The 45,325-nt window shown below is 63.1% G+C and carries 43 protein-coding genes and 2 pseudogenes; 22 read left to right on the top strand and 23 right to left on the bottom strand.

Going from position 1 to position 45,325, the window contains the following annotated elements:
• A partial coding sequence (locus NKJ94_RS28855; protein WP_502904222.1) for an AfsR/SARP family transcriptional regulator occupies positions 1-779 on the bottom strand: 779 nt, incomplete at its 3' end.
• A 223-nt stretch (positions 780-1,002) separates the two neighbouring features.
• Between NKJ94_RS28855 and NKJ94_RS28850 the strand changes: the two genes are divergently transcribed.
• Positions 1,003-2,088 (top strand): PLP-dependent cysteine synthase family protein, encoded by a 1,086-nt coding sequence (locus tag NKJ94_RS28850; protein WP_352530012.1) that lies wholly within the window; start codon positions 1,003-1,005, stop codon positions 2,086-2,088.
• Positions 2,089-2,113: 25 nt separating this feature from the next.
• Positions 2,114-3,601, top strand: a complete 1,488-nt coding sequence (locus tag NKJ94_RS28845) for a pyridoxal phosphate-dependent decarboxylase family protein (protein WP_352530010.1) — start codon at positions 2,114-2,116, stop codon at positions 3,599-3,601.
• A 240-nt stretch (positions 3,602-3,841) separates the two neighbouring features.
• Here NKJ94_RS28845 and NKJ94_RS28840 read toward each other — a convergent pair whose 3' ends face one another.
• Positions 3,842-5,482 carry an ABC transporter substrate-binding protein gene (locus NKJ94_RS28840; RefSeq protein WP_352530008.1) on the bottom strand — a complete coding sequence of 547 codons (1,641 nt, stop codon included), beginning with the start codon at positions 5,480-5,482 and terminating at the stop codon, positions 3,842-3,844.
• Between the two features lie 155 nt (positions 5,483-5,637).
• Here NKJ94_RS28840 and NKJ94_RS28835 point away from each other — a divergent pair.
• Positions 5,638-5,913: pseudogene (locus NKJ94_RS28835) on the top strand (hypothetical protein); the annotation flags it as partial.
• 5 nt (positions 5,914-5,918) lie between these two features.
• Here NKJ94_RS28835 and NKJ94_RS28830 read toward each other — a convergent pair.
• The 4 genes from NKJ94_RS28830 to NKJ94_RS28815 all read right to left on the bottom strand — a co-directional run bounded on the left by NKJ94_RS28830 (position 5,919) and on the right by NKJ94_RS28815 (position 10,183).
• Positions 5,919-6,896: an alpha/beta hydrolase gene (locus NKJ94_RS28830; RefSeq protein WP_352530006.1), complete on the bottom strand. Its 978-nt coding sequence runs from the start codon at positions 6,894-6,896 to the stop codon at positions 5,919-5,921.
• A gap of 16 nt (positions 6,897-6,912) precedes the next feature.
• Positions 6,913-7,590 (bottom strand): isochorismatase family protein, encoded by a 678-nt coding sequence (locus tag NKJ94_RS28825; protein WP_352530004.1) that lies wholly within the window; start codon positions 7,588-7,590, stop codon positions 6,913-6,915.
• Positions 7,591-7,610: 20 nt separating this feature from the next.
• Positions 7,611-8,915 carry a M24 family metallopeptidase gene (locus tag NKJ94_RS28820; protein WP_352530002.1) on the bottom strand — a complete coding sequence of 435 codons (1,305 nt, stop codon included), beginning with the start codon at positions 8,913-8,915 and terminating at the stop codon, positions 7,611-7,613.
• A 293-nt stretch (positions 8,916-9,208) separates the two neighbouring features.
• Positions 9,209-10,183, bottom strand: coding sequence for a GlxA family transcriptional regulator (locus NKJ94_RS28815; RefSeq protein WP_352530000.1), 975 nt, complete (start codon positions 10,181-10,183; stop codon positions 9,209-9,211).
• A gap of 367 nt (positions 10,184-10,550) precedes the next feature.
• On the opposite strand from NKJ94_RS28815, the gene NKJ94_RS28810 reads away from it, so the two are divergent.
• A complete protein-coding gene (locus NKJ94_RS28810; RefSeq protein WP_352529998.1) occupies positions 10,551-10,910 on the top strand; it encodes a hypothetical protein in 360 nt (119 codons plus the stop codon).
• 91 nt (positions 10,911-11,001) lie between these two features.
• The gene (locus NKJ94_RS28805; protein ID WP_352529996.1) at positions 11,002-12,024 is read left to right on the top strand and encodes a hypothetical protein; all 1,023 of its coding nucleotides are present in this window, start codon (positions 11,002-11,004) and stop codon (positions 12,022-12,024) included.
• Positions 12,025-12,108: 84 nt separating this feature from the next.
• On the opposite strand, the gene NKJ94_RS28800 is transcribed toward NKJ94_RS28805, so the two are convergent.
• The 5 genes from NKJ94_RS28800 to NKJ94_RS28780 all read right to left on the bottom strand — a co-directional run bounded on the left by NKJ94_RS28800 (position 12,109) and on the right by NKJ94_RS28780 (position 17,195).
• Positions 12,109-13,290, bottom strand: coding sequence for a cystathionine gamma-synthase (locus tag NKJ94_RS28800; protein WP_352529994.1), 1,182 nt, complete (start codon positions 13,288-13,290; stop codon positions 12,109-12,111).
• Positions 13,287-14,711: a pyridoxal-phosphate dependent enzyme gene (locus NKJ94_RS28795; protein ID WP_352529992.1), complete on the bottom strand. Its 1,425-nt coding sequence runs from the start codon at positions 14,709-14,711 to the stop codon at positions 13,287-13,289. Before NKJ94_RS28795 ends, NKJ94_RS28800 begins: the two co-directional genes overlap by 4 nt.
• Before the next feature lie 290 nt (positions 14,712-15,001).
• Positions 15,002-16,342 (bottom strand): FAD/NAD(P)-binding protein, encoded by a 1,341-nt coding sequence (locus NKJ94_RS28790; RefSeq protein ID WP_352529990.1) that lies wholly within the window; start codon positions 16,340-16,342, stop codon positions 15,002-15,004.
• A 61-nt stretch (positions 16,343-16,403) separates the two neighbouring features.
• Positions 16,404-16,856, bottom strand: coding sequence for an RrF2 family transcriptional regulator (locus NKJ94_RS28785; RefSeq protein ID WP_352529988.1), 453 nt, complete (start codon positions 16,854-16,856; stop codon positions 16,404-16,406).
• 147 nt (positions 16,857-17,003) lie between these two features.
• Complete coding sequence (locus NKJ94_RS28780) at positions 17,004-17,195, bottom strand: hypothetical protein (RefSeq protein WP_352529986.1); 192 nt, start codon at positions 17,193-17,195, stop codon at positions 17,004-17,006.
• Between the two features lie 485 nt (positions 17,196-17,680).
• On the opposite strand from NKJ94_RS28780, the gene tauA reads away from it, so the two are divergent.
• The 4 genes and pseudogenes from tauA (at position 17,681) to NKJ94_RS28760 (ending at position 20,672) form a co-directional block, all read left to right on the top strand.
• Entirely contained in the window at positions 17,681-18,694 is a 1,014-nt protein-coding gene (gene tauA, locus NKJ94_RS28775) for a taurine ABC transporter substrate-binding protein (RefSeq protein WP_352529984.1), read from the top strand.
• Between the two features lie 108 nt (positions 18,695-18,802).
• Positions 18,803-19,574, top strand: a pseudogene (locus tag NKJ94_RS28770) (taurine ABC transporter ATP-binding protein).
• Positions 19,571-20,443, top strand: coding sequence for an ABC transporter permease subunit (locus NKJ94_RS28765; protein ID WP_352529982.1), 873 nt, complete (start codon positions 19,571-19,573; stop codon positions 20,441-20,443). The pseudogene NKJ94_RS28770 and the gene NKJ94_RS28765 overlap by 4 nt, the downstream one beginning before the upstream one ends.
• Before the next feature lie 34 nt (positions 20,444-20,477).
• Positions 20,478-20,672: a hypothetical protein gene (locus NKJ94_RS28760; RefSeq protein WP_352529980.1), complete on the top strand. Its 195-nt coding sequence runs from the start codon at positions 20,478-20,480 to the stop codon at positions 20,670-20,672.
• 49 nt (positions 20,673-20,721) lie between these two features.
• Here NKJ94_RS28760 and NKJ94_RS28755 read toward each other — a convergent pair whose 3' ends face one another.
• A complete protein-coding gene (locus tag NKJ94_RS28755) occupies positions 20,722-20,907 on the bottom strand; it encodes a hypothetical protein (protein ID WP_352529978.1) in 186 nt (61 codons plus the stop codon).
• 305 nt (positions 20,908-21,212) lie between these two features.
• Between NKJ94_RS28755 and NKJ94_RS28750 the strand changes: the two genes are divergently transcribed.
• The 3 genes from NKJ94_RS28750 (at position 21,213) to NKJ94_RS28740 (ending at position 23,939) form a co-directional block, all read left to right on the top strand.
• Positions 21,213-21,572: a septal ring lytic transglycosylase RlpA family protein gene (locus tag NKJ94_RS28750; RefSeq protein WP_352529976.1), complete on the top strand. Its 360-nt coding sequence runs from the start codon at positions 21,213-21,215 to the stop codon at positions 21,570-21,572.
• A 256-nt stretch (positions 21,573-21,828) separates the two neighbouring features.
• A complete protein-coding gene (locus tag NKJ94_RS28745) occupies positions 21,829-23,106 on the top strand; it encodes a polyhydroxyalkanoate depolymerase (protein ID WP_352529974.1) in 1,278 nt (425 codons plus the stop codon).
• 215 nt (positions 23,107-23,321) lie between these two features.
• Positions 23,322-23,939: a transglutaminase-like cysteine peptidase gene (locus NKJ94_RS28740; protein WP_352529972.1), complete on the top strand. Its 618-nt coding sequence runs from the start codon at positions 23,322-23,324 to the stop codon at positions 23,937-23,939.
• A 9-nt stretch (positions 23,940-23,948) separates the two neighbouring features.
• Here NKJ94_RS28740 and NKJ94_RS28735 read toward each other — a convergent pair whose 3' ends face one another.
• From NKJ94_RS28735 to NKJ94_RS28720, 4 genes are all read right to left on the bottom strand, one after another.
• Positions 23,949-24,317 (bottom strand): helix-turn-helix domain-containing protein, encoded by a 369-nt coding sequence (locus NKJ94_RS28735; protein WP_352529970.1) that lies wholly within the window; start codon positions 24,315-24,317, stop codon positions 23,949-23,951.
• 38 nt (positions 24,318-24,355) lie between these two features.
• Positions 24,356-24,892: a Smr/MutS family protein gene (locus tag NKJ94_RS28730; RefSeq protein ID WP_352529968.1), complete on the bottom strand. Its 537-nt coding sequence runs from the start codon at positions 24,890-24,892 to the stop codon at positions 24,356-24,358.
• Positions 24,889-25,995: a murein transglycosylase A gene (gene mltA, locus NKJ94_RS28725; RefSeq protein WP_352529966.1), complete on the bottom strand. Its 1,107-nt coding sequence runs from the start codon at positions 25,993-25,995 to the stop codon at positions 24,889-24,891. The genes NKJ94_RS28730 and mltA overlap by 4 nt, the downstream gene beginning before the upstream one ends.
• A gap of 98 nt (positions 25,996-26,093) precedes the next feature.
• On the bottom strand, positions 26,094-26,780 hold the full coding sequence (locus tag NKJ94_RS28720; RefSeq protein ID WP_352529964.1) for a Tim44/TimA family putative adaptor protein: 687 nt from the start codon (positions 26,778-26,780) through the stop codon (positions 26,094-26,096).
• 198 nt (positions 26,781-26,978) lie between these two features.
• Here NKJ94_RS28720 and NKJ94_RS28715 point away from each other — a divergent pair, with 198 nt between their 5' ends.
• Entirely contained in the window at positions 26,979-27,470 is a 492-nt protein-coding gene (locus NKJ94_RS28715) for an FxsA family protein (RefSeq protein ID WP_352529962.1), read from the top strand.
• Between the two features lie 120 nt (positions 27,471-27,590).
• Entirely contained in the window at positions 27,591-28,094 is a 504-nt protein-coding gene (gene secB / locus NKJ94_RS28710; protein WP_352529960.1) for a protein-export chaperone SecB, read from the top strand.
• 87 nt (positions 28,095-28,181) lie between these two features.
• On the opposite strand, the gene dnaQ is transcribed toward secB, so the two are convergent.
• The 5 genes from dnaQ to NKJ94_RS28685 all read right to left on the bottom strand — a co-directional run bounded on the left by dnaQ (position 28,182) and on the right by NKJ94_RS28685 (position 31,993).
• Positions 28,182-28,886: a DNA polymerase III subunit epsilon gene (dnaQ, locus tag NKJ94_RS28705; RefSeq protein ID WP_352529958.1), complete on the bottom strand. Its 705-nt coding sequence runs from the start codon at positions 28,884-28,886 to the stop codon at positions 28,182-28,184.
• Between the two features lie 85 nt (positions 28,887-28,971).
• Positions 28,972-29,574 carry a dephospho-CoA kinase gene (gene coaE, locus NKJ94_RS28700; protein ID WP_352529956.1) on the bottom strand — a complete coding sequence of 201 codons (603 nt, stop codon included), beginning with the start codon at positions 29,572-29,574 and terminating at the stop codon, positions 28,972-28,974.
• Positions 29,571-30,413: a shikimate dehydrogenase gene (locus tag NKJ94_RS28695; RefSeq protein WP_352529954.1), complete on the bottom strand. Its 843-nt coding sequence runs from the start codon at positions 30,411-30,413 to the stop codon at positions 29,571-29,573. Before NKJ94_RS28695 ends, coaE begins: the two co-directional genes overlap by 4 nt.
• Positions 30,406-31,005, bottom strand: a complete 600-nt coding sequence (locus tag NKJ94_RS28690; RefSeq protein WP_352529952.1) for a Maf-like protein — start codon at positions 31,003-31,005, stop codon at positions 30,406-30,408. The genes NKJ94_RS28695 and NKJ94_RS28690 overlap by 8 nt, the downstream gene beginning before the upstream one ends.
• 169 nt (positions 31,006-31,174) lie before the next feature.
• Complete coding sequence (locus tag NKJ94_RS28685; protein WP_352529950.1) at positions 31,175-31,993, bottom strand: pyruvate, water dikinase regulatory protein; 819 nt, start codon at positions 31,991-31,993, stop codon at positions 31,175-31,177.
• Positions 31,994-32,394: 401 nt separating this feature from the next.
• On the opposite strand from NKJ94_RS28685, the gene hemE reads away from it, so the two are divergent.
• The 3 genes from hemE to rho all read left to right on the top strand — a co-directional run bounded on the left by hemE (position 32,395) and on the right by rho (position 35,405).
• Positions 32,395-33,423 (top strand): uroporphyrinogen decarboxylase, encoded by a 1,029-nt coding sequence (hemE, locus tag NKJ94_RS28680; protein WP_352529948.1) that lies wholly within the window; start codon positions 32,395-32,397, stop codon positions 33,421-33,423.
• Positions 33,424-33,425: 2 nt separating this feature from the next.
• A complete protein-coding gene (gene hemJ / locus NKJ94_RS28675; RefSeq protein WP_352530014.1) occupies positions 33,426-33,974 on the top strand; it encodes a protoporphyrinogen oxidase HemJ in 549 nt (182 codons plus the stop codon).
• 165 nt (positions 33,975-34,139) lie between these two features.
• Entirely contained in the window at positions 34,140-35,405 is a 1,266-nt protein-coding gene (rho, locus tag NKJ94_RS28670) for a transcription termination factor Rho (protein ID WP_292407921.1), read from the top strand.
• A gap of 261 nt (positions 35,406-35,666) precedes the next feature.
• Here rho and NKJ94_RS28665 read toward each other — a convergent pair whose 3' ends face one another.
• Positions 35,667-37,685 carry a thioredoxin domain-containing protein gene (locus NKJ94_RS28665; protein ID WP_352529946.1) on the bottom strand — a complete coding sequence of 673 codons (2,019 nt, stop codon included), beginning with the start codon at positions 37,683-37,685 and terminating at the stop codon, positions 35,667-35,669.
• 60 nt (positions 37,686-37,745) lie between these two features.
• Here NKJ94_RS28665 and mnmE point away from each other — a divergent pair, with 60 nt between their 5' ends.
• The 5 genes from mnmE to NKJ94_RS28640 all read left to right on the top strand — a co-directional run bounded on the left by mnmE (position 37,746) and on the right by NKJ94_RS28640 (position 43,734).
• Positions 37,746-39,074: a tRNA uridine-5-carboxymethylaminomethyl(34) synthesis GTPase MnmE gene (gene mnmE / locus NKJ94_RS28660; protein ID WP_352529944.1), complete on the top strand. Its 1,329-nt coding sequence runs from the start codon at positions 37,746-37,748 to the stop codon at positions 39,072-39,074.
• A 379-nt stretch (positions 39,075-39,453) separates the two neighbouring features.
• Entirely contained in the window at positions 39,454-41,328 is a 1,875-nt protein-coding gene (gene mnmG, locus NKJ94_RS28655; protein WP_352529942.1) for a tRNA uridine-5-carboxymethylaminomethyl(34) synthesis enzyme MnmG, read from the top strand.
• Positions 41,325-41,966, top strand: a complete 642-nt coding sequence (gene rsmG, locus NKJ94_RS28650; RefSeq protein WP_352529940.1) for a 16S rRNA (guanine(527)-N(7))-methyltransferase RsmG — start codon at positions 41,325-41,327, stop codon at positions 41,964-41,966. Before mnmG ends, rsmG begins: the two co-directional genes overlap by 4 nt.
• 35 nt (positions 41,967-42,001) lie before the next feature.
• Positions 42,002-42,802, top strand: a complete 801-nt coding sequence (locus NKJ94_RS28645) for a ParA family protein (protein ID WP_084642633.1) — start codon at positions 42,002-42,004, stop codon at positions 42,800-42,802.
• 50 nt (positions 42,803-42,852) lie between these two features.
• On the top strand, positions 42,853-43,734 hold the full coding sequence (locus NKJ94_RS28640; RefSeq protein WP_352529938.1) for a ParB/RepB/Spo0J family partition protein: 882 nt from the start codon (positions 42,853-42,855) through the stop codon (positions 43,732-43,734).
• A gap of 277 nt (positions 43,735-44,011) precedes the next feature.
• On the opposite strand, the gene holA is transcribed toward NKJ94_RS28640, so the two are convergent.
• The gene (gene holA / locus NKJ94_RS28635; protein WP_352529936.1) at positions 44,012-45,058 is read right to left on the bottom strand and encodes a DNA polymerase III subunit delta; all 1,047 of its coding nucleotides are present in this window, start codon (positions 45,056-45,058) and stop codon (positions 44,012-44,014) included.
• Positions 45,059-45,325: the final 267 nt, after the last annotated feature.

Here is a 45,325-nt window from a genome sequence, read left to right as displayed (position 1 = left end):
GACTGTGCCCATGAGGACTGGCCCTGCTGGCAGCGGATTGCCCGCCATGCGTCGCGAACGGATGCGAAATCCAGGTCTTCGGACCCGAAGTGCCGTGCGGCGGCCGCAACATGCTCCTCGGCCGCGCCGAACTGGCCGCGCTGCGCGAGCCTGGCCAGCAGAGCCAGATGCGCACGGCCGTCGAACGGGGCGAGCTCCAGCCATTTTTCGAGATGCGAGGACGCGTCATCGGAATCGCTGGGGAGACGCTCGACAAGTTGCTCGAGCACTGCAGCGTGGCATGAGCTGAAGCGGCGGCGCTGAGCGGTCAACCAGCTGTTGAAATGCGGGCTGCGGTCGATCTCCAGCCCGTCGAGGAAATCGCCGGCGAACAGCCGGGAAAGAGCCAGCAGGCGTTCGAGCTCGAGCGTCTCTATTCCCTTCGTCGCGGCCGAGGCAATCTCCACGGCATCCACGGATACACCGTTCAGGTCGAGCGCGACCGTGTCACCTTGCCTCCCAATCCTGGGGCGATCGGGTTCGTCGAGAACGCCTCGAAGTTTGCTGAGGCACCAGCGAAGCTCGCCGCGCGGGTCGTTCGGCACATCCCACAAAAGCTCGCAGAGCCGGCTGCGGCCGACAGGATGCGGCGCCAGCGCCAGATAGGCGAACAGCGCGCGCAGCTTGCGCGACTTCGGAAGCGCGACGGAGGTGCCGTTGCGGATAATCGTAAGCGGGCCAAGCAGGCGCACGGAAAAGCCGACCACCCCGCCGTCGAGGCTCGATCGGGCAGATTCCACGTGCGTTTCCACGCCTGCTCCCACGCTGGCCAGTCGGCCTTTGGTTTATCACCAAACGCGACACGGTGCATCCGGCAGCGAATTTCCGCGCCGGATGCTGGCATTGCCACATTGCCTGCGAGGCAACCGTAGCGCGGCAAGGTCTCGAAACCTCGCCGCCCAAGCCACCGGTCTGTAACCGGCCCGTGACGACAAAAGACAACGACAAAGCGAGGAGATCGACATGTTGCATCAACAGAAAATCAGAACCACCGCCGGGCGCGGCCGCCTGTTCGACAGCATTCTCGACACGGTCGGCGATACGCCAGTGATCCGGATCAACAATCTCGGACCGGACCACGCCACGATCTATGTGAAGGCCGAGTTCTTCAATCCTGCCGCCTCGGTGAAGGACCGGCTAGCGCTCAACATCATCGAGGAGGGCGAGCGCAGCGGCGCCTTGAAGCCGGGGCAGACGGTCGTCGAGGCGACCAGCGGCAACACCGGTATCGGCCTGGCCATGGTCTGCGCCCAGAAGGGCTATCCGCTGGTGGTGACGATGGCCGACAGCTTCTCCATCGAACGCCGCAAGCTGATGCGCATGTTAGGCGCCAAGGTGGTGCTGACGCCGCGCGCCCAGAAGGGTTTTGGCATGTACAAGAAGGCCGTGGAACTGGCCGAAGCCAACGGCTGGTTCCTTGCTGGTCAGTTCGAGACCAGGGCCAATGCCGCCATTCATGAAGCGACGACGGCGCGCGAGATCATCAACGATTTCGCCGGGTCGCGGCTCGACTGCTTCGTCACCGGCTATGGCACGGGCGGCACCGTCGTCGGCGTCGGGCGCGTGCTGCGGCAGGAGCGTCCGGAGACCCGGATCGTGCTCGCCGAACCGGCCAACGCGCAGCTGATCGGCAGCGGCAAGCCACAGCAGCGCGGCGCCGGCGGCGCGCCTGCCGCCAGCCATCCGGCCTTCGAACCGCACCCGATCCAGGGCTGGACGCCCGACTTCATTCCGGACGTGCTGCAGGAGGCGATCGACGCCAGCCTCTATGACGAGGTGGTGCCGATTGCCGGGCCGGAGGGCATGAAATGGGCCAAGGCGCTGGCGCAGAAGGAAGGGATTTTCACCGGCATCTCCGGCGGAGCGACCTTTGCCGTGGCGCGGCAGATCGCGGAAAAGGCTGCACCCGGCTCGGTGATCCTGTGCATGCTGCCCGACACCGGCGAGCGCTATATGACGACGCCGCTGTTCGACGGCATCGAAGCCGAGATGGACGCCGAGGAGACCGCGCTTTCACAGTCGACGCCCGGCTGCCAGTTTCCGGCATGACGGCGGCACATCGGGAGCGGCCTGCATGGACACGAAGCCTGGATTGGCCGTCACGGCCCCCGAGGAAACGCTTGACCCCTCGAACTGGGCCGACGTGCAGGTCCTGTCGTATCGGATCGTCGACGATGCCGTCGCTTACCTGCGCGATGTCAGAGAGCGTCCCGTGTGGCAGGAGATGCCGGTTGAGGTGACGACGTTCTTCACGGCACCGCTGCCGCGTTCGCCGGCGCCGCTGGCCGAAATCTATGGCGACGTCACCAGGAACTTGATGCCCTACCCGATGGGCAACGTCCATCCGCGCTTCTGGTCCTGGTATATGGGCTCGAGCAATTTCACCGGCGCGCTCGGCGATTTCCTGGCGGCGATCCAGGGCTCCAACCTCGGCGGCGGCAACCATGCCGCCGCGCTGGTGGACAATCAGGTCGTCGACTGGTGCAAGGAGATGATGGGATTCCCCGCCACGGCCAGCGGCACGCTGGTCAGCGGTGGCTCGATGGCCAACATCATCGGCCTGACCGTGGCGCGCAACGCCAAGGCAGGCATCGATGTGCGCGAGCACGGCGTTGCCGGCATCGACAAGCCGCTGCGCTTCTACGGCTCCGACCAGCTCCACTCCTGCCATCGCAAGGCAATGGAGGCCCTCGGCCTCGGCAACCGGGCACTGCGCCGCATCCCGAGCGATGCCGGGCTGCGCATCGACATCGCTGCGTTGCGGGCGGCGATTGCCGAGGATCGCGAGGCCGGCTTCAAGCCCGCCTGCGTGATCGGTACGGCCGGCACGGTGAACACCGGCGCGATCGACGATCTGCAAGCGCTGGCAGACTTGGCGGCAAAAGAGGACCTCTGGTTCCATGTCGACGGCTGCATCGGCGCCCTGCTCGCCATTGCACCGGAGAACTCGCATCGTGTCGCCGGCATCGAACGAGCCGCCTCTATCGCGCTCGATCCGCACAAATGGCTGCATGCGCCGTTCGAGGTCGGCTGCGCGCTGATCAGGGATGCCTCCGCGCATCGCAGCACGTTCGCGGTGACGCCGGAATATCTGGAATCGACGCCGCGCGGCCTCGCCTCCGGCCATTGGCTGCACGATTTCGGCTTGCAGACGACGCGCGGATTTCGGGCGCTGAAGGTGTGGATGGCGCTGAGAGAGCACGGCATCGAGAAGTTCGGCCGGCTGATCGACCAGAACATCGCGCAGGGACATTATCTCGGCGCGCTGATCGAGGCCGAACCGGCGCTTGAACTGGCGGCGCCAGCGAACGTCAACATCGTTTGTTTTCGCTATCGCGCGGACGGGCTGGACGGCGGGCGCCTGAAGGCGCTCAACACCGAGATCATGCTGAGACTGCAGGAAGAAGGCATCGCCGCCATTTCCGACACGACGGTGCATGGCCAACATTGCCTCAGGGTGGCGATCAACAATCATCGTACCCGGCGCGACGATCTGGACCTGCTGGTCCGGGAAACGGTGCGCCTCGGGCAGGAGATTTCAAGGGCGGGCACCGCCGGCTGATCCGTGTGGCGCGAAGATCGACAACGCTCTGGCGGGACAGGCGATGTTCTTGCCATTCCGGGGTTAGGCTTCACGCGGCCCCACCTTCTCCCCTAAGGGGAGAAGGTGGCCGAGCGAAGCTCGGTCGGATGAGGGGTGTTCCAGCTTGGCACCACCGCACTCCGTCCAGCACCCCTCAACCGTCTTGGCGCTACGCGCCAATCCACCTTCTCCCACAAGGGGAGAAGGAAAGACCCGCGATCACGCCTCGAGCCAGACCTTCTCGAAATGCTGCTCGAGCGACTGGTGCTGCTCGCAGCCATGCACGCCCTTGCGGTAGGTGCGGTAGACCGAGCGCCAGTAGGGTTGGATGATGATGCCGGAATCGCGCAGATTCTGCTCGATCTTCGCCATGATCTCCTTGCGGGCAGCGGGATCGGGCATTGCCAGCGCCTTGTCGAGCAGGCTGTCGAATTCCGGATTGGCATAGGCGCTCTCGTTCCAGGCGGCACCTGATTTATAGGCGAGCGCCAGCACCTGCACGCCGAGCGGCCGGCCGAGCCATTCGGTGCAGGAGAAAGGATATTTGCTCCAGTCGTTCCAGAAGGTGGCGGCCGGCAGCACGGTGCGCTTGATCTTCAGCCCAGCCTCGCGCATCTGCGCTGCGATTGCGTCGCCGGTGCTCTTTTGCCAGTCGACGTCGACCGAAATGAGCTCGTATTCGTGATCGGCCTTGCCGGCCTCGGCGAGCAGGGCCTTGGCTTGATCGATGTTGCGCACGGCTGGGCCGATATCGGCATATTCGGGATGCATCGGCCCGACATGATGGTTTTCGGCCGGCTTGCCGCGATCGTCCATGCCGATCTTCAGCACGGCGGCGTTGTCGACGGCGAGCTGGGCGGCGCGCCGCACCTTGATGTCGTCATAGGGCGGATTGCCGATATTGAAACGCGCGACGATGGTCGAGCCGGTGGCGATTTCGGAATTGCCCAGGCCCATGGAGTCGGTCTGCGAAACCGTATCGGAGGCGGTTTCGTGGTCGGTGTCGATCTCGCCCGATTCGAACGCCGACAGCATCGCATTGGGATCGGAGCCGTAGTCGACCCATTTGATGCCGTCGAGATAGAACTCGCCCTTCCACCATGGCTTCTCCTTGCGGCGGACTTCGGCGCCGACCTCGGCGTCCCATGCGACGAGTTCGCAAGGCCCGGTGGTGATCGCCAATGCCTTCAGCGGATCGCCGTCGCCTTCATAGCTGCGGTGCATGATCAGCGCCGGATAGTCGGCCATGCCGGCAATCAGCGAAATGTCGGGCTTGGGCAGGTTGAGCCGCACGGTGAAGTCGTCGACGCGCTCGATGCCGCCGTCGACGGCCTTCTTGGTGTCGGCGTTGACCAGCGCGCCCATGCGCGCGGCGACCGAATTGCCGGCGACCGAAGCATCGCACCAGCGCGTCAGATTGTGGATGACATCGTCGGCGTTGAAGGTGTCGCCATTCGACCAGGTGATGCCCTTGCGGACATGCAGCGTCAGCACGCGGGCATCGTCGCTGGTTTCCCAGCTTTCCAGCAGCCACGGCTCGAAGGTGAAGTCGCGGTTCCAGCGCACCAGATATTCATTGCACTGGCGGGCGACGTTGGACATCTCGACGCCGTCGAACGTGCGCGGATCCTTCCAGCCCTTGACGTTCATGGCGACGCGCAAGACGCCGCCGCGCTTTGGCTCCTCGGCCCTGGCCGGTGACGGAGCAAGCCCGCCAAGCGCCAGCGCGCCGGCAGCGCTGACACCAAACGCGGCCATGGTGGCAAAATATTCGCGCCGGTTCATCTGGCCCTTCTTGAAGCCGTCTGCGACGGGCGCGGCCTGCGGATGCAATTTCCGATCGGTCAGCATGAACTTCATCGTCGTCCCTCTTTGTTGGGCGCCTCCGACCGACCGCGCCGCGGGGGTGGATGCGTTTCGCAGGGGCGCCTTACGTGAGGTGATGATAATGCTGGCCTGAGCGGGGAAGTGTTCGGATTTCCGCAGTTGTTGTGCGCTGTTCCGCAGATCGGAGGATGGGAGATCTTATGCTTACTGCACCGTGCAGAAGCCTTCGAGAAGCTAGCGGGACAGCGCCCCTCTCTGTCCTGCCGGACATCTCCCCCACATGGGGGGAGATCGGACGTCATCACGGCTTTCGCCAATCTTCAACGTTGCAGCAGGAGTGCAGCGCCGAAGCTGCCAATCTCCCCCCTCGTGGGGGAGATGTCCGGCAGGACAGAGAGGGGCGCGAAGATCGCCGGCGTTTGAATCAACCTTGGTCCCCGTGGCCGGACCCACACAAAGCGGAACACCGTCACTCCGGCCACTTACCCCCACCCAGCGCGGCTATAGCCGCGATGATGCGCTCGAAGGCTTGGCCGGCGCGCGGCACGGTCTTGCGAGCGCGCAGGAAACTGTGCACGAGGCGCGGCTCCTCGCGCCACCATGCCTTGCCGCCGGCGGCGAGGATGCGGTCGCGATAGGCTTCGCCGTCCGATGACAGCGGATCGCATTGCGCGGTGACGATGACCGTCGGCGGCAGGCCGGAGAAGTCGGTATCGCTGAGCGGCGAAAAGGTCGGGTCGTCCAGAGACTGTCCCTTCCCTGACCGGATATGGCGATAGAATTCGATGTCCCGCAACGTCAGCAGCGGCGCTCCGGCGTGCTCGACATAGGAGCCGGCGCTCTCGTCTCCGCCCAGCTCGGGATAGATCAGCACCTGGCCGATCGCGCGGCGGGGATTACTGCGTGTTGCCTGCGCCACCGCGGCGGCAAGGTTGCCGCCGGCGCTTTCGCCGCAGAGCACAATCGGCAGGCCGATCGGCGCCGCCGCCCATTCGAACACCGCCAGCGCATCCTCGAAGGCCGCCGGATGCAGATGTTCGGGCGCCAGCCTGTAGTCGGCGGACAGAACCGCAAAACTGGTGCCGGCGCAGATCTCGGCGCAGATGTCGTCATGGCTGTCGAGCCCGCCAAGCACGAAACCGCCGCCGTGGTAGTAGACGACCATCGCCTGAGGTTCCGTGCCCGCCAACTGGTAGCGCCGGACCGGGATCGCATGATCGGCTGCTGCGACGGTTTTGTCGTTCGCCTTGACGCCGGCCGGATAGGGCTCGCGGAACGCCCGGCACATGGCGTCATAGATCGCCCGCTGCCTGTGGATCGGCATGAAAGCGATTTCGGGCGGATACCACTCGTTGACCCGGTCGATATAGGCCCACAGCTCAGGCTCAAGCAGCGTCTGGTATTTTCCGCGCTCTGCTGTTTCGGGCTGGTCGGCCTCAGTGATCATCGCTGCGCGGTCCCGCTCAGAGCTCGGCGTACAGCCGGGCAGCGTTTTCATAGCTGAAGCGCAGCGGCACCGAGCCCTCGACCTGCCAGGCGTCGACTGTCTCGCCTGCCAGCAGCCGGCAGGCGCCGTCGGTAGTGGTGACGGCGCCGCCATAGAGCCGGTTGGCAAGGTTGAGGATGGCCGTCTGGTGCATCGCTGTGCTGCCGCTGCCGCAGGCATCCTTGACCAGCAGCACACGAAAGCCCGACGCCACTGCATCTTTGACGGTGGCATCGATGCAGGCCTCGGTCCAGACGCCGGCAACGACCAGCCATTCGATGCCCTGGGCCTTCAGCCGCTCGGCGGCGGGCCCTGCACCAAAGGCGCTGGCCTGCGTCTTGACCAGCATCGTCTCGCCGGCTGCAGGCGCCACTTCCGGACAGATAGCCGTCAGCGGATCGTCCTTGTCGGAAAAGGCCGACTTGCCGTCCGCTTCGACCGGATGGAACGGCCGCGCAGTGGCGAGATCGACGATATAGGCCCAGTGATACAAGGGCACGTGATTGGCCCGGGCTGCTGCTTGCAGCCGCTGGACATTGGCGAGGATGTCGCCATAGCCTTCGACCAGATAGCGGTTGTCCCGCCGGTGCTCCTCCTGGAGATCGATGAACACCGCCGCCACTGTGCCGCGCTTGATCGAGATCGGGCTTTTCATTCGAAACTGCCTGTCAGCACTCAAACCTGCCTGTCAAGGAAATCGTCCTCATAAGGAAAGCGCGACAGGAGTTCGGTGCCGGTTTCGGTGATCAGGATCTCGTCCTCCAGCTTGACGCCCTCGCGGCCGCCTTTCTCGCCGATATAGCTTTCGACGCTGACCACCATGCCGGGCACGACAAAACCGTCGCGGCCATAGGTTTCATAGTCCATGGCGTGCGCGATGAACGGCGTCTCGCCATGCATGCCGACACCGTGCATGACCGAGGTATAGCGCTGGTCGACGAAGCGGTCGGGAATTTTCCAGGCCTTTTCGGCAATCTCGCGAAACGCCATGCCCGGCTTGACGATCGAGATGTTGTGCTGAACCTGGTCGTGCGCCATCTTGTAGAGCGACTTCTGGTAATCGGTCGGCCTGCCCGGGCCGCAGCGGAAGGTGCGCGAGAAATCCGAATAATAGCCGTAGCAGCCGATCGTGTCGGTATCGAGCGCCAAGAGTTCGCCCGGCCTGATCTTGCGTCCGCTCGCTTCGTTGAACCAAGGATTGGTGCGCTGGCCCGAGGTCAGCAAACGGGTTTCGATGAACTCGCCGCCTTGGCGGATCACCTCGCCATACATGATGGCGAACAGGTCGTTTTCGGAAGCGCCGGGCTTGATCGCCTCGCGCACGGCATAGACGGCGGCCTCGGCGCCGGCCATCGACACCTGCAGGCATTTTACTTCCTCGGGCGTCTTGACCGCGCGCACCGCCAAAATCTCGCCCTGGCAATCGCGGACGTCGCAGCCGCGCTTTTCGAGCGCCAGCGCCTGCAGATGGCTGCAGCGGTCGAGGCCGAGCTTCATCGAGCCGCCGCCATGCGCCTTGAGCAAATCGGCGATCTCGTCGGCGAAGGGACCCGCGGTTTCGTCGTCGCGGCCCGACACCGAGGACCATACCAGCTTGGACGGACGCGCCTCGTCGATCGTGTCGAGCACCATCGAGACATGGTAGCTCTGCGGATATTCGAACAGCACGATCGGCCCTTCGGTCGGTATGAAGAAATAGCGCGTCGAGTTGCGCAGGAAATAGCCGAACATGTTGCGCGAACCGGTGGCGTAACGCTGGTTGTAGGGGTCGAACAGCACGACGCCGCCATAGCCGGCCTCGCGCATCCAGGCACGCAGCTTGGCAAGGCGCCCCTTGCGCAGCGCGTCGGCGTCGATGAAGGACGGCTCGGTATCGGACAGCCACATGCCGCCGGCCGGATCGGCCGCCGCCGGATGGCGCATGCGGTCCTTGAAATCGACGTCCTCGGTGCTGTCGGGGTCAAAAACGACAATGCTCATGGGTGCCTCCTGGAAGCGGCGAGGATGGGCTATGCGCCGCGTAGAGGCTGTGCGAGATGCCGCATATGTTGTGCCGGATGCCGCAGCCCCGACGCGCCGGCGATCCTTCTTGCCCCTCTCCGTCCTGCCGGACATCTCCCCCACGAGGGGGAGATCGGCAGCTTCGATGATGGCGCTACTCTTGCGACGTTGGCAATTGGCGAAAGCGGAGGCGACGGCCAATCTCCCCCCTTGTGGGGGAGATGCCCGGCAGGGCAGAGAGGGGCGCTGTCCCGCCAACGTCTCGCAAGGAACTACTGCCTCCGCATCACCTTCGGCGCATGGCCATGCTCTTCCCGGAACGCCCGGGCAAAGCTCGACATCGAGGCGAAGCCGCAGGCGAGCGCCACGTCGCGCACCATCAGCGTCGAATGCGCCAGAAGGTCGGCGGCGCGCTTCAGCCTGAGGCGGCGGTAGTAGCCATTGGGCGAGATGCTGAGTTCGGAGCGGAAATTGCGTTCGAGCTTGTCGGAGGAGACGCCGAGCTTATTTGCCAACTCCGCCATGCCGAGCCGCTCCTCCACCGCATCCTCCATGATGGCGATGGCCGACAGCACAAGCTCGTTCTGGACGCCGGTGCGTAAGCGCAGCGGCATCAGCTTGCGGTCGACGCTGGAGCGCAGCGGGCTGTGCACGAACCATTCGGCGACGCCGGCCGCGAGTTCGGCGCCATAGTCGTTGGTGACGATCTCCAGCATCATGTCGAGGCTGCCGATGCCTCCGGCCGAGGTGAAGCGCTTGCGGTCGATGACATAGAGATCGCGCCGCAGCTCAATGTCCGGAAACGCCTCGGTGAAGGCGGCCTGGCTGGTCCAGTGCAAGGTGCAGGCATGGCCGTCGAGCAGGCCGGCCCGCGCCAGAAAGAAGGCCGCATCCGCCACCGCGCCGATATGGGCGCCACCGCGCAGGCTCTTGCGGATCCAGCTCACGGCATCGTACGCGACGAGATGATCGGCATCGCCGCCTGAGCAGACGACGATGCGATCGACCTTCGGCGCGTCATGGGCGGAAAAGCCGGGCTGGATGACGACGCCGTTCGAGGCTTCGACGGGGCCTTTGGCTGGACCGACGATAATCCAGCGATAGCAGTCCCGCTTGGCCAGCACATTGGCCGCACGCAAAGGCTCGATGACCGAACTGAACGCCATCATCGGAAAGCCGGGGAAGACCAGCACCGCGAAGGTGAGGGGCTCGCTGGGTTTTGGTGGGTCGCGCGTGGGGGTGGTCATGGGTAATGCTCGTCGGCAACTGGATGGAGCGTACAATTCTGCCGAATGCGGTCGGGGTCAACCGGAACCGCCAGCCTTCCATCAATCGGCGATCGTTCACGCCAAAAGCGTCGGCGGCGGGACTATTGGAGGTGGAGCTTGAGCATTTGTGCACAATGTAGTTTGTTCCCCGAGGGAAGCGGGGGAAGCAGATGGAAATTGCGAAACTTGTTATATCGGCGCTTACGCCGATCGTGGTTGCTATTCTAGGTTGGAGAATTAGCCGGACGCTCAAGGAAATCGAACAAAAGCAATGGGCTAGCCGAAAGCTAGTGGAGAAAAGGATAGAAATCTATGATAGGATTTCACCTCAAATAAATAGGTTATTTTGCTATTATCGCTGGATTGGGATTGGAAAAAACTCTCTCCCCTTGAGATAATTGATACAAAAAGAGACTTGGATCACCTAGTATATATCTACCGCTATCTTCTTGATGACAAATTTTTTGAAGCGTATTCCAGTTTCATGGACGCTTTGTTTCTGACCTACAACGGTGCTGGTGAGGATGCGCGTTTACGCACTCATATTCGGAATGAGGAGGGGGATCGCGCCAAGTCGACATTTTATCAATGGGCTGCGGCATGGGAGGATTGTTTCGACGATAGCCAAGTTTTGCCACTGAATGAGATTTCAAGGCGCTATGAGGCCGTAATGCAGGCTCAGAAGGCTGGTATATTTTCGCAGTAAGATGAGCGGGGGAATGAGGCGCACGCTTCTAATTGCGATTTCGTAGCATCGGCACTTTTCAGGCGACCAGACACGCACGACATTCGAGACTATGAGCAAACCTCCAATAGACAAAGTCTTGAAACGCCCAATCGACCGGAAGCGTGAGTCAGCCTTTTCGATGACCATTGGTCACGACGGCGGAAAACTCATTGATATGGTCGTGACCACGGATTCGATGTTTCTTGTCAAGGAACATTCCATACATTCGATCAAACTGGCGGATCAACTTGATCCCGATCGCACGAACATTGACCTTCCCAACACCCAGCAATTGTTTGCTGATGCCGGTTCCGAGTCCGATATCGTGGCCCGGACCCTACTCTCGGCTAGCCGACTTTTTCCAAAAGCCCATTTTCCGGACCCCAAGACAAGAGACTTCGGCATTTCGACCTCCGCCGACATCATGACCCAGCTCTTAGCGGCACAGAAAATCCTGTCCCAGCTCGAAACTGATGAGGCGAGGCAAATCGCAGAGGTGAACTCCTCCAAGGATTCCACACGATTGCCCGCGGTGACGGAGGTCGAAACTCGAGCGAACACTTTCATTCAAAAAGCGGAGCACGCTCTCCAAGCGATTTATCGCCTCGCGGAGGTTTTTTACGGTCCGCAAATGAAAGCTGCGGGAAAATGGCCGGATAGTTTGACTTCAGTCCTAATGAAGGAATTTGGCGAGAATGACGTCACAACAGTCTTTGCTCGGGAGTTGGCGAAGTTTGCGCATCAAGTTCGCAACGCCCGCCATTGTGTCGAACACCGCAAAGATGATCAGCGGGTTATAGCACAGGATTTTTGCCTCAATTTAAATGGGACAGTTACGCGGCCGTCGATCAGGGTGGTACACTCCAAGACTCCGATAGATGAGACCGATCTGACCGCCTTTATGTCGGCATGGGTCGCCAGCTTGACGGATGTCACGGAAACGATGCTCCTGCATCTTGCAGGCAAAAACCACGCTCCGTTTGGAAATCTTCCGATCGGAGTTGGCATAGTTCCGGAAAATGAGAGAGCCATCCAAAAGGTTCGCGTCGGGTACCTAATAAATGTTGGGGGCCAATGGAACCGCCTAGGCTAGCCCGAGGCTCTGAAACCGATGCGAACCCGCCCTGGCGCCTCCGCCTCATCATCGCGAGTGAAGCCAAGCTCTGGCACACTCCGCTCAACTCGCCAACGCCTGATCCAGATCCGCAATCAAATCGTCACCATCCTCGATCCCAGCCGACAACCGCACCAGCGAATCCGAAATCCCGATCTGGGCGCGCTTTTGTGCCGGGATCGAGCCGTGTGTCATCAGCGCCGGATGCTCGATCAGGCTTTCGACGCCGCCGAGGCTTTCGGCCAGCGTGAACAGTTGCGTGTGTTCGAGGAAGCGTTTTGTGCCGGCGAGGTCGCGGTCGAGCTCGACCGTGATCATGCCGCCGAAGGCGTGCATCTGTCGCCTGGCGATGCCATGCTGCGGGTGGCTGGGAAGGCCGGGATAGATGACGCGACGGATGTCGGGGCGGCTTTCCAGCCAGTGCGCGATCTTCTGGCCGTTCGAGGAATGGCGCTCCATCCTGAGCGCCAGCGTCTTCAGGCCTCGCAGCGCGAGAAAACTGTCGAATGGCCCTGAAATGGCGCCGATGGCGTTTTGCAGGAATTTCAGCCGGTCAGCCAGATCCTTGTTGTCGCCGACCACCGCGACGCCGCCAACCATGTCGGAATGGCCGTTGAGGTATTTCGTCGTCGAATGCACTGATATGTCGATGCCGAGTTCCAGCGGCCGCTGCAGATAGGGGCTGCAGAAGGTGTTGTCGGCAACCGACATCACGCCCTTGCGCTTGGCCAGTGCCGCGACCGCTTCGAGATCGACGACGCGCAGCAGCGGGTTGGTCGGCGTCTCGACCCAGAGCATCTTGGTTTCCGGTCGGATCGCCGCCTCGACCGCGGCAAGATCGGTGAAGTCGACGAAGTCGACCTGGAGGTTGGCCGAGCGCTTGCGCACCCGTTCGAGCAGCCGGAACGTGCCGCCATAAATGTCGTCGGTGGCGACGATATGGGCGCCCGAGTCGAGCAGTTCGAAAATCGTGGCGATCGCCGCCAGGCCGGAAGCGAAGGCGAAGGCAGCGGTGCCGCTTTCGAGGTCGGCCACCGCGCGCTCGAAGGCAAAGCGGGTCGGGTTCTGGCTGCGGGCATATTCAAAGCCCTTGTGCACGCCGGGGCTCTGCTGGCCATAGGTCGAGGTGGCATAGATCGGCACCATCACCGCGCCGGTCGTCGGGTCGTGGCTCTGGCCGCCGTGGATGGTGCGCGTCGAGAAGGCGAGGCGGTTTTTGCCCGTTATGGTGGCTTTGACGGTCATCGGGCGCGCCTCAGATGGTTGATCAGGTCGATGCGGGTTATCAGGCCAATGAACTCGTCGCCGTCGAAGACGATGGCGACCTCGTTGCGGTCGAACACCGGCAGCAGCGCGTCCAGCGTCTGGCTGGCCTGCAGCGTGTGCAGGGTAGAGGTCATGGCCGTACTAACCGGGGCCTTGAAGCGGTCCCAGCGGCTGTCATAGGGGCCTTCGACCTTGGCCAGGATATCGCTTTCGTCGATGATGCCGACGAGCTTGCCCTCGTCCAGCACCGGCAGTTGCGAGACATCCGAACGGCGCATGCGGCCATAGGCGTTGAGCAGGCTTTCGTCCGGGCCGACAAACACAGTGTCGCCGGTGCGGTGCGAGCGCATCACCAGATCGCGCAGATCGCCATGCTGCTCCTGCTCGGCAAGGCCCTGCTCGGCCAGCCAGAAGTCGTCGAACACTTTCGACAGATACTTGTTGCCGCTGTCGCAGACAAAGGTGACGACGCGCTTCGGCACGGTCTGCTCGCGGCAATAGCGCAGCGCCGCCGAAAGCAGCGTGCCCGACGACGAGCCGGCAAGGATGCCTTCCTTGGAAAGCAGGTCGCGGACCGCCAGCATGCTCTGCTTGTCGGGGATGGAATAGGCCTTCCTGACCAGCGACAGATCGGCATTGGGCGGGACGAAATCCTCGCCGATGCCTTCGACGGTCCAGCTTCCGGCCTCTACCATCTTGCCGGTCTTGATCAAGGGCGCCAGCACCGAGCCGACCGGATCGGCGAGGATCATCTCGGTCTTCGGCGAGACCTTTGCGAAATAGCGGCCGAGCCCGGTCAGTGTGCCGCCGGAGCCAACTCCGACGACAACCGCATCGACATCGCCTTCGAGTTGCTGGAAGATTTCCGGCCCAGTCGTGGTCTCGTGGGCGTGCGGATTGGCCGGGTTGGCAAACTGGTTGGCATAGAAGGCGCCGGGCAGCTCGGCGGCGATCTTCTCGGCCATGTCCTGATAATATTCGGCATGGCCTTTGCCGACATCGGAACGCGTCATCCGCACCTCCGCGCCGAGCGCCCGCAAATGCTGGATTTTTTCGCGCGACATCTTGTCGGGGACGACGAGGATGATGCGATAGCCCTTGGGGATGCCGACCTGGGCGAGACCGAGACCAGTATTGCCGGCAGTCGCCTCGACGATGGTGCCACCGCGCTTCAGTCTGCCCTGTCTTTCGGCGGCGGCAATCATCGACAGCGCGATGCGGTCCTTGATCGAGCCGCCGGGATTTTGGCTTTCGAGCTTAATGAACAGCCGGCACTTGCCGATGTCGAATTTGGTCAGCTCGACGATCGGCGTCTGCCCGATCAGGTCGAGAACCGAGGCATAGGGCGGGCGCAGGCGAGACGATGCATCGTCCTGTGCCACGATCTTGTGCTTGCTCATGTCAGATGCTCCGTTGCCAGGATGAGCAACCGCCCTGGAAGACGGCAACCTACCGTCTTTTCCAGCCGTTTGCAGTTGGAAAGAAGATAGATCGTGCCAATCCGACGGCCAGACGAGGAATGGGATTCCAGTTATTTGCCAGGCGCGCAGTAAGGGGTTGAGATTCAGGTCAGGCCGAGCCGAAAATGGTGGGTTTCGAGAACCGGAGCGGAGCGGACATTCGGGTCCGTGAGCACCGGAAGCGCAGAAAACCGCCGTTTGCAGGCCGGCATCACCTGAATATCGACCCGTTAGCCCAGCAGCTGCTTGCTCAGCCGCGCGCACTGCACGCGAATGTCCGGGATGGCGTCGATCTCGAAGAAGGTGCCGCGCGTCAGCGGCCCGACGGCGAGGATCTTGGCCGATACCGTGCCGTCGCTGGCGATGACCTCGCAATTCGCGCTTACGTCGAGCCCGAGCCGCAGCGGATCCGGCCGGGCCAGCCCGCGGTCGACCAGCGACCGCACCAAGCTGTTCGAGGTTGCCGAGATGTCCCGGGCGATGCCGGTGCAATCATAGATGCGGGCAACGTCGAACCTTTCGAGGCGCTGCGTGTGGCGGGACTGGACCTGCAAGGTGAAGCCGTCGCCGGCGGCGATGTCGACGACGCGCCCGGCGACAAGCCGGATGCGGCCCGCTTGCACCGCCTCGGTAACGCGGGCGTAGACTTCCGGCGCCATGCGATGGCGATGGATGTCCCACCAGGCCTTGGTGTGCTCGACAAAGCGGCGCTTGGCCGAGGACGGCCAGTTCTGCCAAATCTTCTGGTTGAACGGCCTGAGACCGTCGACAACGTCGCGCCAGTCGACGCCGGCCTTCTGGTTCTCCCGGATCAGGTCGCGGAACCAGCCGACGAAATAGGAAAGCTGGGTGCCGAGCGGGATATCGGCCACGTCGAGCCTGATCGGGTTGCCCTTGCGATGCGGCGACGGCAGCAGGCCGCGCCTGGAAACCGCGACGATCTCGCCGCGATGACCGCGCTGTTCGAGCGACAGGAAGGCGTCGACCATGCTCAAGCCGGTGCCCAGCACCATGACACGGCTGTCGGGGTCGAGCGCGGTGTCGGCCTCCGACCCCATCCTGATCGCGTGACCCTGCCCGGCCCCCGGCTCCTCGTCATGGCCGGTGGCAAGCACGGCAAGATGGGCGACGACGCTGGTGCCGTTGGCCAGCGCCACCTCGACGCCGGACGCGGTTGGCGAGATCGACAGGCTCTCCTCGCGGATCAGGCGCAGCCGGCCTGTCTGCTGCTCACGCGCCTCGAGTTCGTCGAGCAGCTCCTTGAGATAGCGGGCGTAGACGCTGCGCGGCGCGTAGACCGGCGCCTGCTCGGGCGTTGCCAGGCCGCGTGCAAGCAGCCAGCGCGAGAAGTTGCCGGGATCGTCGGCATAGGCGCTCATGCCGGCCGCGCTGACATTCAGCACATGCGCCGACAGCAGCGTTGAATAGGCGATGCCCTGTCCGAAATGCGGGCGTTTTTCAATCAGGCTGACGCGGAGATCGGGATTGGGCGATTTCAGGAGATGCGCGGCAAGCACGACGCCGCTGGCGCCGCCGCCAACAATGATAATTGAATTTGCGCGGCCGGTCATGCGCGCACCAATTGTCTCGGGGGCCGTTGGTTCCGGAATTGTCGGGTCAGGCTTTGTTGATTCAGGCCTGGATTTTCAACGCAACCGAAAGATCTTCGTCGCCGGCGATATCGCGCATCTCGGCGAGGCTGCGCTGGTCCAGCACCTCGGCGATCGCCTGCCGGACCTCGAGCATCAGATGTCGGACTTGGCATGTCGCCTCGTTGCAATCTTCACAGCGCTGATACTGGGTGCGGCTGGCGCAGGGGATCGGTGCAAGCGGCCCGTCGAGCACGCGCACGACGTGGCCGACCTTGATCTCGTCCGCCGGGCGCGCCAGGCGATAGCCGCCCTCCTTGCCCTTGCGGCTCTGGACGAAACCGGCATTGCGCAATTCGCCAAGGATGGCATCGAGGAACTTTTTCGGAATGTTGTTTCCGCGGGCGATGTCGTTGACGAAGGCGAGCTGTCCAACCGGTAGGCGCGCCAGATGGACGAGCGCCTTGAGACCGTACTTACCTTTTTTCGTGAGCATAACCCGAACGTTTCTCTGTCATGCGATGGCGCAAGGCCACCGGTTGCGAAACGCCTGGCGTGCCTCCCCGCCGCGTCCAAGCTGTCACTACAGATAAATTCTAGTGACATGATATACAAGCCGGGAAACGTTGATTTTGCTTCGTTTTCAAGCCGCAATGGCCATTTTGGCCGGGGCTTGCGCCCTTGGGAGCACAGAAGCCTCCGCCAATGGCACACCGGCAAACCGCCCGGCGACAGGAATGTCCCGATCGGCGAGAATACCGGCAGCGGCTTCTACCCGTGACTTTGAAGGCCAATGCATGCTGCGCGCGGCAATAAGGAGGGTGTCGTCGCTCATCGTCCTCTCCATCCTTCAATGTCGATAAGAATACTAGACTTATCCCTTAACACAGGAAATTCGTTTTCAATTACTCGGCCGTTCGCAGCATGGATTTGCCGGTGAACGCGCCAAAACGGAAAATTCTTGTTTGCGGCTGACGGCGCATTCGCCGGTCGCCCGAAAGACGCGAAGCGCCAGTGTGGCGAACGTCGATCGCTCCTTTCGGGGCAAATCGCAAACGTTCGACATTGCCGAGGCCTCCGTCCCCGTGGTTCGAACAGGTGCGAAGCACCGGAGCTTCGGCACCGTTCCCGTCCGCTACCGACTGCCGGCCGTCATGGCAGCAGAGCAATCCCCAGCCGCCACATCCGCCTTCGCGCCGCGTTACCGACGGCTTTTTTCTAACAAGCCGGCAATGGTTGGAAGGATTTTACTCTACAAGGATTATAGACTTAGCTGACTATGAAGGGCGATCCGGTTTTTCTGTTTTCAAGGAGCCTTTCATGTCCACCATTTCGCGACGCATCGTTCTCCTGTCCTCGGCGGCTCTGGCTGGTGCCGCCCTTCTCGGCCCAGCCCATGCGCAGGACCTCAAGATCACCATCGGCTACCAGACGGTCGTCGAACCCTCCAAGGTGCCGCAGGCCGACGGCGCCTACGAGAGCGCGACCAAGGCGGTCATCGACTGGCGGAAATTCGATTCCGGCGCCGATGTGATCGCCGCCGTCGCTTCCGGTTCGGTCGACATCGGTTATGTCGGATCGAGCCCGCTGGCGGCGGCGGCGAGCCGCGAGCTTCCCATCCAGACCATCTTCATCGTCGGGCTGATCGGCGATTCCGAGGCCCTGGTCGCCCGCAACGGCGCCGGCATCGAGAAGGTCGCCGACCTTGCCGGCAAGAAGGTGGCGGTACCCTTCGTCTCGACGACGCATTACAGCCTGCTTGCCGCGCTGAAGCATGAAGGCATCGACCCGAAGTCGGTCGAGATTCTCAATTTGCGGCCGCCGGAAATCGCGGCGGCGTTCGCGCGCGGCGACATCGATGCCGCCTATGTCTGGGATCCGGCGCTCGGCCAAGTCAAGACGTCGGGCAAAGTCGTGCTGGACTCCTCGCAGGTCGCCGCCTGGGGCGCCCCGACCTTCGACGCCTGGATCGTGCGCACCGATTTCGCCGAGAAGAACCCGGAAGCCGTGCGCGACTTCGTCAAGGTGACGGGCGCCGCCTATGCCGAGTTCCTGGCCAAGCCGGACGCCTGGTCGGTGACGTCGCCGCAGGCGGCGAAGATCGCCACGATCACCGGCGCCAAGCTGGAGGACGTGCCGCAACTGCTCAAAGGCTATGTCTTCCCGACGCTCGAGGAGCAGGCATCGGACAAGTTCCTCGGCGGCGGCACCGTCAAGGCGGTCGAGGCGACATCCGCCTTCCTCAAGGAGCAGGGCAAGATCGACGCCGTGTTGTCGGATTATTCGAAATACGTTTCGTCGAAATATGTCAGCGAGGCGCTTGCCTCGAACTGACGCCAATGCGCGCGGTTCTCCTTCCCTGACGCCGCGTGCTCCCTGCCCCGAACCGCTTACGAGGAGCGGCTTCGGGGCAGACAGATTCGGAATATCGACGAGGTTCTCATGACGCATCTCGTGCTCGACAAAGTCTCGGTTCGCTATGACGGTCAGCCGGCGCCGGCGGTCGAAAATGTGTCGATCGATGTCGCCAAGGATGACTTCGTCGTGCTGGTCGGCCGTTCCGGCTGCGGCAAGACCTCGCTGCTCAATGTCGCGGCGGGGCTGGTGGCGCCGGAGCGCGGCAGAGCCGCGATCGGCGGCAGGCCGATCATCGCGCCCGGCTCGGACCGCGCCGTCGTGTTCCAGAACGATGCCTTGTTTCCGTGGCTGACCGCGCGGGAAAATGTCGCCTTTGCTCTCAGGCTGCGCGGTGTCGGGCCAAGTGAACGGGCGCGGCACGCTGACAAACTTTTGGCCCTGGTGAAGCTCGACGGTGCCGGCGACAAGCGCATCTGGGAGCTTTCCGGCGGCATGCGCCAGCGCGTCGGCCTGGCCCGGGCGCTGGCCGCCGAACCGCAATTCCTGCTGCTCGACGAGCCTTTGGGCGCGCTCGACGCGCTGACACGCGAACGCATGCAGACGACGCTGCTCGATCTGTGGACCGCCAGCCAGGTCGGCGTGCTGATGGTGACGCACGGTATCGAGGAAGCGCTGGTGCTCGCCACCCGCATCATTGTGCTGGCGCCCGGCCCGGGCCGGGTGGTGCGGAGTTTCGAAACCGGCTTCAGCCGGCGCTATGCAGCCGGCGAGGCCATTCGCAGCATCAAGGCCGATCCCGCCTTTGCGGCGGCGCGGCGAACTGACCGACGCGATCTTCGAAGGAGAGGCGGCGTGACCATCTCCTCCTATAGCGAACGGCCGGCCAGCAAGCTCGCCAAGGTTGACGATGAAGCCGACGCGCTGTCGGTGCCGTGGTCGCGGCCGCGCCCGAAACGCAGCGGGGTTTCGGCACGCGTGGTCAGCGCCGTCACCATTCTGGTGGTGCTGGCGGCGTGGGCGCTGTCGGCCCGCCTGCAATTGGTGTCGCCGGTTTTTCTTCCGTCGCCTGTGGCGGTATGGAGCAAATTTATCGTCGTCGCCCGCGACGGCTTTGTCGACGCGACACTCGCTCAGCATATCGCCGCCAGCCTAGGCCGAGTATTCGCGGCGCTGATCGCCGCCCTTGTCGTCGGCGTTCCCATCGGGCTGGCGATCGGCATCAGCACCGTCGGGCGCGGCATCTTCGATCCGCTGCTCGAATTCCTGCGGCCGATCCCGCCGCTTGCCTACCTGCCGCTGGTCATCATCTGGTTCGGCATCGGCGAGCCTTCCAAGATCCTGGTGATTGCCATTGCCATGCTGGCGCCGGTCGCACTGTCGACGGCATCGGGCGTCCGCGGCGTCTCGCAGGAGCGCATCAATGCGGCACGCTCGCTCGGCGCGACGAGCATGCAGCTTGTCCGGCATGTGATCCTGCCCAGCGCGCTGCCCTCGATCCTGACCGGTCTGCGCATTGCACTCGGCGCCGGCTGGTCGACGCTGGTCGCCGCCGAGCTGGTGGCGGCAACGCGCGGGCTCGGCTTCATGATCCAGTCGGCGGCCCAGTTCCTGGTCACCGACGTGGTGGTGATGGGCATACTGGTGATCGCGGTGATCGCCTTCGGGCTCGAATTCGTCATCCGCAGGATCGAGCGCGGGCTCGTGCCGTGGGCGGGACGGGAATGACTGGGGGCCAGGAGAGACACACCAGGAGAGACATATGACGATGACCCATTCCACCGCTGTGCTGTTCGCGCATTTCGGCCATTGGCTTCGCCTGGTCAGGACCGGGGACAAACAGCCGCCTGAAGACGAACGCAAATCGCCGACGCCGGTCCAGCTGGATGCCGAGCGCAACCGCCTGCCGCCGCGTGACGAAAGTTTCTACTGGGGCTGGCAATACTGGTCGCGGTAACCGGCTCGGCATGTCTGTGCCGCAGCGGCTCCCGAGGATCGACGTCCTCTCAAATCCGCGAACGGTTCGCCCAGGCCAATCCCGCCAGGCCGACCAGCACCATCACGACCCCGGTATAGAGCCATTGCGACTGGCCGGTCATGAAGCTGCCGCCGACAAGGCCGATGCCTTGCAATGACCACAGCACGCCGATGGCGAGCACAATCAAGGCTAGCAGATTTTTGATCAATCTCATTGCTAAAACTCCTTTCCAAGTCGATCATCAGCCGCGCTCCGGCCGGAATGGAATAGCGAGAAGAAGTGGCTCGGTCACGCCAGCTTCTACTTAGATGCTAACCTCCGATCTTGCGCAAGACATCCGCAGATCGATGCAAAGATCATCAAGGAAGCTGTGCTGCGCTGCGGAAACTCTATGACAAATTGTTTCGCGCCGACTCCAAACGTGTAACATTGCCATGGAACCGACAGATCATTGCCGCATTTGCTGCCTCATTCGCCCCTAACCGCTGCGGGTCTGTCAACGGAGCCAGTCCCCAACACATGAACAAAAGCAATCAGACCGCGCTTGTCGCGGCCACGATCGCGGCTGGCCTGATGGTCGGCGCATCCACTGCCAGCGCCGCCGCGCAGTGCGGCCGTGCCTCCTGGTACTCACTGCATTCCAGAACCGCTTCCGGCGAACGCATGAACCCGTCGGCGCTGACCGCAGCGCATCGCAGCCTGCCGTTCGGCACCAAGCTGAAGGTGACCAACCGCAACAATGGCCGCAGTGTCGTCGTGCGCATCAACGACCGCGGCCCGTTTATCAGGGGCCGGATGCTCGATCTGTCGAAGGGCGCCGCCAGTCAGCTCGGCTTCATCAGCTCGGGCCATACCGCTGTCTGCATGGCACGCGTCTAACGGTCCGGTCGCCACGGCCGGACACCTCCTCCGATGATCGTACCGATAGCCGTACTCTCTGCTACGCCTTCGCAGGTGCACATTGAGCCGGCTGTTGCCATTGAAGGCGGATTCTCAACGTCTTGGACGAAAGAACGAGCATAAATCACGCAAGTTGACGTATTGCATCGCAGCAGATTGTTGCTAACCTCCCGCAAGACACAAGGCTCGGCGCTGCTCGTCGGCCCTTCGATCGCAGTCGGCAGCGGGGTTCTCGATGTTCTACCAGCTTTACGAACTGAACCATGCCGCTTTGCAGCCGGCCCGCCTCTATGCCGATACGGTGCGCCTGTTCTACTCCAATCCGCTCAATCCGATTTCACACACGTCCTGGGGCCGCTCGATTGCAGCAACAGCCGAATTGTTCGAGCGCACGACGCGCCGCTATGGCAAGCCGCAATTCGGCCTGACCAAGACCGTGGTCGACTGGAAAAACGTCGAGGTCAGCGAACACACCGTCTGGTCGCGACCGTTCTGCAACCTGGTCCGTTTCGAGCGGGCGGTTCCTGCCGGGCGCCGGCCGGATCCGAAGCTGTTGATCGTGGCGCCGATGTCGGGCCACTATGCGACGCTGCTGCGCGGCACGGCCGAGGCGATGCTGCCCTATGCCGACGTGCATATCACCGACTGGGTCGACGCCCGCATGGTGCCGCTCGCCGACGGCAGCTTCGACCTTGACGACTATATCGACTACATCGTCGACATGCTGCATGCGCTAGGCCCCGACACCCATGTGATGGCGGTGTGCCAGCCTTCGGTGCCGGTGTTGGCGGCGGTGGCGCTGATGGAAGCCAAGTGCGATCCTTTCGTGCCCTCGACGATGACGCTGATGGGCGGCCCGATCGACACGCGCCGCAACCCGACGGCGGTCAATCTCTTGGCCGAAGAAAAGGGCATCGACTGGTTCCGCGACAACGTCATCATGCGCGCGCCCTGGCCGGTGCCGGGCTTCGGCCGCGAGGTCTATCCCGGCTTCCTGCAGCTTTCGGGTTTCATGAGCATGAACCTCGACCGCCACATCATCGCCCATAAGGACTTCTTCATGCATCTGGTGAAGCATGACGGCGACAATGCCGAGAAGCACCGCGAATTCTACGACGAATATCTCGCGGTGATGGATCTGACCGCGGAATTCTACTTGCAGACGGTCGACACCGTCTTTGTCCGCCAGGCCTTGCCCAAGGGCAAAATGACGCATCGCGGTGTTGCGGTCGACCCTTCGGCGATCCGCAATGTCGCCCTGTTCACCGTCGAGGGTGAGAACGACGACATCTCCGGCCTCGGCCAGACCAAGGCCGCGCACGATCTCTGTGTCAACATCCCGGCCGACCGGCACGCCCATTACATGCAGCCGGCGGTCGGCCACTATGGTGTATTCAACGGCTCGCGCTTCCGCTCCGAAATCGTGCCGCGCATCGTTGATTTCATTACCAGCTATGGCCGTCAGAACCGCGTTGCGGTGAAGCCAAAACTGGTCCGGGCCGGCAAGAAATAGGCGATCGACGATGATGCTGCGCCCGCGACTTCGCATCAGGTCGGCCAACGCTAAAATTACCGGTTGGAACCGGTGTAGTCCATTCGAGCTGTTGCACAATAGTCGCGTTGGCGCCACGCGGGTAACCATGCCGCAAAATCAATCCATCCTCATAATTGACACGGACTGTAAATACCCCTTAACGTTTCGTTAATAACAAGGGACAAGCGGGGACAATGATTTCCTCACCAATGGCGAGAACGCTGCGCCTGTGCGCGCTGGCTGGGCTGACAATGGCAGCAGGTTGGGCCAGTTCGGCATCGGCAGCCAGCCCGATGGTGACAGGGGGCCCGACCTCGCAGCCGATCGGCCATTATGATTTCTGCAAGACCTACCCGTCCGAATGCTCGGTCCGCCCGAAGGACCTGTCGCCCGCCAGCATGACCGGCGCGCTGTGGCGCAAGCTCATGAGCGTCACCGCTCGGGTCAACGCCGCCGTCAAGCCGATGAGCGACTTCGACATCTATGGCAAGGACGAGGTGTGGGCCTATCCCGACAAGGGCGTTGGCGACTGCGAGGACTATGTCTTGGAAAAGCGCCGTGAGCTGAACCGGCTGGGCGTGTCGTTTGCCGATCTGCTGATGACTGTCGTGCGCAAGCCCGACGGTGAAGGCCACGCGGTGCTGACGGTGCGCACCGACAAGGGCGACTACATCCTCGACAATCTGACCGACCAGGTCCGTTCCTGGGACCAGACCGGCTATCGTTTCCTCAAGCGGCAGGCGATTGACAATACCGGCCGCTGGGTCTCGATCCGCGGCGGCCAGCAGGTTCTGGTCGGCTCGGTCCAGTAACAAAGCAACTCATTTCGGCTGTGCCAGCGCGGCGCGGATCGACGCAATGATGCGGCGAAGCTCGGCTTCGTCGAGCTTTTCGATGTTGTCGGCCAAGAGATTGGCAAGCTCGGTCGCCGCCGGGCTAAGGCCCGACGTGTCGAGCTTGACGCGCGGATGCGAGGTTTCGGCCAACCGCGCCAGTTCCTCGGCCTCGTCCCAAATGATGTTGAAATAGCCGATGATCTTCTGGATCAGCGTCCAGCTCGGCGCGCCGCGGCGGCCGTGTTCCAGCGCCGACAGATAGGCCGCACTGACGCCGATCGCCTTGGCCATGTCCTTCTGGCTGACGCCGCGCTCGCTTCTCAGCACGCGAAGTTTTTCGCCGAACGGGGTCACAAGCGCATCCTCATAGGTGCATCCTCATGGGTGTGTCCTCATGAGCGCGCCCGCCGCAAGCGGATATAGAGCGCGCCCGAGCCGCCATGGTTGCGGGCGGCATGGTCGTGGCTGGAGACGAGGGGCCGGAAGGCGGGCGTCGACAGCCATGACGGCACGGCGCGCCGCAAGACGCCATCGCCGCCCGACGAAGAGCCCTTGCCGGTGATCACCAGGACATAGCGGATGCCGCCGGCATGCGCCCGGTGCAGAAAGGAGAACAGCAGCGAATAGGCTTCGTCCTGGGTCAGGCCATGCAGGTCGACGCGGCCCTCGATCGGCAGCCGGCCCTTCGACAGTCTGTCCAGCGTCGGTTCGTCGAGTGCGTGGGAAACATGTTGCGCCTTCGGTTTTGCGGCCGCGGCAGGATTGGCCGCGACCTGTGCCGGCGGCGGCGCGTGCCTGGCCTCGTCGATCTCCGGCCCGACGTGTGGAATTTCGACGGCGGTTTTGCCCTTCAGCGGTTTTGCCGTGCGCGCCACCAGGTTCCATAGAATCCGGTCGTCCTCGCTCAGCCTGTCGATGTGCCGGGTCATCGGTCTGCTCCTGAAACCAGCGACCGGGGGATCAGCGCATAAAAATCGGCGGCGTTGCGGATGACGCCGGCGATCTCGCCGGCCGCGTCGCCCGACCCGGCAAACAAATCGCCGCGGGCCGGCCCGGTAATCGCCGAGCCGGTGTCCTGCGCGATCATCAGCCGCCGGAACGGTTTTTCGTCGAAGGCGGTCAGCGACGGCGCATCGATATAGAAAGGCGTGCCGAATGTGTGCAGCAGCCGGTCGACGGCGATCGAGCGGCCGGGTGTCAGCGGCACCTTGGCGGCAGCGATCGGGCCGAGCTCCCGGTCGTCGACGCCCATCTCGCGGAAGAAGATGTAGGAGCGGTTGCGCCACAGGATCTCGTCGATGCGCTCCGGATGCGCCTTGAACCAGGCGCGGATCGACTGCATCGTCACTTTCTCCAGCGGGATTTCGCCTATGTCGCTCAGGATCTTGCCCGGCCCGGTAAAGTGCTGGCCGGATTTGGCGGCATAGGTGATGCGGCGAAGCCTGCCATCGGTCATGTTGAGCCGTGCCGCGCCCTGTACGTGGATGAAGAAGGCGTCGACCTTGTCGGCGAGCCACGCGATCTCCAGGCCTTTTCCAGCAAGCGCGCCGCGTTCGATTTCGCCGCGGTCGAAATATTCGACCGGGCCGTTCGGCGCCTGGCGAGCGAAGGCGAGATAAGGGTCCATGCCGGAAGGACGATTGGCACCGTCGATATCGACAAGGTCGGCCGGGCGCGACAGCAGCGGCACCGAAAATCGGTCCGTGCGCACCGGCGAGGCTTCGACGTCGGGCTCGTAAAAGCCGGTGACGAGGCCGAAGCCGCCGTTTTCTGCTTCTATATGGGCCGGCACAAAGTGGCGCTCGAAGAAGCTTCGGGCCTCGAATCGATTCGCCGGCGAAACGGTGCGTGCTTCGGCATAGGCTTCAGCAAAGGCGTTGAAATCGATGCCGAGCGCGCCGGAGCGGTAGGGTTTCGTCAGGACATGAAAGGCCGAGCGGCGAAAGGCGGCGAACACCGGGAGATGGTCGTCCTCGTCCCAGCCGGGCAGCTGGTCAAAGGATTTTCTGCTGAAAGAGGAAGATAGCGACACCGGAGCCTCGCCGTCGCCTAACGCGCGACGCGCTTTAGGTCTTTGTTTTTATGCATGTCGTTGTCCCAAACCGCTGTGCACTTTTGGGCGACATGCATTCAATCTTCTTCTTCGGTGGCGACGAGCTTCCAGTTCGGATCGCGCGAGCGCGCGTCGCGGGCGAAGGTCCAGACGTCCTTGACTTCGGCGACGGTCTCGGGATCGCCGTCGATGACGGCGCCGGCCTTATCGCGGGTCGCCGAAATCAGTTCGCTGACGATGCGCAGCGTGATGTGCGCCTCGCTGCCCTTCATCTCGGCCGAAACGATGTCGGCCTTGTCGATGCCGACGAAGGAGGACTGGATCTTTTCGGCCTTTGCCTCGCGGTCGCCGATGGCCGCGACGAAGCCGTCATAGACCTCGCGCGACAAAAGGTTCTTCAGCGTTTTGCGGTCGCCATCGGCGTAGGCCATCTTGGCGCCGTCGACGAAGGTCTTCGGGTCGAAGGTCGGATCATTGTCCTTGATCGCCCGCAGGCCCCGGTTGAGATCGGTGTCCGGCTTGGCAAAGGCATCGATCGCCACATAGGCATCGGCCGCCGGCTCTCCCGCCAGGCGCTTGCGCGGCAGCGAGACCACGTTCTCGGGTTTCTGGGCGGCATCCTTGTCGTTTTTGCGCCCTGCCGTATATGGATCGAAGGGCGGGCGTTCGTTGCCCGTGCGTCGGCCAAGCACGTTGCGCAGTTGGAAGAAGATCACCACCGCCGCAATCAGAAAGAAAATTGTGCCGAAGTCGAAGAAGCCCATATCTTGCGCCAATCAATCCCTGCTTTGGCCGGACCAGCGGCCAAGCAAGGGCCGCGATCACATAGCGTTCAGTATCCAAAGCATATAGAACGCATGCCGCAATCATTCAAATCAAAGGCAGCCATACCTATCTAACAGCTCTGGTGCCAGCGGCGATTGCTCGCCGGCCGGCAAAACATCGAAACGATCGGTCAAGATTTGCGTATTTCGCTGCTTCCCCTGTTCATTCTCGCGCTTCCGCTGCTGGAGATAGCCGGTTTCGTCATTGTCGGCCGCCAGGTCGGCGCGCTGGCGACGGTCGGTCTGGTGTTGGCCTCGAGCGTGGCCGGTGCCCTGCTGCTGCGGCACCAGGGTTTTGGCGTCATGGCCAGGGTCCGTGCCGAAATGGATGCCGGCCGTGATCCGAGCCGCCAGCTTGCGCATGGCGCCATGATCGTGCTGGCCGCGATCCTTTTGATCATCCCCGGCTTCATCTCGGATATTTTCGGCATTCTGCTGTTCCTGCCGCCGGTACGCGATCTTGCCTGGCGGATGCTGAAAGGCCGCATCGTGCTGGCCACCGATTTCGGCGGCGGTTTGCGGGCAAAGCAACGCGGCAAGACCATCGATCTCGACGACGGCGACTATTCGCGCGGCGACGACCATGCGCGCGGACCGGACTCTCCCTGGCGCCGCCTCAAGGACGAGTAGCCGCAAGGCAACCGGCAAAGCCCGTCCTTTGCAAACTTGTCTTGTCGTGCCGGCCATGATAGCGAACGCCCGAATTTCAATCCGGTCAGCAACGCTGCCCAGGCAAAAGGATCACAGCTTATGGCCAGCAAAGACGACGCGCCGACCGGCGCGGCCAATGGTAATGGAAATGCGGCGCAGCCTTCGCTCAACGTGCTCGCGCAATATGTGAAGGACCTGTCCTTCGAAAGCCCCGGCGCACCGAACTCGCTGCGCGGCCGCGACAAGGCTCCCGGCATCGCCATCAACGTCAACGTCAACGCCAACCCGCTTTCGGACAAGCAGTTCGACGTCAATTTGACGCTGAACGCGAAGGCGTCGTTCGACCAGGAAGTGCTGTTCAACGTCGAGCTGGTCTATGGCGGCGTCTTCGCCATCAGCGGCTTCCCGCAGGAGCACATGCTGCCGATCCTGTTCATCGAATGCCCGCGGCTGTTGTTCCCGTTCGCCAGGCAGATCATTGCCGAGGCGACGCGCAATGGCGGCTTCCCGCCGCTGATGCTCGACCCGATCGATTTCGCGCAGATGTTCCAGCAGAAGCTGGCCGAGGACCAGGCCGCCGCCGGCAAGGTCAAGGCGAGCTGAACCTGCTATTGTGAAGTTCTGAAAAACCCGGCCTCGCGCCGGGTTTTTGTTTGAGGCGCCGGCGGCATTCGGTGCCGCGTTGCGCTCTCAATTTCCAGCAACCCTCAACCAAAGTGCCTTTTCGCCGAGGCTGCCGACGAGGCCCGCGTGTGCTGCGCGCTCGGCATCGGTCAGGCGCGGCGGCAAGGCGATCGGTCTGACGCCGATCGAAATGTCGATATCGTCAACATTCTGCCTTCCACCCGCCGGCGTCATGATGCTGTCGAGGATGAGGCTAGCCTGCTTGCCGCCGATGAGCTCGATATAGACCTCGGCCAGCAATTCCGAATCGAGCAACGCGCCGTGCTTGGTGCGACGGCCGTTGTCGATGCCGTAGCGGCGGCAGAGCGCGTCGAGCGAATTGGGACCCATCGGATGCTTGCGGCGCGCCAGCGCCAGCGTGTCGATGATCCGTCCGGGATCGATGACCGGATGGCCAAGCCGGCCGAATTCGAGATTGAGGAAGCCGATGTCGAAGCCGGCATTATGGGCGACCAGCTTGGCGCCGTCGATGAAGGCCAGAAAATCCTCGGCGATCTCCATGAAAGTCGGCTTGTCGATGAGATCGGCGGCGCTGATGCCGTGCACGGCCTGCGCCTCGTGATGGATCGGGCGGCCTTGCGGGTTGATGTACTTGTGGAAGGTGCGGCCGGTCGGAAAGCGGTTGACCAGCTCGACGCCGCCAAGCTCGATGACGCGGTCCTCGCGCGTGTCGAGGCCGGTGGTTTCCGTATCGAAGATGATCTCGCGCATCGAATCAGTCCGTTGGTTCCAGCGTCATTCTAGCCGAATCACACCCGGAACAAAATGGCAACAGGTAATTTCGGCTGCAAGCCTCTTAACCAGGCCTAGCTGCCTTATCCCCGACTAGTTCGGCAATAATCGCCTTGACCGCCGCGCGCGCCGCATCGAACCCTTGGCCGGTGTCGATGACGAAATCGGCGCGCCGGCGCTTTTCGGCGTCGGGAACCTGCCTGGCCAGGATCGACGCCAGTTTCTCCTCGCTCATGCCTGGCCGCGCCAGCACGCGGGCGCGCTGGATCTCAGGTCGTGCGGTGACGACCACGACCTTGTCGACGCGATCCCGGCCGCCGGTTTCGAACAGCAGCGGGATATCGAGCACGACAAGCGGCGCGCCGGCGGCACGGTTTCGAGCCAGAAAGGCATCGGCGTCGGCCCGGACCAGCGGATGGATGATCGCTTCCAGCCGTTTCAGCGCGGCGGCGTCGCCGAGCACCCGCTCCGCCAGCTTTGTGCGATCGACCGCACCGGATCTGGTGGTTCCGGGAAAGGCCGCCTCGACCAGGGGCGCGGCCTTGCCGGCATAAAGGCGATGCACCGCTTCGTCGGAATCATGGACCGGCACGACGGCCTCGGCAAACATCTTGGCCGTGGTCGACTTGCCCATGCCGATCGATCCGGTGAGACCAAGCACGATCATTTTATTGCGCCGATATCGGCAATGATCATTTGCCGCAGCTCGGCGGTGACTTCTGGCCTGGTGCCGAACCAGCGCTCGAAGCCGGGCACCGCCTGATGCAGCAGCATGCCGAGCCCGTCGACGGTCTTCAATCCGCGCGCTTTGGCTGCGGCAAGCAGCGGCGTCTCCAGCGGCACATAGACAATGTCGGTGACGATGGCGCGGTCGGGCAGTTTGCCCGGATCGGCGGGCAGGCCTTCATTGCCATGCATGCCGAGTGCGGTGGTGTTGACCAGCAGGCCGGCATCCTTGAGCAATTCGCCGGTCGCCGCGATGTTGTGGGCGGAGACGCCGGCGCCGAAGCGCCGGCGCAAGTCCTGCGCCCTCGCAAGCGTCCGGTTGGCGATGCGGATATCGCTGACGCCGCGCTGCTTGAGCACATGGACGACGGCGCGAGCGGCGCCGCCGGCGCCGAGCACCACGGCCGGGCCGTTGGCCGCCCAGCCCGGTGCATACTCGTCCAGATTGGCGGCAAAGCCATGGGCGTCGGTGTTGCCACCCCACAATTCGCCATCCTCCAACCACAGCGTGTTGACGGCGCCGATTTGTTCGGCGTCGTCGTCGCGGCGCGCTGCCAATGCAAAGGCGGCCTCCTTGTGCGGGATGGTGACATTGCCGCCGCGAAAGCCACCGGCCTGCAGCGTTTGCAGGAATTCGGCAAAGGCCTCCGGCGCGACGTCAATGGCCTGATAGCTGCCGTCGACGCCGTATTTCACCAGCCAGTAGCCGTGGATTTTCGGTGACCTGGAATGCGCAATCGGGTGGCCGGTGACAAACGCCTTTTTCGAGGCCTCAGCCATCGATCGCCCCGAGCTCGCGCAGCGTGGCCAGCACCGGCAAAAGCGGCAGGCCGACAATGGTGAAATAGTCGCCTTCGATTTTTTCGAACAGCTGGATGCCCTCGCCTTCGATCTGGTAGGCGCCGACGCTGGACAGCGCCTTGGCGCCGACGCGCGCCAGATGGCGGCCGATGAAGGCCGGATCGAGCTTGCGCATGGTCAGGCTGGCGATGCCGACATGCCGCCACAGAACCGCGCCGTCGCGGGCGAGCACGACAGCGCTGTTGAGGTGATGGGTCTTGCCCGACAGCGTGAGCAGATGGCGGCGCGCGCCCTCCATGTCGGCCGGCTTGTGGAACAGCTCGTCGCCGAGCGACAGCGTCTGGTCGCAGCCGAGCACCAGGGCGCCGGGCTTGCGCTCGCTGACCTCGGTGGCCTTGGCCTCGGCAAGCACCAGGGCAACGTCCTCCGGCGACACGCCACTGTTTTGCAGCGGCGCCTCCAGCGCACGTTCGTCGACAGCCGCCGGAACCGCTTCGACCGCGATGCCGGCGTTGACAAGCAGCGCCTTGCGGAATGGACTGCCCGAGGCAAGGATGATTTTTTCAGCCATTTTTGTCGCCTGATTCCTGACCCTCACAAGGGTGAGTCGAGATTCAGGTCAGGCCGAGCCGAAAATGGTGGCTTCCGAGAACCGGAGCGGAGCGTACTTTTGGTACGTGAGCACCGGAAGCGCAGGAAGCCGCCGTTTGCAGGCCGGCATCACCTGAATATCACACGCCCTAGCGCGTCTTGCCGCGCAGGGCAACGATAGCCGCCGCGGTCTCCTCGATCGACCGGCGGCTGACGTCGATCATCGGCCAGCCATGCCGCGTGCAGATCTGGCGGGCATAGGCGAGCTCTTCGGCGATCGCGGCACGGTCGACATAGTCGGTCGGTTCGTAGGCGCTGGTGCCGAGAACGCGGTTTTGCCGGACTTGGGAAATGCGCTCGGCAGTGGCAACCAGGCCGACGATCAGCGGCCTCCTGGCGTCGACCAGGCTTTCCGGCACCGGCACGCCGAGCACGATCGGGATGTTGGCGGTCTTGATGCCGCGATTGGCGAGATAGATGCTGGTCGGCGTCTTCGAGGTGCGCGAAATGCCGACGAGCACGATGTCGGCATCATCCATATTGGCCGGCAGCTGGCCGTCATCATGCTCCATGGTGAAGTTGAGCGCATCGATGCGGCGAAAATATTCGGCGTCCAGCACATGCTGGGCGCCGACGCGGCGACCGGCCGGCGTGCCGAGATAGGACTGGAACACAGTCAGCACCGGTTCCAGCACCGAGACGCAAGGCAGGCCCATCGCCGCGCAGCGTTCGTCGATGCCACGGGCAAGCCTCTGGTCGACGACGGTGTAAAGGATGATGCCCGGCTCCTCCTCGATGTCCTCGAACACTTTTGCCACCTGCTTTTCAGTACGGATCAGCGGGTAGATATGCTCGATGGCGCGCGCATCCTTGTATTGCGCGGAAGCCGCGCGGCCGGCGGCCAGCAGCGTTTCGCCGGTGGCGTCGGAAATCAGGTGAAGGTGAAAGAAGCTCTGCGGTTTGTTCACAGGATACATTCCAGGCTGTGGGCCGATGTGGATAAGCCGGGCGGAAAACTCGGCCACCGCCAAGCGACTGTATCAGATGCCGGGTTGTCCACAATTCGATGCGCTGTCGGCTTCTCCGGGCGATTGGGGACAAGTCCGGGGACGGAGCCTTTTGCCTTCGCTTCATCCACAGGGGCAATTTCTTTGGCCTGGCGGCAACGCGTTGACTTCAGTCGGAAATTCGCGGCTTTCCACAAAGTTCTGCAATCCCGTTGGAGAAGCGCGCGACAATATGCTGGCTGGTCTTTTCGCAGGCAAAGCGGGACAGGAGACAACCACCACAACCAACAGACTCTTAGAATCATAAGATTCCTAAAAATAATATATTTAATTATAGGGAAGCCTGGAAAGGCGAGCGCTCAATGCCCCAAAACCGCATCGTGCTGGACGTGTTGAGAGGCAAGGCAGCATTTCCGCCGCCGCTCTGGATGATGCGCCAGGCTGGCCGCTATCTGCCGGAATATCGGGAGACGAGGAAACGGGCCGGATCGTTCCTCGATCTTTGCTACGATCCCGACCTTGCGGTGGAAGTGACGCTGCAGCCGATCGAACGCTTCGGCTTCGATGCATCGATCCTGTTTTCCGATATCCTTGTCGTGCCGCATGCGCTCGGCCGCGACGTACGCTTCGAGGAAGGACGCGGGCCGCTGCTGACGCCGATCTCGGCGGCGGAGATCGAGGCTCTCGACGGCGAAACGTTTCACGTGAATCTCGAACCGGTCTACGAGACGGTGCGGCGATTGCGCGCCAGACTGCCTGGGGAAACGACGCTGATCGGCTTCTGCGGAGCGCCATGGACGGTGGCGACCTACATGATCGCCGGCCATGGCACGCCCGACCAGGCGCCGGCGCGGCTTTTCGCCTATCGCGAGCCGGCGGCCTTTCTTCGGCTGCTGACGGTGCTCGCCGATCATTCGGCTGCCTATCTGATCCGGCAGATCGAGGCCGGCGCCGACGTGGTGCAGATCTTTGACTCGTGGTCCGGCGTGCTCGACGAAGCGTCTTTCGAATTATTCTGCGTCCAGCCGGTGGCCGAGATCGTCAGGCAGGTCCGAGCCGTTCATCCCGACGTCCCGATCATCGGCTTTCCCAAGGGTGCAGGAGATCACTACCGGAGCTATCGCCAGAAGACCGGCGTGACGGGGCTGGGCCTCGACTGGACCGTGCCGCTGGCCGTGGCGCGGGAATTGCAGCGTGATGGCGCCGTGCAGGGCAATCTCGATCCGCTGCGGCTGGTAGCCGGCGGCAAGGCGCTTGCCGACGGCGTGGGGGCGATCCTGGGGGCGTTAGGGGGCGGACCGCTGATCTTCAACCTTGGCCACGGCATCACGCCGGAGACGCCGCTCGCGCATGTCGAGCAGATGGTGAAACTGGTGCGGAGCGCATCGTGACGATGATGGGCGCGGACGATACGAACAGCGGCGCCAATAGCGGCAAGGCGGCGATGCGCCGCGCGGCAATTGCGGTCGTCATTTTCGTCGTGCTGGCTGGGCTGCTGTTTCTCTTCGGGCCCGATGATTTCTATCCCTGGGCGAAGGCGATCCATGTGATTGCCGTCATCTCCTGGATGGCGGGCATGCTCTATCTGCCGCGCTTGCTGGTCTATCATGCCGATGCAGAAAAAGGCTCGGTTCAGTCGGAGACTTTCAAGGTGATGGAGCGTCGCCTGCTGCGCGGCATCATCAATCCGGCAATGGTGATCACCTGGGCATTCGGCCTGTGGCTTGCCTGGAAAGGCTTTGGTTTTCAGGGCGGTTGGCTGCATGCCAAGATCGCGGCGGTGCTCTGTCTTTCCGCTGTGCATGGCTATCTTGCCGGCGCGGTCCGCAAATTTGCCGAGGACCGCAATGAAAAACCGGCAAGGCACTGGCGGATGGTCAACGAAATCCCCACATTGCTGATGATCGTCATCGTTGTCCTGGTTATCGTGAAGCCATTCTGACGCCTCGACGATCCGCAAAAGGCGGCTTGCTCTTTCAGTCGACCGACGATAAAAGACGGGTCTTCCTTCCCGTCATGCGCCGCCCATTCATCGCTTCGGCCGCGCCCGGCATTTGTCGCATCCCGCCGATATTTTTCCCAAAGCTTACTCAGAGTCCGTCTAATGATGCAAGAAATGAAACTCACAGAGTTCAAGAACAAGAAACCGCCAGAGCTGATTGCTTATGCGGAATCGCTCGAAGTCGAGAATGCCAGCGTCATGCGCAAGCAGGAGCTTATGTTCGCGATCCTGAAGAGGTTGGCGACCCAGGATATCGAGATCATCGGTGACGGCGTCGTCGAGGTGCTGCAGGACGGTTTTGGTTTCCTGCGCTCTGCCAATGCCAATTATCTGCCGGGTCCGGATGATATCTATATTTCGCCGTCGCAGATCCGGCGGTTCTCGCTGAAGACCGGCGATACCGTCGAAGGCCCGATCCGCAGCCCGAAAGAAGGCGAGCGTTATTTTGCGCTGCTCAAGGTTAACACGATCAATTTCGACGACCCGGAAAAAATCCGCCACAAGATCCATTTCGACAATCTGACGCCGCTTTATCCGACGTCGCGGCTGAAGATGGAAATGGAGGTTCCGACTTCGAAGGACATTTCGGCGCGCGTCATCGACCTGGTGGCGCCGCTCGGCAAGGGCCAGCGTGCCCTGATCGTGGCGCAGCCGCGCACCGGCAAAACGGTGCTGCTGCAGAACATCGCCCACTCGATCACCACCAACCATCCGGAATGCTATCTGATCGTGCTTTTGATCGACGAGCGGCCGGAGGAGGTCACCGACATGCAGCGCTCGGTGAAGGGCGAGGTCGTCTCCTCGACCTTCGACGAGCCGGCGGTGCGGCACGTTCAAGTCGCCGAAATGGTCATCGAAAAGGCCAAGCGCCTGGTCGAGCACGGCCGTGACGTCGTCATCCTGCTGGACTCGATCACCCGCCTCGGCCGCGCCTACAACACCGTGGTGCCGTCATCCGGCAAGGTGCTGACCGGTGGTGTCGACGCCAACGCGCTGCAACGGCCGAAGCGCTTCTTCGGTGCTGCCCGCAATATCGAGGAAGGCGGCTCGCTGACCATCATCGCGACGGCGCTGATCGACACCGGCAGCCGCATGGACGAGGTCATCTTCGAAGAGTTCAAGGGCACCGGCAATTCGGAAATCGTGCTCGACCGCAAGGTGGCGGACAAGCGCATTTACCCGGCCATGGACATCCTCAAATCCGGCACCCGCAAGGAGGACCTGCTGGTCGCGCGCCAGGACCTGCAGAAGATCTTCGTGCTGCGCCGCATCCTGGCGCCGATGGGAACGACCGACGCCATCGAGTTCCTGATCGACAAGCTGAAGCAGACCAAGACGAATGCCGACTTCTTCGATTCGATGAATACGTAAGGGCTGGTGGGGCGCCAGGAATAGGCATCCAACGTATTGGAGATGACCAATCGTCGATGCCGGCTCCGCCCTTCATTGCCCTGCCGGGCGTTTCTCCCCGTAAACGGGGAGAAAGAAGCTGGCCGCAACCCTGGCATCCGCTGAAGATTGGCGAAATCGTCGATGAGAGTGTCCCTCTCCTACAGGGAGAGGATGTCGGCAGGCAGGTGAGGGGCAGCGCAAACATCCGGGGCGATTGCCCCGCGTCTCTGGCGCCCTTACCTATCCGCGCCGCAACCGCCGTTCGAGCTCCTCAGCGTCCGTTATCACCGGCAGGCAGACCTGCCCCGTGCACAACCAGGCGCCGGGCTTACCGGTTGGCGGCAGAACGCCACCTGGGAGCATTGGCAGGTTTGTCGCCGCGCCGACCGGTACGACTATGTCGACACGGCGCGGATCCGGGTTTCGATTCGTTACCGGAACGAGCTGCGGTTTGGGCAGGTTGTCCACGATCACCAGTTTCAGCGGCTCGAGCGCCAGGGCACAGGCATTGACGATTCCCGCCTGGCCGTAAGGCTGATGCTCCGCCCGCCCGGCTGCGTGCTCGGCGACTGTCCAGGCTTTTTCCCAGAGATCGAGATCGCCGGAAAGCGAGGACAATCGGACCATGGCTTCGATGATCTGGCCGGTGGCTGAGGGAATGGCTTCGTCGACATCGCCCCTGATGCGGATCGGCACATCCGTGCTGTCCGATGCGGTCAGATAATAGCCGGTCTTGTCGCTGTCCTGATGCCAGAGGTCGAGCTGTTCGAGGAATTGACTGGCCCGATGGGCATAGCTGGAACGGCCGGTCGCCTCGAATAACGAGACCGCCGCATTGGCCATGGCGGCATAGTCGCTCGACAGAGCCGGAAACAGCTTCTTTGCGCCGAGCATCGAATGCGGCAGGCGGCTGTCACGTCCGGCACCCGCAATGGCGGCAAAGGCCGCTTCCGCCGCTTCGATCCAGTCGGCACGGCCAAGCGACCGTCCCGCCTCGGCAAGGGCTGCAATCATCAGGCCGTTCCAATCGGTCAAGGCCTTGCCGTCACGTCCCGGCCGGATACGCTGTTCTCTTGCCGCCAGCAATTTTTCCCTCAGCGGAACGAGCTGCTCGCGGTGAGCCACGCTTTGGGGCTGCTGGGTTTCGGTCTGGTGGATGATCGGCTTGCCCTCCCAACCATGCGGGCTGGAAAGCGGGAAGTGGTTGAAAAACAAAGAGGATTCGTCGCCGAGAGCGGCTTCTATCTCATCCCTGGTCCAGGTGTAGAAGAGCCCCTCCTCGCCTTGGCTGTCGGCATCGAGGCTGGCGGCGAATGCACCGCTCTCGACGCGCATTTCGCGCAACAGCCAGGTGACGGTCTCTTCGATTCGCAACCGGAACAATTCATTGTCGGTCGCCGCATAGGCCCAATTGCACAGGCGGACGAGCTGGGCATTGTCGTAGAGCATCTTTTCGAAATGCGGCACCAGCCATTCGGCGTCGGTCGAGTAGCGGCTGAGGCCGCCGCCTATGTGGTCGTAGATGCCTCCGGCCAGCATCTTTTCGAGGCTGAGGAGGACGGCGTCGCGGTGCGATGCGGTGCCGTCGCGCAGCCAGGACAGCCAGAGGCTCTGCATGAACGGCGCGTTGGGGAATTTGGGCGCGCCGCGCAGGCCGCCCAAATCCCTGTCGATCATGCCGTCAATGCCGTTGGTGAGCTTCGTCAGCGTGTCGCGGTCGAGCACGGCCTTGCGATGTATGCTCGCCAGCCGCGCCTCGACATGCGCGGTCAAGCCATCGGCGCTTTGCCTAACGCCCTGTCTTTTCTCTCGCCACGCCTTGTCGACCGCCTCCAGCACCTGGACAAAGCCCGGGCGGCCGTAACGGGCTTCGCGTGGAAAATAGGTGCCACCCCAGAACGGCTTGCCATCCGGGGTCAGGAACATGGTCAGCGGCCAGCCGCCCTGCTCACCCATAGAGGATAGCGCCGCCATGTAGATCTGGTCGATGTCAGGGCGCTCCTCGCGGTCGACCTTGATATTGACGAACAGACGGTTCATGACGGCGGCGACGTCGTCGTTCTCGAAGCTCTCATGCGCCATGACGTGGCACCAGTGGCAAGCGGCGTAGCCGACAGAGAGCAGGATCGGACGCTCCAGCGCCTTTGCTTCGGCCAGAGCGGCGGGCGACCATGGCCGCCAGTACACCGGATTGCCGCTGTGCTGCTGCAAATAGGGACTGGCCTCTTCGGCAAGCAGGTTTTGTGCAGGCAATGTCACGGCGCAACTCGATGGGCGGATTGAACAGGCATAGCTAGGGCGCTTCGGCAGAGCGGGCAAATGATTTCAAAAGACTCCATCGTAGCGCTGTCGAGCGGGCGCCTGCCGGCCGGCATTGCAGTGATCCGGATTTCGGGGCCGCAGAGTCGATTCGCAATCGAAACGATCGCCGGGTCGATGGTGCCGAACCGCGTCGCCACCTATCGCAAGTTCCGGGCGCCGGACGGATCGGTGCTGGACAGCGGCCTCGTCGTGTTCTTTGCCGGTCCCGACAGCTTCACCGGCGAAGACATTGCCGAGTTCCATGTGCATGGCGGACGCGCCGTCGTCGGGAAGATGCTGGAGACGATGGCCGGCTTCGATGGCGTCCGGCATGCTGAGCCGGGCGAATTCACCCGCCGCGCTTTTCTCAACGGCAAGCTCGACCTGGTCGAAACCGAGGCGCTGGCAGATCTCATCAACGCCGAAACCGAGGCGCAACGGCGCTTTGCCGTGCACAACGCCGAAGGTGTGCAGAGTGAGCTCTATCTGGGCTGGCGGCGGCGGCTGATCCATGCCCGCGCGATGGTCGAGGCCGAGATCGATTTTGCCGATGAGGACGACGTGCCCGGTTCGGTCGCCGATACGGTGTGGTCGGATGTTCAGGCCATGATCGACGAAATCGAGCGCCATGTCGCCGGCTTTCGTGCCGCCGAAATCATCCGCGACGGGTTCGAAGTCGTCATCCTCGGCGCACCGAATGCCGGCAAGTCGAGCCTGTTCAACGCTTTGGCGCGGCGTGAGGCGGCGATCGTCACCGACGAGCCGGGAACGACGCGCGATCTGCTCGAAGTGGTGCTGGACCTTGAAGGGGTGCGGGTCAGGGTAACCGATACTGCCGGTCTGCGCGAGGCGCCTGGCAAGATCGAGGCCATCGGCATTGAGAAGGCCAAGGCCAAGGCGCATAGCGCCGACTTGTTGCTGGTCTTGGAGGACATGGTCACCCCCTTCGCAATCGGCGCGCCGCCGGCTGATATTCCGATATTGAGGGTCGGAACCAAGGTGGATTTGCTGGGAGACAAGTCACTCTCGCCTGCCGGGCAATATGACATCGCTATCTCAACGCGGGACGGCACAGGCGTGACGGAATTGCTGGGCGAGATCGGGCGTCGCGCCGCGGCGCAGATCGGCCAGGCCGGCGATGTCCTGCCGTCGCGCCTGCGGCATGTCGAGCTTCTTAACGAAACGAAGCGCTTCCTGCTGGCGGCCCTGACGGCGGACGAGCGCGGGCAGGAGCTGCGGGCCGAGGAACTGCGCCTGGCGGCGGACCGGCTCGGACGAATCGTCGGCGCCGTCGATGTCGAGGACATGCTCGACGTGATCTTCTCGCAGTTCTGTATCGGGAAATGACTCACGTGAAACATTGCAAGGCTGGCCGGCTTTGGATGATTCACGTGAAACGTTGAGCGTTGACGGCAGGAGGAGACCGGTCCCGTCAATCGAACTTTGCGATTGGAGCAGGCCGTCACGGCTTCGTCATCCCAGGGTCGTCGCGACGTCGCTTCGCTCCTGCTCCGCCCTGGGATGAGGAAGCGGGGGATGCTTTGGCCAATCTCGAAGGCTTCGCGATGCTCAGCTGAGGGAGCGATGAACTCTGGTTGCCATCCCGCCAAATCACGGTGCCACCGCACCGATTGCATTGTTTCACGTGAAACGATTCGTCGTGCGTCCTTGACAGCACCGGCTCTCGGGGACATGTGTCGACCACTTTTGAGTCTGGAACACTAAAATGACCGATCACTACGATGTGGTTGTGGTGGGCGGCGGCCATGCTGGTTGCGAGGCGGCCAGCGCTGCCGCGCGCGCCGGTGCGAACACGGCTTTGGTGACGCTGCGCTTCGACACGATCGGTGTGATGTCCTGCAATCCGGCGATCGGCGGCCTCGGCAAAGGCCACCTGGTTCGCGAAATCGACGCCATGGACGGACTGATGGGCCGCGTCGCCGATGCGGCCGGTATCCAGTTCCGTTTGCTCAACCGCCGCAAAGGGCCTGCCGTGCGCGGTCCTCGAACGCAAGCTGACAGAAAGCTCTACCGGCTCGCGATGCAGGCGGCAATTCGCCAGCAGGCCGGCCTCGATGTCATCGAAGGCGAGGTGCTGGACTTCGAAATCAACGACGGGCGCATCGCGGCGGTGCTGCTGGCGGATGGAGGCAGGCTCGCCTGCGGTGCCGCGGTGCTGACGACCGGCACCTTTCTGCGCGGGCTGATCCATATCGGCGAGAAGAAGATCGTCGCCGGCCGCATGAATGAGCAGGCGAGTATTGGCCTGTCGGCGACGATGAGCCGCGCCGGCTTCAAGCTCGGACGGCTGAAGACCGGCACACCGCCGCGGCTGGACGGCCGGACGATCGACTGGGCGTCGCTCGAGAGCCAGGCGGCGGACGAGGATCCCGTGCCGTTCTCGCTGCTCACCGACCGTATCGAAAACCCGCAGATCCATTGCGGGATTACGCGCACGACCAATGCCACGCATGAGCTGATTCGTGCCAATCTCGGCCGCTCGGCTATGTATTCCGGGTCAATCGCAGGTGTCGGGCCGCGTTATTGCCCGTCGATCGAAGACAAGATCGTCAAGTTCGGCGACCGCGAAGGCCACCAGATTTTTCTGGAGCCGGAAGGGCTGGACGACGACACGGTGTACCCGAACGGCATCTCGACCTCGCTGCCCGAGGACGTGCAGCTGGATATTCTGAAGACCATTCCGGGGCTGGAGCGGGCAACCATGCTGCAGCCGGGCTACGCCATCGAATATGACCATGTCGACCCACGCGAGCTTAAGCCAACGCTGGAGACAAAGCGGATCGCCGGTCTTTTCCTCGCCGGGCAGATCAACGGCACCACCGGCTACGAGGAGGCCGGCGCGCAAGGGCTGCTCGCCGGCCTCAACGCCGCGCGCAAGGCCTCGGCGAGCGATGAAATCGTGCTCAGCCGCACCGAAGCCTATATTGGGGTGATGGTCGACGACCTGACCAGCCGCGGCATTGCCGAACCCTACCGCATGTTCACCTCGCGCGCCGAGTTCCGGCTGTCGTTGCGGGCGGATAATGCCGACGAGCGGCTGACGCCTCTGGCCATGAGACTGGGGATCGCCTCGCCGGAGCGAATGCAGCGGTTCAACAATGTCGTGCAAGACCTTGAGAAAGCGCGACAGCTCGCCCTCAGCACCACGATGACTCCCAATGAGGCGGCGCGCCATGGCCTTGAGATCAACCGAGACGGGGTGCGGCGTTCGGCCTATGAGTTGCTGGCCTATCCCGGTGTCGACATCGCCTGGCTGGCGCGCATCGAACCTGCTTTTGGCGCGATCGACGCCAAAACGGCCGAACGTCTTGAAACGGAAGCGAAATATTCCGTCTATCTCGACCGCCAACAGGCGGACGTCACGCAGATCAGGCATGAGGAGAGCAGGCTTATACCCGAATCGCTCGACTTTGCCTCTGTTCCCGGCCTGTCCAATGAATTGAAGCAGAAGATGCTGGCACGCCAGCCACGCTCCATTGCCGATGCGCAACGCATGGAAGGCATGACGCCGGCGGCGCTGGCGATCATTGTCGCACATGTGCGCAACGCCGAGGCGGCCGCGCGAAGGGATGTTGCGTGAGCGCTGCGTCCTGGGCGAGCCTGCTAGAGGCAGCGGGCCCGGTTTCACGTGAAACATTCGATCGTCTGGTCGAGTTCGAGACCGTTTTCCAGAAATGGAATCGGCGGATCAACCTGGCCGCGCAATCGACGCAGGACGATGTCTGGCGCCGCCACATCCTCGACAGCGCGCAGCTGGCGCGAATCAAACCAGACGCGAAACGCTGGGTCGATCTGGGCTCCGGCGGCGGTTTTCCCGGCCTTGTGCTGGCCTTTCTGCTAGCTGAGCGCGAACGAGCCAGCATCGATCTGGTTGAAAGCAACCGGAAAAAAGCATCGTTCCTGCAAGCGGTCGTCGGACAGTTCAACCTGCCTGCCAAGGTCATCGCGCGCCGCATCGATGACAGCTACAGGCTTGTTTCGGCACCACAAATCGTCACGGCCAGGGCGTTGGCGTCGCTGCCGGCCTTGCTCGACTTGGCGGCGCCGTGGCTGACGAAGGGTTCGCGCGGCCTGTTTCACAAAGGCCGGGATTACCGCGCCGAAGTGGCAGAAAGCGCTCAACGATGGTCGTTCGATCTGGTAGAACATGCCAGTGTGACCGACGCGCAGGGCGTCATTCTCGAAGTGTCTGACTTGCGGCAGCACCCTGGCTTGTGACCGGCGACCCCCGAATGAATTTCTGGCATAAACCCATGATGAAGAACGGCCCCCGCATAATCACCGTCGCCAACCAGAAGGGCGGCGTTGGCAAGACGACGACCGCCATCAATCTGGCCACCGCGCTGGCCGCCATAGGCGAACAGGTGCTGATCGTCGATCTCGACCCGCAGGGCAACGCCAGCACCGGGCTTGGCATCGACCGGCGGGACCGCACCGTCTCGTCCTATGACGTGCTGACCGGCGAACTCGACCTCGAAGCGGCGGCAATTCCGACGGCGGTGCCCGGCCTGTCGATCGTGCCGTCGACGCTCGACCTGCTCGGCATCGAGATGGAGATCGCATCGGCGCCGGACCGGGTGCTGCGGCTGCGTAATGCGCTGCGGGCTTCGGCCGAGCGCTCGGCCAATTTCGGCTATGTGCTGATCGATTGCCCGCCCTCGCTCAATCTGCTGACGCTGAATTCGATGGCCGCGGCGGATTCGGTGCTGGTGCCGCTGCAGTGTGAATTCTTCGCGCTGGAGGGCCTGAGCCAGCTGCTGGAGACGGTGGAGCAGGTGCGCCGCTCGATCAACCCCGACCTGACGATCCAGGGCATCGTGCTGACCATGTTCGACGGGCGCAACAATCTCGCCAACCAGGTGGTGCAGGATGTACGGGCACATATGGGCGACAAGGTCTATGAAACCGTTATCCCGCGCAACGTCCGCGTTTCCGAGGCGCCGTCCTATGGCAAGCCGGCGATTCTCTACGACCTCAAATGCTCGGGCAGCCAGGCCTATCTGCAGCTTGCGTCGGAAGTGATCCGCCGCGAGCGCAAGTTGCGTGCTGCCTAACAGTTGTAAACAATAAAGCCGATTCGACACCGAAACGATCTGGACGGACGATGAACGAAGATCCTTCGAGAAAAAGACTGGGACGGGGACTGGCGGCATTAATCGGCGAAATCGATCGCCCGGCCGCACCGGAAAAGCCGGGCCTGGCAGCCGACGGCAAGGTGCCGATCGAGTTTCTCAGCCCAAATCCGAAAAACCCGCGCCGGCATTTTGGCGACGCCGACCTGACAGATCTCGCCCAGTCGATCCGTGAGCACGGCGTGGTGCAGCCGGTGGTGGCGCGGCCGTCGAAAACCCAACCGGGCCGCTACGAGATCATCGCCGGCGAGCGTCGTTGGCGTGCGGCGCAACGCGCCGGCCTGACCGAGATCCCGATCATCGTGCGCGACGTCAACGATCGCACGGCGCTCGAGCTGGCGATCATCGAAAACGTCCAGCGCACCGACCTCAACCCGGTCGAAGAGGCACTCGGCTACCAGCAGCTGATCGACGATCACGGCTACACCCAGGCCGATCTCGGCCAGGTGATCGGCAAGAGCCGCAGCCATGTCGCCAATACGCTGAGGCTGCTCAAGCTGCCCGACGTCATTCGCGACATGCTGGTCGATGGCGCCCTGTCGGCCGGCCACGCCCGCACCCTGGTGACGGCCGACGACCCGGCGGGGCTCGCCAAGCGGATCGTCGACGAAGGGCTTTCGGTGCGCCAGGCCGAAGCGCTGGCGCAGATGCCGGTCGGCACTCCGGCAGCTAAGCGACAGCCCGCAGCACCGCCGCAAAAGGATGCCGACACGCTGGCGCTGGAGAAGCTGATGACCAACACGATCGGTATGATCGTGACGATCGAGCACAACCAGCGCGGCGGCGTGATTAGCGTCGCCTACCGGACATTGGAGCAGCTCGATGAACTTTGCCGGCGGCTGAAGCGAGAGTAGGTAGGTTGCTAAAATGCCAAGGGCTTTTAGCCGGCAAATAAAGTTTGGGCTTAAGATCGGCAGTTCCGTCTTTTAATAGGAGAAGGGCCGCGCCGGTGATTGGCGAAATCGTCGAAGCGGTTAATCTCCCCCCTTGAGGGGGAGATGGCCGGCAGGCCAGAAGGGGTCGTCTCACATCAAGCGCCGGCGCCTTGCGGAAGCGAAGAAGATGTCGGCGTTCCACGCGCTGCGACCCCCTCTGTCGCCTTCGGCGACATCTCCCCCGTGACGGGGGAGATCAGTTGCGCTGCGCCAGCCTGTTGCTCTCCACGGCAATGCCGAGCAGTGCCTGCCGCGCCAGCGCTACCGACAAATCCGGTCGCCGGCGCGTCTGCAGGACAGCCGTCTGCAATCGGGTCAAAGCACGGCCAAGGGCCTCGCTGCTCCAGCGTTCGAGTGCTTTCTCGACCAGCTTTCGTCTGGAGAAGAAGACCGGCGGGCGCGCCGCGGCAACGACCGCCGCCGCATTGCGGCCGCCGGCGTCCATCAGGCCGCGCATGGCCTGAATCGTCTGCAACTGCCGCATCGCCGAGGACAGCACCAGAAAAGGCTGGCCGCCGGACTGGCAATGGCGGGTGAAGGCGGTGTCGAAGTCGGCGATCCTGCCTTCGAGCAGGGCGTCGACCGCCGCATCGAAGGACAGGCCGGAGACATCGCCAGACGTCGCCTTGACGTCGTCGAGGCCGATTTCGGTCTGGCCATGCGCATAAAGCACCAGCTTTTCGATCTCGCCGCGCGAGGCCAGCCGGTCGCCGCCGAGATTGCGGCGCAGCGCCTGCCGGGCCTCCAGCGTCATCGACATGCCGGCCTTGCGCAATTCGTCGTCGATGACCGTGTCGATGTCCCTGGTTTCGTCAGCATAGCACGGCAATGCCATGGCATTGTCCGCCGCTTCGACAACTGCGCGCAGGCCGACGCCCTTCTTCAGGTCGCCGGCTTCAATGAGTATGATCGCGTCCCGCGCGGGCTCGGCGGTCAGCGCCTTGATATCGTCGGCAAGCGCCTTCTGGGCGCCGGCATTGCGCACCCATAGCAGGCGCCGCTCCGAAAACATCGGCACGGTGCGCGCTTCGTCGAGCAGGCGGCCCTCGTCGCGATCGACTTCCGAACCGTCCAGCCTGACCACCGAGAACGGATCGTCGAGCGGCAGGCCGGTCTTGGCGGCGAAGGCCTTTGCGCGCTCGGCAACCAGCCCGCGATCGGGGCCGTAAAGCAGGACGATCGAGACGCGCGAATCCGGCCGCGCCAGCCATGAATCGACCTCGTATGCTTTCTTCTGTGCCATGGGTGCTGGTTAGCATGATGTGGCCTCGGGGTGAACGGAGGGTTGGCGGGATTGTTCCGAGACGCCGGAGGGGCAGAGGGGGGCGCAAAGGAAGGCCGGGCTCGCAAGACCTGGGTTCCTCGCCCTCGCGAAGCGGGGAGAGGTGGCCGCGAAGCGGCCCGAGAGGGGGGGTTCGTATGGGCGCGGGTGCCCCCGACCGGGGGGGGGGGGCCCGGCCCCCCACCCCCCCAGGGGGGGGGGGGGGGCCCCCGCGGGGGGGGAGCGCCC

Origin of the sequence: Mesorhizobium sp. M0060, assembly GCF_040323155.1 — a bacterium.
Classification (GTDB): Bacteria; Pseudomonadota; Alphaproteobacteria; order Rhizobiales; family Rhizobiaceae; genus Mesorhizobium.
The sequence above is the reverse complement of the archived record's forward strand: the minus strand, read 5'-3'. Positions and strand labels throughout refer to the sequence as shown.

Coding starts and splice junctions, on each gene's coding strand:
- NKJ94_RS28850 (WP_352530012.1), top strand. CDS start 1,003: ATGTTGCATCAACAGAAAATCAGAACCACCGCCGGGCGCGGCCGCCTG.
- NKJ94_RS28845 (WP_352530010.1), top strand. CDS start 2,114: ATGGACACGAAGCCTGGATTGGCCGTCACGGCCCCCGAGGAAACGCTT.
- NKJ94_RS28840 (WP_352530008.1), bottom strand. CDS start 5,482: ATGAAGTTCATGCTGACCGATCGGAAATTGCATCCGCAGGCCGCGCCC.
- NKJ94_RS28830 (WP_352530006.1), bottom strand. CDS start 6,896: ATGATCACTGAGGCCGACCAGCCCGAAACAGCAGAGCGCGGAAAATAC.
- NKJ94_RS28825 (WP_352530004.1), bottom strand. CDS start 7,590: ATGAAAAGCCCGATCTCGATCAAGCGCGGCACAGTGGCGGCGGTGTTC.
- NKJ94_RS28820 (WP_352530002.1), bottom strand. CDS start 8,915: ATGAGCATTGTCGTTTTTGACCCCGACAGCACCGAGGACGTCGATTTC.
- NKJ94_RS28815 (WP_352530000.1), bottom strand. CDS start 10,183: ATGACCACCCCCACGCGCGACCCACCAAAACCCAGCGAGCCCCTCACC.
- NKJ94_RS28805 (WP_352529996.1), top strand. CDS start 11,002: ATGAGCAAACCTCCAATAGACAAAGTCTTGAAACGCCCAATCGACCGG.
- NKJ94_RS28800 (WP_352529994.1), bottom strand. CDS start 13,290: ATGACCGTCAAAGCCACCATAACGGGCAAAAACCGCCTCGCCTTCTCG.
- NKJ94_RS28795 (WP_352529992.1), bottom strand. CDS start 14,711: ATGAGCAAGCACAAGATCGTGGCACAGGACGATGCATCGTCTCGCCTG.
- NKJ94_RS28790 (WP_352529990.1), bottom strand. CDS start 16,342: ATGACCGGCCGCGCAAATTCAATTATCATTGTTGGCGGCGGCGCCAGC.
- NKJ94_RS28785 (WP_352529988.1), bottom strand. CDS start 16,856: ATGCTCACGAAAAAAGGTAAGTACGGTCTCAAGGCGCTCGTCCATCTG.
- NKJ94_RS28780 (WP_352529986.1), bottom strand. CDS start 17,195: ATGAGCGACGACACCCTCCTTATTGCCGCGCGCAGCATGCATTGGCCT.
- tauA (WP_352529984.1), top strand. CDS start 17,681: ATGTCCACCATTTCGCGACGCATCGTTCTCCTGTCCTCGGCGGCTCTG.
- NKJ94_RS28760 (WP_352529980.1), top strand. CDS start 20,478: ATGACGATGACCCATTCCACCGCTGTGCTGTTCGCGCATTTCGGCCAT.
- NKJ94_RS28755 (WP_352529978.1), bottom strand. CDS start 20,907: ATGAGATTGATCAAAAATCTGCTAGCCTTGATTGTGCTCGCCATCGGC.
- NKJ94_RS28750 (WP_352529976.1), top strand. CDS start 21,213: ATGAACAAAAGCAATCAGACCGCGCTTGTCGCGGCCACGATCGCGGCT.
- NKJ94_RS28745 (WP_352529974.1), top strand. CDS start 21,829: ATGTTCTACCAGCTTTACGAACTGAACCATGCCGCTTTGCAGCCGGCC.
- NKJ94_RS28740 (WP_352529972.1), top strand. CDS start 23,322: ATGATTTCCTCACCAATGGCGAGAACGCTGCGCCTGTGCGCGCTGGCT.
- NKJ94_RS28730 (WP_352529968.1), bottom strand. CDS start 24,892: ATGACCCGGCACATCGACAGGCTGAGCGAGGACGACCGGATTCTATGG.
- NKJ94_RS28720 (WP_352529964.1), bottom strand. CDS start 26,780: ATGGGCTTCTTCGACTTCGGCACAATTTTCTTTCTGATTGCGGCGGTG.
- secB (WP_352529960.1), top strand. CDS start 27,591: ATGGCCAGCAAAGACGACGCGCCGACCGGCGCGGCCAATGGTAATGGA.
- dnaQ (WP_352529958.1), bottom strand. CDS start 28,886: ATGCGCGAGATCATCTTCGATACGGAAACCACCGGCCTCGACACGCGC.
- coaE (WP_352529956.1), bottom strand. CDS start 29,574: ATGATCGTGCTTGGTCTCACCGGATCGATCGGCATGGGCAAGTCGACC.
- NKJ94_RS28695 (WP_352529954.1), bottom strand. CDS start 30,413: ATGGCTGAGGCCTCGAAAAAGGCGTTTGTCACCGGCCACCCGATTGCG.
- NKJ94_RS28690 (WP_352529952.1), bottom strand. CDS start 31,005: ATGGCTGAAAAAATCATCCTTGCCTCGGGCAGTCCATTCCGCAAGGCG.
- hemE (WP_352529948.1), top strand. CDS start 32,395: ATGCCCCAAAACCGCATCGTGCTGGACGTGTTGAGAGGCAAGGCAGCA.
- hemJ (WP_352530014.1), top strand. CDS start 33,426: ATGATGGGCGCGGACGATACGAACAGCGGCGCCAATAGCGGCAAGGCG.
- rho (WP_292407921.1), top strand. CDS start 34,140: ATGCAAGAAATGAAACTCACAGAGTTCAAGAACAAGAAACCGCCAGAG.
- mnmE (WP_352529944.1), top strand. CDS start 37,746: ATGATTTCAAAAGACTCCATCGTAGCGCTGTCGAGCGGGCGCCTGCCG.
- mnmG (WP_352529942.1), top strand. CDS start 39,454: ATGACCGATCACTACGATGTGGTTGTGGTGGGCGGCGGCCATGCTGGT.
- NKJ94_RS28645 (WP_084642633.1), top strand. CDS start 42,002: ATGATGAAGAACGGCCCCCGCATAATCACCGTCGCCAACCAGAAGGGC.
- NKJ94_RS28640 (WP_352529938.1), top strand. CDS start 42,853: ATGAACGAAGATCCTTCGAGAAAAAGACTGGGACGGGGACTGGCGGCA.
- holA (WP_352529936.1), bottom strand. CDS start 45,058: ATGGCACAGAAGAAAGCATACGAGGTCGATTCATGGCTGGCGCGGCCG.